Origin of the sequence: Microbacterium sp. NPDC086615 (genome assembly GCF_040686055.1) — a bacterium.
Classification (GTDB): domain Bacteria; phylum Actinomycetota; class Actinomycetes; order Actinomycetales; family Microbacteriaceae; genus Microbacterium.
This window is the reverse complement of record NZ_JBFBJJ010000001.1, coordinates 238004-295674: the sequence shown is the minus strand read 5'-3', so window position 1 is coordinate 295674 and position 57671 is coordinate 238004. Positions and strand designations below refer to the sequence as shown.

Genomic DNA, 57671 nt, shown 5'->3' with positions numbered 1-57671 from the left:
GTGCCGGTGGACGGGCAGGAGTGGCGGCATCCGCCCTTCGACGCCGTGATCGATGGCGACGGGGCTGAGCGGGCTATATATGCCCGCGGAGCCATAGACGACAAGGGCGCTCTGGTCGCGATCCTCGAGGCGGTCGAAGAAGCGCTGTCGGAGGGGGTCACGCCGCGAACCGACGTGTGGCTCGCCTTCGGCCACGACGAAGAGACGCACGGCTCGGGGGCTCGCGCGATCGCGGCGCTCCTCGCGGAGCGTGGCATCCGTCCGGCCCTCGTGCTCGACGAGGGTGGGGCCGCGGTGGAGGGTGCGCTGCCGGGCGTTGCGGCGCCCACCGCGATGATCGGCGTCGCCGAGCGCGGTGTGGCGACGTTCGACCTGGTCACGCGCGAGGCCGGCGGACACGCCTCGACCCCGCCGCGCCTGCCCGCCACCGCGCGGCTCGCCCGAGCGATCGACCGCTTGCGTCGACGTCCGTTCCCGCTCCGCCTCGCGGATCCCGTGCGCGCGATGCTCGGCACCGCCGCCGCCCACGCGACCGAACCCCTGCGCACGCTCTTCCGGCGGACGACGATGTCGGCGCCGCTCGTCACCGCCGCGTTCTCCCTGCTCGGCCCCGAGACGAATGCGCTCGTCCGCACGACCGCGGTCGTCACCCGCCTCGAGGGTGCGGCCGGCGAGAACGTCCTGGCCACGACGGCGCGCGCGAGCGTGAACGTCCGCCTCCTCCCCGGTGACACGCTCTCGGATGTGGCGATCCATCTCCGCCGCGTCGTCGCGGATCCGTTCGTCGACATCGAGCTCCGCCAGGGCGGCGAGGCCTCTCCGGTGTCGCCGTGGCAGGGCGAGGAGTGGCGTCGCGTGGCGAGCGCGGTCGTCGCGACACTCGGGGACGACGTGGTGCCCCTTCCGTACCTGCAGCTCGGGGCGAGCGACAGCCGCTTCTACACCGGCCTCACCGCGAACGTGTACCGCTTCGCGCCCTTCCACCTCACCCGCTCCGAGCGTGACGCTCTGCATGCGCCGGACGAGCGCATCCGCGTGGGTTCCTGGCTCCGCGGCATCCGCTTCTACCGGGCTCTGCTCGAATCCTGACCGTGCGATCGCGCGCGACACGCAACGGGCGAAGCGCCGGGTTATCCTCGTGTGACCGGTCACGCGAGGACCGTTGACGCAAAGAGGCGAACCATGAGCGAGACCGACATTCCGGATGCCACGGGCCGGGCCCCCAGCATCCGCGACGTGGCGCGTCTCGCGGGGGTGTCGTATCAGACGGTCTCCCGGGTCATCAACAACAGCCCCCAGCTGCGCCCCGAGACGGCGGCGCGGGTCCGCTCGGCGATCGCCGAGCTGAAGTTCGTCCCGAACCAGGCGGCTCGCGCCCTCGCGACGAGTCGTTCGCGTCTCATCGGCGTCCTCGGGCCGAGGACGACGACGCACGGCACGGCGACGATGGTCCAGGCCATCGAGTCCGCAGCCCGCGCCGCGGGATACCGGCTGACCCTGACGAACCTGGCCACGAGCGCCCCCGAGGACGTGCGCGCCTCGATCGACCACCTCATGCAGCAGTCGGTCGAGGGGCTGATCGCTGTGGCGCCGCAGACACGTGTCGTTCCGATCCTCGATGAGCTGCGGCTTCCCGTGCCGGTGCAGATCGTCGCCTCGTCGGGGACGGCGACCTCGCACAACGACCAGACGGCCGGAGCGCGGGCCGCGGTGCGTCACCTGATCGAGATCGGGCACACCCGCATCCTGCACATCGCCGGTCCCCGCGACTGGGTGGAGGCCGACCACCGCATGCGGGGGTACCTGGCCGAGATGGATGCCAACGATCTCACGCCGCGTCCCCCCGTCCTCGGCGACTGGACGGCGCAGTTCGGATTCGAGGCGGGTCTCGAGCTGCTGCGCACCGAGGATGCGACCGCGGTGTTCGCGGGCAACGACCATATGGCGCTCGGGTTCATGCATGCCGTGCGGGCCATAGGACGCTCGGTGCCCGAGGACATCTCGGTGGTGGGTTTCGACGACGTGCCCGAGTCGGCGCACCTCTGGCCACCGCTGACCACGGTGCGGCAGGACTTCGCGGGAATCGGCGCACGCGCGGTGCGCGAGGTGCTCGCCGCGTTGGGGGAGCCCGCCGATGCGGTCGCTCCGGTCGAGCCCGACCACCTGCGTCTGATCCTGCGGTCGTCCACGGCACCGCCCAGTCGCTGATCGTCACATTTCGGCAACGGCTGGACGGCGTGCGCACGGGGACTTGACACGTCGGTCCCGCACGGGGGTAGCATCACACACACAATGTGAACGGTCACATGACCGGTCACACGGCCGACGGGACTCGCTGCGGAGCGGATCCGTCGAGACGAAGATGTTTCGACCGTCTTTCGTTTCGCCCTGTCGACTCGTGCGCCCGGTGTGACCTCGTCCGCAGAGACCGCGGTGGGCTCCGCGTGGAGAGACCGCGACACAAACCCAATGGAGGGAACCAGAGTGAACAAGCACAGCATGCTCAAGACGATCGCCGGAGTGGGCGTTCTCGCGCTCGGCATCGGCCTGGCCGGTTGCGCCGGCGACCGCACGGGCAACAGCGCCGGCGGCGACCAGGAGGCGGGCGGCACCATCGGCGTCGCGATGCCGACCCAGCAGTCGGAGCGGTGGATCGCCGACGGCAACAACGTCAAGTCGCAGCTCGAGGAGCTCGGCTACCAGGTCGACCTGCAGTACGCCAACGACGACATCCCCACCCAGGTCTCGCAGATCGAGAACATGATCACCACGGGCGCCAAGGCCCTGATCATCGCCTCGATCGACGGCACCACGCTCACCGACGTGCTGCAGCAGGCCAAGGACGCGAACATCCCCGTCATCGCGTACGACCGCCTCATCAACGGCACCGAGAACGTCGACTACTACACGACATTCGACAACTACAAGGTCGGCGTCCAGCAGGCCACCTCGCTCCTCACGGGCCTCGGTGTCCTCGACGCCTCGGGCAAGGAGACCGGCGCCACCGGTCCGTTCAACATCGAGCTGTTCGCCGGAAGCCCCGACGACAACAACGCCACGTTCTTCTGGAACGGCGCGATGGACACCCTGAAGCCCTACATGGACAAGGGCGTGCTCGTGGTCCCCTCGGGTCAGACCGAGTTCGGCCAGGCGGCGATCCTCCGCTGGCTGCCCGAGACGGCGCAGAAGCGCATGGAGAACATCCTCACCGTCATCGGCGGCACCAAGCTCAACGGTGTGCTCTCGCCCTACGACGGTCTGTCGATCGGCATCATCTCGGCACTCACCTCGGGCGGCTACTCGGCCACCGACCTCCCCGTCATCACGGGTCAGGACGCCGAGGCCGGCTCGATCAAGTCGATCATCGCCGGCGAGCAGTACTCGACGATCTTCAAGGACACGCGCGAGCTCGCCAAGCAGGCCGTGACCATGGTCGACGACATCCGCAAGGGTGAGACCCCCGAGGTCAACGACGAGAAGACCTACGACAACGGCAAGAAGGTCGTCCCCTCGTACCTCCTCCAGTCGACGATCGTCACCAAGGACAACTACAAGGAAGTCCTGATCGACAGCGGTTACTACACCGAGGCCGACCTCAAGTAATCCCCGCGGGCGTGCCCTGAGCCGCCCGCACCGCCTCCGCCGCGATCGATCCGTTCGGTCGCAGCGGAGGCGCCCCCACGTCTCTCACCCCCACCGGCTCCGGCCGGCCCTGCAAGGAGGACCTCGTGAGCACCATCCTCGAGATGCGCTCGATCACCAAGGAGTTCCCCGGCGTCATCGCGCTCGCCGACGTGTCGTTGACCGTCGAGCGCGGAACGGTCCACGCCATCTGTGGCGAGAACGGCGCCGGCAAGTCCACTCTCATGAAGGTGCTCAGCGGTGTGTATCCCGCGGGCGACTACCGCGGCGAGATCGTCTTCGACGGCAAGACCGTCGAGTTCAAAGACATCCGCGACAGCGAATCCGCCGGCATCGTCATCATCCACCAGGAGCTCGCGCTGAGCCCCTACCTCTCGATCGCCGAGAACATCTTCCTCGGCAACGAGATCACTCACCGCGGTCTCATCGACTGGGACGCGACCAACCGCGAGGCATCCAAGCTCCTCGCCCGCGTCGGGCTCGGCGACAGCCCCGACGTGCCCGTCAATGAGATCGGCGTCGGCAAGCAGCAGCTCGTCGAGATCGCGAAGGCGCTGTCGAAAGACGTCAAGCTCCTCATCCTCGACGAGCCCACCGCGGCCCTGAACGACGACGACTCCGAGCACCTGCTGGACCTGATCCGTCACCTCAAGGGCCAGGGCATCACCTGCATCATCATCAGCCACAAGCTCAACGAGATCCGCGCGATCGCCGACGAGGTCACGATCATCCGCGACGGTCGCACGATCGAGACCCTCGATGTCGCCACCGGGGGCACGAGCGAAGACCGCATCATCCGCGGGATGGTCGGACGCGAGCTCGAGAACCGCTACCCCGACCGCGACGTCGAGATCGGCGATGAGGTCCTGCGCATCGAGGACTGGAACGTCAGTCACCCCACGGATGCCACTCGCACCGTCATCCACAACGCGAACCTCACCGTTCGCGCCGGCGAGGTCGTCGGGATCGCCGGCCTCATGGGTGCCGGTCGCACCGAGCTCGCGATGAGCGTCTTCGGCAAGAGCTTCGGCTCGCGCATCTCGGGGAACGTCTACGTGCGCGGTCAGAAGGTCGACACTTCGACGGTCCCCGCGGCGATCCGCAGCGGACTCGCGTACGTCACCGAAGACCGCAAGGGCGCCGGACTCAACCTGATCGACACGATCAAGCGGAACATCTCGATCGCCGGCATGCGAAAGCTCGTCAAGGGCGGGTTCGTCGACGGCGACGAGGAGTACCTCGTCGCGAATCGCTACCGCAAGTCGATGAACATCAAGGCGCCGAGCGTCGACGTGGTCGTCGGGAAGCTCTCCGGCGGCAACCAGCAGAAGGTCGTGCTGTCGCAGTGGCTCTTCTCCGACCCCGAGGTGCTCATCCTCGACGAGCCCACGCGCGGCATCGACGTCGGCGCGAAGTACGAGATCTACACGATCATCAACTCCCTCGCGGCGCAGGGGAAGGGCGTGCTGGTGATCTCTTCGGAGCTCCCCGAGCTGCTCGGCATCTGCGACCGCATCTACACCCTCAGCGAAGGCCACATCACCGGCCAGCTGCCCATCGAAGAGGCCACTCCCGAGGCACTCATGGTGCTCATGACGAAGGAAAAGGAAGCCGACCATGTCAGCGCTTGACAACACCGTGACCCCGCAGGGTCCCGCGACGCCGAAGGGTCCCGTCGGCGGCGGAGCCGGCGGCGGTGCCGGCAGCATTCTGCAGTTCTTCACGTCGCGACTGCGTGAGATCGGCATCTTCATCGCCCTGATCGTCATCGTCCTGCTCTTCCAGGCGCTGACCGGCGGGCGCCTGCTCACCGCGGGCAACGTGTCGAACATCATCGTCCAGAACAGCTACATCCTGATCCTCGCGATCGGCATGGTGATGATCATCATCGCCGGACACATCGACCTGTCGGTCGGTTCGGTCGCCGCCTTCGTCGGTGCGGTCTCGGGTGTGCTGATCGTGCAGTGGGGCCTGCCCTGGTGGCTCGGCATCCTGCTCTCGCTCCTCCTCGGTGCCGTGGTCGGCATGTGGCAGGGGTTCTGGGTCGCGTATATCGGCATCCCGGCCTTCATCGTGACGCTGGCGGGCATGCTGCTCTTCCGCGGTCTGACGCAGATGACGCTCGGCAACACTCAGATCACGCCGTTCCCCACCGAGTACCGTGCACTCGGCGGCGGCTACCTCTTCCCCGACCTGTTCCCGGCCGCGAGCTCGCCGGCCGAGTGGATCACCGTCGGCCTCGGTGTGCTGACCCTCGTCCTGTTCGTCGTGTCGCAGGTGCGTCAGCGCGCCAAGCGCGCCGCGCTCGAACTGCAGAACGAGCCGCAGGTCGCCTTCCTCGTCAAGCTCATCGGCGGCGGCGCGCTGATCGCGTACCTCACCTATCTGCTCGGTGTCGCTCCGGGCTCGCGCGGGACGCCTATCGTGCTCGTCGTGCTCGGCGTGCTGATCATCGGGTACTCCACGGTCATGAGCCGCAGCGTCTTCGGTCGCCACATCTACGCGATCGGCGGCAACCGCACCGCCGCGAAGCTGTCGGGCATCAACACCCGTCGTGTCGACTTCCTGCTCTTCGTGAACATGGGCGTGCTCGCAGCTCTCGCGGGCATCGTCTTCACGGGCCGTCTTAACTCCGCCGGCCCGGGTGCGGGAAACCTGTTCGAGCTGGATGCCATCGCCGCCTCGTTCATCGGTGGCGCCGCCGTCCAGGGCGGTGTCGGCCGCGTGGTCGGCGCTATCGCCGGTGGTCTGGTCATGGGTGTGCTCAACAACGGCATGTCGCTCATGGGCATCTCGACCGACGTCCAGCAGTTCATCAAGGGTCTCGTGCTCCTCCTGGCCGTAGCCTTCGACGTGTGGAACAAGAACCGCACGCGCGGTTGATCCACCCCCATCGAGACGCCCCGACGCTTCCGCGCCGGGGCGTCTCGTCGTTCCTGCGGCAGGATGGAACGGTGACCCCCCGCACGTCCCTCCGCCGCGCCGCCGCGGTGCTCGCCGTGCTCGCGCTGGGCCTCGCCGGCTGCACGGCGACGCCGCCGCGTGAGGCCGGCTCGAGCGACGGGGCGGGGGTGATCGGCGTCGCGCTGCCCTCGACCGCCGACGCCGGATGGGAGCACGCGGGGGAGGCCGTGGCATCCGAACTGCGCGATCGTGGCTACCGCGTCGATCTGGAGTACGCCGCCGACGACGCGCGAACGCAGGCCTCGCAGGTGCAGAACATGCTGACCAAGGGGATGGATGCCGTGATCGTCGCGCCCCTGTCCGCCGAGGAGCTCGCGGCGCCCGCCGAACTCGCCGACGAAGACGGCGTTCCGATCGCCCTCCTCGGTCGCGGTCTCGCCGTTTCCGGAGCGGGGTTCGCCGCGGTGGTCGAGCCGGAAGAGCTCGGCCGCGCCCAGGCCCAGGCTCTGCTCGACGCGCTCGACGCCGGGCAGGGGGCGGATGCCACGAACCCGACGCCCACACCCGACTCCGACGCCCCCGACTCCGACGCCCCCGACTCCGACGCATCGGAGACGAACGCATCCGAGGACCCCGCACCGGCCTCCCCGGCCGGACCCGTCGAGCTCACCGTGCTCGCCGGTGCCGCGGACGACGCCTGGGAGCAGCGACGCTTCGCCGCCGCGCGCGAGGCCCTGGCCTCCGCGGTCGACGAGGGGCGCGTCGTGATCACGTCGGGCGCCGCGTGGGACGACGCCGCTGTCGCCGACGATCCGCTCGACGTGTCGGACGCGGCGGAGAAGCGCGCCCGAGTGGTCGTCGCGGACACGGATGCGGAGGGCGAGACGCCCGGCCGCACCGCGTTCCTCGCGCTCGGTGACGACGTCACCCGCGGCATGGTGACCGCGCTCACCACCGACCCGCCCGCGGGCGAGACCCCTTCACCCACGCCTTCGCCGTCGCGCGCGGCCGAGCGTCCGGACCCGATCGTCGTCGGTTCGGGGGCCGACCTCGCCACCGCGCGTGCCCTCGACGCGGGCGTCGTCGCCGCGACCGTGTTCGTCGACACGCGCGATCTGGCCGCGCCGATCGCCGATGCGATCGAGGCGCTGCTCGACGAGCGCGAACCGGTGTCGGACGGCACCGAGATCCCCGGACTGACGGACGCCCCGGCTGTCGCGGTCGGCCCGCAGACCGTTCGTGCCGACGACATCACGCGTGTCCTGCTCGACACCGGCTGGCTGACCCCCGAAGAGCTTTCGGGATAACCCGAACGAGGGCGGGGGCTGCCCGGGCGGCGCGGACGCGGGGCCCACCCCTACCGTGGAACACATGACCACGGCATCCGTTCTTCCGCCTCCTCCGCCGAACCCGCGCGACCGCGACGACTCCGCCACCGCCACCGCCGAGACCATCCCGCTGCCGCCCGCCCAGCCGGTCGTCACCCCCTCGTCACGCGTGCGCATCGCCACCCCCGGGCGCATCGCCGGGGCCGCGGCCCAGATGGCCGCGCTCGGCCTGATCGGCCCGACCGTCTTCGGCGCGCTCTTCGGCATGCTGGGCGGCGGTATCGGACTGCTCTTCGCCCTCCTGATCGGCGTCGTCGTTCTCGTCGCCCTCGTCTACGCCCTCTTCGCGGTGGCCTGGTTCGAACGGGCCCGTGTCGACGGCCTCTACGGCTTCGGCCTCCCGGCGCTCAGCCCACGCCGGAGCCCGCGTCCCGGATTCGTCGGCTTCCTGCACACGGTCTGGCTGCAGGCGATCGACCCCGGCCAGTGGCGCGCGGTGGCCTCGTTCACCATCGGCACGATCCTGGGCCTGGTGACCCTGACCGCCGCAGGTCTCGCCGCGTGGGGCTTCGCCCTGACCATCGCCCCGATCGTCGGGTGGCCGGATACGCGTTTCCTCGGCATCTTCCCGCTCGAGGGGTTCGCTGCGCCCCTCGTCGGTGTCATCGCGCTCGTCGCATCGCTCGCCGCCATCGTCGGACTCGCCGTGCTGCACGGCGTGATCGTCCGCGCGATCTTCGTCCCCTCGCGGGAGGCGGAGCTCGAGGAGCGCGCACGCACCTCCGACACCCGCCGCGCCGGAGCGGTCCGCGCCGCCGAGGTCGAGCGCACGCGCATCGAGCGCGACCTCCACGACGGCGTCCAGCCGCGACTCGTGTCGATCGGCATGACCCTGGGGCTCGCCCAGACCAAGATCGACGACGACCCCGAGACGGCGAAAGCGCTCGTCGCCGAGGCGCACGCCTCGACCAAGTCGGCGATCACCGAACTCCGGCAGCTGGCCCGTGGCATCCATGCCTCGGTGCTCGATGACCGGGGACTGGATGCCGCGCTCTCGGCGCTCGCGTCGCGTTCGCACATCCCCGTGACCCTCGACGTGCGTCTGCCGCGTCGGTGCAGTCGTCCGGCGGAGGCCGCCGTGTACTTCGCGATCGCCGAGGCCCTGACGAATGCGGCGAAGCACTCCCGGGCGACCGGGTGCCGCGTACACGTCCGCCTCCGCGAGGACGGGACCCTCTGGGCCCGGGTCGAGGACGACGGGCTGGGCGGGGCGCGCGTCGTCCCGGGCGGTGGCCTCGACGGCATCGTCAACCGCGTCACCGCCGCCGGCGGCACGGCGCGCATCGACAGCCCGCAGGGCGGACCCACGACGGTGGAAGTGAGCGTCCCGTGCGCATCCTGATCTGCGAGGACTCCGTGCTGCTGCGCGAGGGGCTCGTCCGCCTTCTCGCCGACGACGGCCACGAGGTCGTCGCCGCCCTGCCCGACGCCGACGGGCTCCAGGCCGCGGTCGACGAGCACGCCCCCGACCTCTGCGTCCTCGATGTGCGGCTTCCGCCGACCTGGACCGATGAGGGCATCCGCGCGGCGATCGCGCTGAGGTCCCGGCATCCGGGACTCGCGGTCCTCGTCCTCTCGCAGTACGTCGAGGAGCAGTACGCCAGCGACTTGATCGCCGACGGGCAGGGGTCGCTCGGCTACCTGCTCAAGGACCGGGTCGCCGACGTCCGCGACTTCCTCGACGCGGTCGCCCGCATCAGCGGGGGAGCGACCGTCCTCGACCCCGAGGTCGTCGGACAGCTCCTCGCCCGTCGCCGTCGTGACGAGCGGCTGCAGAGCCTGACGGAGCGGGAACGCAGCGTGCTCGCGCTCATCGCGGAAGGCCGGTCGAATCAGGCCATCGCCGCGGCGCTCTTCGTGAGCGAGGCCAGCGTCGAGAAGTACATCACCGCCATCTTCACCAAGCTCGGCCTCGAGCAGGACGAGACCGGCAACCGCCGCGTCATCGCCGCCCTCGTGCACCTGGGCCACGACCACACCGGAGCAACGTCATGACCACGCAGATCCCTCTCGAGCCGACCCCCGTCGAGCCGACGCCTCCGCCGGCGCAGACCTCGCGGCGGGGAACCGTGCTCGCGGTGTCGATCGTCACGATCGTCGTCGGAGCGATCGCCCTCGTCGGCACGGTGGGCGGCACCGCGATCACCGCGGCGGCCACGCTCGCCGACACACGATCCGGCGTGCAGGCGGGGTCGGTGTCGGCGCGCGGCCTCACCGATCTCTCGGTGGACGTCGCCGGAGGCTCGCTCACCATCGAGTACGGCGACGGCGCGGACGCGACGCTCGAGGCCGGGGACGCCCGCCGCGGCGGTTGGACGTTCGAACGCACGGGCGACACCCTGCGCGTGTCGTCGCCGCGTGGCGCATTCGTCGACTGGGACCGCAGCCCCGGGGCGACGCTGACCCTCCCGCGCAGCCTGAAGGGTTCGCCGCTCGACGGGCGCATCGACGTCACGGGTGGGACGCTCGACCTCGATGCCGAGATGCGCGCGCTGACGGTGAACCTGGCCGGCGGTGCGGTCGACCTGTCCGGGAGCGCCGAGACCCTCGCGGTCACGGTCGCCGGCGGCGCCGCCACGGCCGACGTCGAGGATGTCGACACGGCGACCTTCGAGGTCGCCGGCGGTGAGCTGACGGCGGGGTTGAGCGGTGCGACCCCCAGCCGCACGACGGTCACGGTCACGGCGGGATCCGCCGACATCACGCTGCCCGACGACGAGTACCGGGTCGTGAACCAGGACGGTATCGGCTCGGTCGACAACAGCCTGCGCACCTCGTCGTCGGCGAAGGCCGTCGTCGACGTCGAGGCGGCCCTGGGCCAGGTGTCGCTGTCGTCCTGAGCGCTGCGCTCTCAGAGGGCCTCTTCTCGTCGCCGAGCGACGGGGAGGGGCCCTTCTCGCGCGGGACGGGGACGCGCGACGACCAGCGACAGCAGGACGAGTGCGATGCCGAGAGCCTGAAGCGGGGCGAGGGACTCTCCGCCGACGAGCACCCCGAGCACGACCCCGGTCACCGGGTTGAGCAGCCCGATGATCCCGACGGTGCCCGCCGGCAGGTGGCGAAGCCCGGTGAACCAGCACACGAACGCCAGCGCGGTGGCGACGACGGCGATCCCCGCGTAGGCCGCGCCGCCGATCGCATCCACGCGCGGGGGCGGCCCCTCGACGATCGCCGCGGCGACCACGAGCGCGATCCCTCCGGCGATGAGCTGCCATGACGTCGTCGCGAGCAGCGGGGTGTCGTCGCGCCACCGGGTGGTGAGGATCGCCCCGAGCGACGACGCGAGCAGAGCGATGACGGATGCCGCGACCCCGGCGGGCGACACGGCGCCGGCCCCGAGCCCGACGACCAGCAGCACCCCCGCGATGCCGAGCACGGCCCCCGCCGCCCACCGCGGGGTCGGGCGCTGCGAGAGGATCGGCCACGCGATGCCCGCGAGGGCGAGTGGGGCCAGCGCCATGATCGACGCCGCGATCGAGGAGGGCAACAGCTGCGCGGCGAGGTAGACCAGCACGAAGAAGGCGCCGAAGTTCAACAGTCCCAGGACGGGTGCGCGCCACCACCACGAGCCGCGCGGTCGCCGTCGGGCCAGCGCCCACAGCAAAAGTCCGGCGGGCAGGGCGCGCAGGGCGGCGCCCCAGAGTGGGGCGTCGGGCGGGAGCAGGTGCCGCGTGACCACGTAGGTGGCACCCCACGCGATCGGGGCAACCGCGGTGATCGCGACGAGGCGCCATTTACCTTCCATGGAAGACAGTATAGTTTCCGCGGAAGGTATCATGGATGCCATGACCGACCACGTCGATGAACTCGTCGCGCAGTGGGCCGCTGAGCGCCCCGACGTCGACGCCTCGCCGATGCAGATCATCGGGCGCATGAGCCGGCTCGTCGACCGCCTCGAGGCCGAGCTGCTCGTCGTGTTCCGGCGCTACGGCCTGGGCGAGGGGGAGTTCGACATCCTCGCCGCGCTCCGTCGAAGCGGTGAGGCCTTCGCGTGCGCCCCCGGCGAGCTTGCGCGGCACACGATGGTGACCACCGGCGCGGTGACCAAGCGTGTCGACCGGCTCGTGGCATCCGGGCTCGTGTCGAGGAGCGCGAGCGACGACGACGGCCGCGGTCGGGTGGTGTCGCTCACTCCGGCGGGTCGGCGGGTCATCGACGAGGCGCTGGTCGCCCACGTCGAGAACGAGGAGCGCCTGCTGTCGGCGCTCCGTCCGGCCGACCGTCGTGTGCTGGAGGCGCTGCTGCGCAACTGGGGGTCTGCCCTCGGCGTGTAAGCGCTGAGGCTGCGCTGACGCTTCCGGTGCCGCCGCCGTGCCCGTGCCTTGTTTGCCCCCGTTCGTCGTGCGGCGCATGCTGCGGCGACCACGTGCGGCAAGTGACGCCCCGACGCCGTCGCGCCCGTGCCTGGTTTGCCCCTACTTGTCGTGCGGCGCGTGCTTGGGCGACGAAGTGCGGCAAGTGACGCCCCCGACGCCGTCGCGCCGGTACCTGGTTTGCCCCTACTTGTCGTGCGGCGCGTGCTCGGGCGACGAAGTGCGGCAAGTGAGGCTTCCCGACGCCGGCGCCCCCGGCGCCTCAGTTGCCCATGTTTGTCGCGTGGCGCGTGCTCAGGCGACGAATTGCGGCAACTCACGCACGTGGCTTCCGCTACGACAAGCCGCCCGTACGGGCGATCGCCTCGCATGGCGCATCCCGCGCGCGACTCACGCGCCCTTCAGCGCCTTCGCGATGCGCTGGATCGACACGGGTTCCGCCGTGCCGAGGCGCTGGGCGAAGAGGCTCACTCGCAGCTCCTCCAGTAGCCACCGCGTCTGCACGAGGTTCGCGGGAGCGTCGGCGGGCAGGGGGATGACGCCACCCGCCTCGGTGAACGCGGTCGCGGAGCGCTCGTACTCAGTCTGCCGCTGGCGGTCGCGGCCCGGGTTGTCCGAGAGCGTCTTCACCCGTTCGAGCGCACCGGCGAGGTAGCGGGGATAGTGCTGCAGGCGTGGGATGCCGGTGCGCGAGAGGAAACCGGGGAACAGCAGCCCCTTCACCTGGCCCCGCACGTCGTTGAGTGCTCCGAGGATCGTCATCGACGCGGCATCCTTCATCGCCCTCTCGACCTCGCGCTGCGCGAGCAGGATCTTCGCCGCGAGCGACACCGTCTGGAACGTGCGCTCCACCGAAACGGAAGAGAACGCGTCGCGCACCCGCTCGAAGTCCCCTCGGGTGCGCACGGCGCCGTCGCTCCCGAGGATGTCGTCGGCCAAGGCCACGCGCGCATCCTCGATCAGCGCCTTGGCGTTCTGGTACGGGGATGCCGCGAGCGCGAGCTTCTCGTTCGCGGTGAGGTGGTCGAGAACGTAGGTGGCGGGGGAGGGGACGGCCAGCAGCATCAGGCGACGGATGCCGGCCCGCGTGAGCCGCGCGGCGTCGTCGGGCGTCGCCTCGACGCGCAGAGCGACGCTGTCGCCCTCGTCGACGAGCGCCGGGTAGCCGCGTACGACGCCGCCGGCGACGGGGGTGTCGACGACCTCGGTGAGCTCGTCGAGGTCCCAGGTGGTGAGCTTCGTGCGCGAAGCGAACGCGGGGGAGGCCTGGGCGACCTTCGCGGCCCTCTGCGGGGGCCGAGAGATCGTCGACTCGACGCTGGAGCGCGCCCGGTCGGCCAGTCGTCGCTGCAGCGCACCGAGGTCGCGGTCGCTGCCGACCGCCCGGCCCCGGGCATCGACCGCTCGGAACGAGGGGAGGAGGTGCGCGGGAACGCGCTCGAGCTCGAAGTCAGCCGCGCTCACCCGCTGGTTCGCGACGCGCTGCACCAGGGCGGCGAGGGCGTCGACGAGCGTCGTTCTCGGGAGGCCGTTCGCGTGCTCGGGGCCCTTCTCGGCGAGTTCGGCCGAGAACTTCTCCGCCCAGTCGGCGGCCGGCACCACGTTGCGGCGGATGGTCTTCGGCAGGGCGCGAAGCAACGCGGTGACGAGCTCGTCGCGCATGCCGGGCACCTGCCAGTCGAAGCCGTCGGGGCGCAGCTGCGCGAGGAGGGGCAGCGGAACGACGACCGTGACGCCGTCGTCGGGGGCGCCCGGCTCGAAGCGATACGCGAGATTCAGGGTCTGATCGCCCTGTCGCCAGCGCGCGGGGAAGGCCCGATCGTCGCCCTGCGCCCGGTCTCCGGTGAGGTCGGACTCGCGCAGGTCGAGCAGGTGCGGCGTGCGGTTCGAGGCATCCTTCCACCAGGTCTCGAACGAGCGGATGTCGGTGACGTCGGCGGGAATCCGGGCGTTGTAGAACGCGAACACCGCTTCATCGCCGATGAGGATGTCGCGGCGGCGCTCGCGCTCCTCGATCTTCTCGAGCAGGCGGCGCTGCTCGACGTTGCGGCGGAGGAACGCCGTGAGGCGCTTGTCGAGGACCGAGGGGTCCCACTCGCCCTCGACGAGTGCGTGGCGGACGAACATCTCGCGGGCGAGAGGGCGGTCGAAGCGCGCGAGCTGGACGCGACGCCGGCCGACGAGCTCGACACCGAACAGTGTGACCTTCTCGTACGCGGCGGCGGAGCCGGCATCCTTCGACCAGTGCGGCTCGCTCAGCGAGCGCTTCACCAGGTCGGGGGCGAGTTCCTCCGCCCACGCCGGGTCGACGGCCGCGACCGTTCGCGCGAACAGGCGCGAGGTCTCGACCAGCTCGGCGGCCATAACGGCGGAGGGGCGCTTCTTCTTCAGCCCCGAGCCGGGGAAGATCGCGAACCGCGCGCCGCGGGCGCCGATGTACTCGCCCTTGACCGGACGGGCGTCTCCCGGAGCCTTGCGGTCCTTGGTCTGCGCCATTGCGCGGGGATCCAGGATGCCGACGTGCGACAGCAACCCGGACAGGATCGCGCGGTGGATGGCATCGCCGGCGGCGTGGCCTTCGGGTGCGCTGTCTGTCGACCCTCGTCCCACTTGTGGCGGTGCATGTCCCGAATTGTGCTGCTTCGAGCGCCCCGCACCGGCCATAAGTGGGACATGGTTCTTCGCGCCGCGCCCGGTAGCGCCGCGCCCACCAGCGCCGCGCCCGCCGTCGCTGGAGCCGGGGCGCTCGCCCGAGGCGCCCAGCGAGCGCAGCTGACGATGCACGTCGACCCATTCGCGCACGCGCACGTAATTGAGGTGCTCGCTCCGGCAGAGGCGTCGGAACGCGCTCGAACCGAGCTCCGCCTGCTTCTCCTGCAGGTACTCCCACAGGTTCAGCAGCGAGAGGAAGTCACTGGTCGGATCGGTGAACCGGGCGTGGAACCGGTCGGCCTCCTCGCGGCGATCCTCGGGGCGCTCGCGCACGTCCTGGATGGACATGCCCGAGACGATCGCGAGAACCTCGGCCGAGACGTCGTTCCGGCGCGCCTCGATGAGCATTCGCGCGAAGCGCGGGTCGATCGGCAGCCGCGCGATCTCGCGGCCGATCTCGGTGAGGCGGGGACCGTCTTCGCGCCCGCCACCGCGCGACGGGTCGCGATCGGGTCGGTCGTCGCGCGAGCGCGCCCCCGGTGCCGGCAGCTTCACGGCACCGAGCTCGACGAGCAGGTCGAACGCCGCCTTCACACCGCGCGAGTCGGGCGGGGTCAGGAACGGGAACGCCTGGATGTCGCCGAACCCGAGCGAGAGCATCTGCAGGATCACGGATGCCAGCGACGTGCGCAGGATCTCGGGTTCGGTGTACTCCGGTCGGCGCGTGAAATCGTCCTCGGAGTAGAGGCGGATCGCGACACCGGGCGACGTGCGCCCCGCGCGACCGGATCGCTGCTGCGCCGAGGCCTGGGACACGGCCTCGATCGGCAGTCGCTGGATCTTCGACCTGTTGCTGTACCGAGAGATGCGGGCTGTGCCGGTGTCGACGACATACCGGATGCCGGGGACGGTGAGACTCGTCTCGGCGACGTTGGTGGCGAGGATGACACGGCGGCGAACGCCCGCGACGGTGGAGCGCTCGAACACCCGGTGCTGCTCGGCGGCGGACAGACGCCCGTAGAGGGGCAGCACCTCGGTCGGCGCGGCATCCTTCTGATACGCCCCGCGGATGGCATCCGCCGCATCCCGGATCTCCGCCTCGCCCGGGAAGAACACGAGCACGTCGCCCGCGGGCTCCCGGTCGAGCTCGCGGAGCGCCGCCACGACGGCCCCGACCTCGTCGGCGTCGTCGCCGTCGCGCGTCGCGCGGGCCGAACTCCTGACTTTCTGCGGCGCTGCGACCCCGCGGCCACGGGATGTCGCGGCGTCGGAGCCGTCGGCATCCGGATCCTCAGGAGTTTCGCCCGCACCGTCGGCGCCATCCAGCGGCCGGTACCGGATCTCGACCGGATAGGTCCGCCCCGACACCTCGATCACGGGCGCCGGCACCGGCTCGCCGCCCGGCTCGGCGGGCGCGGCGGAGAAGTGCCGCGCGAAGCTCTCGGGGTCGATCGTCGCCGAGGTGACGATGACCTTGAGGTCGGGGCGCTTCGGCAGGATGCGCCGGAGGTATCCGAGCAGGAAGTCGATGTTGAGCGAACGCTCGTGCGCCTCGTCGACGATGATCGTGTCGTAGCGGCGCAAGAGCCGGTCGCGGTGGATCTCGTTGAGCAGGATGCCGTCGGTCACGAGCGCTACGCGGGTGTCGGCCGACACCTTGTCGGTGAAGCGCACCTTATAGCCGACGGTGGAGCCGAGGGGTACCTGCATCTCTTCGGCGATGCGCTCGGCGATCGTGCGCGCGGCGATGCGGCGGGGTTGCGTGTGCGCGATCGAGGTGCGGCCGAGCTCGAGGCAGATCTTCGGCAGCTGCGTGGTCTTGCCCGACCCGGTCGCGCCGGCGACGATCACGACCTGGTGGTCGCGGATGGCGCGCGCGATCTCGTCCCGCGCGGCGCTGACGGGCAGCTCGGGCGGGTAGACGATCACGGGTTCGACAGACACAGCCTTCTAGTTTATCGCGCGGTGGCGCCTCGGCGTCCGGCTCCGACCGTTCGCGTCAGCGCGTGAGTTGTCGCGATTGGTCGCGTCGGGCGGGGTGTGGCGCACATGTGCGGCAAGTCAGTGCGACGTTCGAGTGCCCGCGGAGCGTTCGTTTGCCGCGAGTGGCCGCGTCGCGTGGGGTGTGGCGCACATATGCGGCACGTCAATGTCGGACCGTGTGGGTTTCGCGAGCGGAGAGGGCGGCTTCGACCCGCGTGGATTGCCGCAATGTGTCGCTTCGGAGGGCGGAGGAGCGACGTTCTCCGTCAAATCACGCGAACGGGCGTCAGGGCATCGCGGCCTTCGCGGCCAGGATCCGGGTCACCGCCGCGTCCACCTTCGCGGCGAACGCGCTGTCGTTCTGCGCCTTCGACAGCACGGCCTGGTGCATCTCGGGGTAGACCGACGAATCGGCCGAGACGAGCAGCAGGTCGATCCCCGCCTCGACGGCGAGCGTCGCGCGGTCGGCGGGCGACCACGCCTGCACCTGTTGCGCCGCCGAGAGGTCGTCGGTGGTCACCACGCCGTCGAAGCCGACCGTGTTGCGAAGGACCCCGACCACCGTGGGCGAGAACGCGGCGGGCGCCGAGGAGTCGATCTTCTCGTAGATCGCGGTCGACAGCATGACCACCGCCGGTCCCTCCGGCAGCACCGTCGAGTACACGCCGACGTCGGCGCCGTCGGCCGTGACGAAGTCGTCCGTCACCCCGGCGGTCGTGTCGGTGTTGTCGCCCACGTGCCCGAGCCCGGGGAAGTGCTTGAAGGTGGGCAGCACCCCGCCGTCGCGCATCCCGGCGGCGAACGCCCCGGCCTTGGCTGCCACCGTCGCCCCGTCGTAGCCGTACTCGCGCTCGAGCTCGCCGATCGGCGGGTTGCTCTGCGCGGTCTCGGGGCTTGTGACGATGTCGGCCACGGGCGCGAGGTTCATGTTCACGCCGGCCTGCGCGAGCTGTCTGCCCCACGTCGCGGCATTGCTGCGCAGCGTCGCGTCGTCCTGCTGACCCTGGTCGACGGCGGAAGGGATCTCATCGAACCCGGGGCCGCTCAGCACCTGCACCTCGCCGCCCTCCTGGTCGGTGGCCACCCACAGCAACGGCTGACCCGTCGCCTGCGCCGAGGTGAATGTCGACACGAGCTGAGCGGTCGCCTGCGCGCCGGCATCCGATCTCCCGTGCAGGAAGATCCCGCCGATGTGATCGTCCGCGACCGCCGAGAGGGTGGTCTGGTCGGCTCCGTCGACGGACGTGCCCACCATGAACATCTGCCCGACCCTGTCGTCGAGGCTCATCCCCGCGAGCGGGTCGGTCGTGGGCGTCGGCGTGGGTGTCGGTGAGGGAGAGGGGGATGCCGTCGGACTCGGCGTCGGAGCAGGCTCGGGGACGCACCCGGTGAGCGCGAGCGCGGTGAGCACGAGAAGGGCGCAGGTCCGTGTGGCGGTTTTCACCCTCCGATGTTCTCGCACCGGGCGTCGGAACCTCGGACCCTTGCGCCGGGACTCGCCGCGCCTCCGCGCGGGCGGGCCTCAGCCGTGCCCCACCGAGCGCCGCACCTCGGCCCCGGCGCGACGCCGTCGTCGCGGTCGCGCGGGCCTCCGCCGCACCCACCGAGCGCCGCATCTCAGCCCCGGCGCGACGCCGTCGCCGCGGTCGGGCGGACCTCAGCCGTTCCCGCGCGAACAGGTCGCCTGGTCGGCCTTGCTCCCGCTGACGTTCCCCGGCAGTTCGACGACCTCGGGGCCGGGGGTGGCATCCGTCGCTCCGGGCGTCGGGGTCTCGGGCGCCGTGGGCTCGGCCGTGGGGGCCGAGGGGTCGAGCGTCACGCCCTCGTTCGCGCCGAGCTCACCGGTCAGCGCGATCGGGGCGTTGCGGGCGAGGGCATCCCACAGGACGGCGGCACCGTCGAGGTCGGGAACGACCTTGTCGCTGTCGTCGGGGTCCGGCAGCACCGGGTACTGCACGAAGGTCGTGTCGCTGAGCGGAACGTCCTTGAGGGTGTACGCCAGCTGCGCGATGCGGACGGGGTCGGCGAGGCTCTCGCTCGGGGTGACGTTGTTGACCGCGGTGTTCGCGAGCCCCAGCAGGGTTGCGGGGTTGGAGAGCACCTCTTCGCTGCGCACCTTGTTGAGCAGCCGCGAGAGGTACTGCTGCTGGTTGCCGATGCGGGCGAGGTCGCTGCCGTCGCCGATGCCCTTGCGCGTGCGCAGGAACGCCAGGGCGTCGTATCCCTGCACGACGCGCGGGCCGGGCTCCCAGTTGATCCCGGCGTCGTAGTCGTTGATGCCGTCTCCGCCGATGCACACCTCGACACCGCCGACGGCGTCGGTGATGTTCACGACGTTGCCGAAGCTCACCTTCGCGGCGAAGGGGATCTGCTGACCCGTGAGGTTCGACACCGTGCTGGCGACGCACGCGAGGCCGCCGGCCTCGTACGCCGTGTTGATCGACGCCTTCCACGCCCCGGACGACACCGAGCCGTCCTCGTTGGTGCACTCCGGGATCTCGAGCCGCAGGTCGCGCGGGAACGAGACGACGGTGGCGCGGCGCGGAGCCTCGGACACGTGCACGAGGAGGTTGACGTCGTTGCGGATGCCCTCGGCCTCGGGATCGCTGCAGCGTTCGCCGAAATCGTCCTTGACCTGGTCGTCGCACTCGTCGGTTCCGACGATGAGCACGTCGAACGCGCCCGCGTACTCGCTCAGCGACGGGGCTTGCGAGGGGGCGTCGGGGAGCGGCACCGCGGCCTCCTGCAGGCGCTGCGACAGCATCCAGGCGTAGACGCCGCCGACGGCGACCGCGGCGACGACGGCCACGGTGAGGCCGATGGCGAGCAGTTTCAGTCCTCGGCGCCAGCCCGAATCGGGGCGGCGGCGGGCGTGAGCGGCGGAGGGTTCGGGGGGCACGGCGTCAGTAAACCACGCCGCTCGCAAAGAACCCCGGACGTGCGCGACGGGGCGGCCGATGGCATCCGGCCGCCCCGCGCGTGCGTGTGGTGTTACTGACCGCCCTCGGTGAGGGTCACGTCGATCGGCGTGTAGTCACCGTCGACGGTGACGCCCTCGTCCTTCAGCTCGGACAGCGCCTTGTCGATGTACTCGTTCGAGTACGCGGAGTCGGCCGGCTCGGTCGTGATGAGGTTGAGGCCGTCCTGGTTGACCGCCTTCAGCGCGCCCTGGACCGTCTTGTCCCACGCGGCGGAGTCGATCGTGCCGAAGTCACCGCCGGTCCAGATGAGCTTGTTGACCTCGTTCATCTGCCACAGCTGGTGCACGGGTCCCACGGGGAACGCGTTCACACCGGGAGCCGTCGCGGCCTTGTAGGTGATGTCCGCCGCCTCGGTGGGGTTGTCGCGCGCGAAGACCCAGCCCTTCGTGACGGCCTTGAGGAAGCGCGTGGCGGCGTCGGCGTACGCGGGGTCGTCGGAGAGACGCTTCGTGTCGGCCCAGATCGCGTCCTGCAGCATGGCGCCGGCGGTGTCCTGGTACGAGATGACGTTGATGTCGTCCATCGTGTAGAGCTTGCCGGTGGCGGGGTTCACCGTCTCGAGCAGCTGCGCGAGCTCGTTGTACGTCATCGCCTGGGCGGCATCCACGTCCTTGTCGAGGAGCGCGTTCATCGAGAAGTCCTGCGTGGTGATCTTCACCGTCGAGGCGTCGAGGCCCTTGTCGGCCATGGCGGCGAAGATCTCCCACTCGTTGCCGAAGCCCCACGAGCCGATGCGCTTGCCCTCGAAGTCGTCGACCTTCGCGATGCCGGAGTCCTTCCACGACACCTGGGTCGTCCCGGACTTCTGGAACACCTGCGCGATGTCGGTGAGCTCGACGCCCTGGTTCTCCATCGTGCCGAGGACCTTGGGCACCCAGGCGACCGCGAAGTCCACGTCTCCGGCGACCAGCGCGTCCTGCGGCACGATGTCACCGCCCGAGGGGACGACGTCGACCTTGTCGAAACCCTCCTCCTGGAAGTAGCCCTTGTCGAGGGCGACGTAGTACCCCGCGAACTGCGCCTGGGGCAGCCACTGCAGCTGCAGCTTCACCGAGGTGAGCGGGGTGAAGTCGGCGTCGGATGCCGCGGGTGCGGAGCTGCCGCCGGAGCAGGCGGAGAGCGCGAGGGCGGCGACGCTGACGCCGGCGATCGCGCCGAGCGTGCGTCGGATGCTGTGTCTCATGGAAGGTCCTTCCGGTTCGGGTGGAGCGTGTGGCGGGTGGTGCAGGCTCTTTCGTCGCGGGGTGGATGCCGATCAGCCGCGCGCGCGTCCCGCACCGAGGCGGCGCGCGACGAGGCGTTCGAGCAGTGACGTGACGAGGAAGAAGACGAGGCCGATCACGATGCCTCCGCCCACGAACGCCCAGGCGAGGGAGGCGCGTCCGGACTTGGCGTAGGTGGCGATCGCCGTGCCGATGCCGTCGGCGGGTCCGCCGAAGTACTCGGCGACGAGGGCGGAGATGACGGCGAGGGATGCCGCGACCCGCACGCCCGTGACGAGGTACGGCAGGGCCGTCGGCAGCGTGAGACGCAGGAACGTCTGCCCTCCGCTGGCGGCGGTGGCGCGGAAGAAGTCGCGCTGGACCGGGCGGGTCTGGCGGAGTCCGCGGAGTGTGTTGACGAACACGGGAACGAACGCGGCGATCGCGGCGACGGCCTGTCGGCCGAACTGGCTCGACGCGCCGAACATCGTGTTGAAGATGGGGGTGAGCGCGACGATCGGCACGACGGCGAGGGCCGCGACCAGGGGCGCAGTCATGCCGTCGACGGGGCGCCAGGTGGCGGCGAGAGCGGCGAGCAGGATCGCGAGCAGGCTTCCCGCGACGAGTCCGACGAGGGCGTTGGTTCCGGTCACCCCCGCAGCCTCGGCGATGAGGCCGAATCGCTCGACGAACTCGGCGGCCACGGCGAACGGATCGGGCAGCATCCGCGGGGCGCTGCCCGAGGCGACGAACGCGTACCAGGCGGCGAGTCCCGCGATGCCGACGACGATCGGGGCGAGCAGGCGTGCCCAGCCGGGGAGGCGGACGGCGTTCATCGCTCGTTCGCCCGCTGCACGGGCGAGCCGTGGAGTGCTTCGCGCACCGCGGTGACGCGGGCGAAGTACTCGGGGGACTCGCGGAGGAGGTCGTCGCGGGCGCGGCCCGGGCGCGTGTCGACGATGTCGGTGATGCGTCCGGGGCGCGGGCTCATCACCACCACCCGGTCGGAGAGGAACACGGCCTCGGGGATCGAGTGGGTGACGAACACGACCGTCGCTCCGGTCTCGGCGGCGATCCGGGCGAGCTCGCTCTGCAGATGCTCGCGGGTCATCTCGTCGAGCGCGCCGAACGGCTCGTCCATCAGCAGCAGCTTCGGCGAGGCCGCGAGGGCGCGGGCGATCGCGACGCGCTGTTGCATGCCGCCGGACAGCTGGTCGGGGTATCGCCCGACGAAGTCGGTCAGACCCACGAGCTCGGCGAGCTCGGCGACGCGGGCGTCGCGGCGGCTGCGGGTCCACCGGTGCAGTTCGAGAGGCAGCGCGATGTTCGCCGCGACGGTACGCCAGGGGAGAAGACCCGCCTGCTGGAACGCGATGCCGTAGTCCTGGTCGAGCCTCGCCTGCCGAGCGGTCTTCCCCGCGAGGGTGAGCTCGCCGCTGGTTGCGGTGTCGAGGTCGGCGATGAGCCGGAGGAGCGTCGACTTGCCGCAGCCGGAGGGGCCGATGAGCGAGACGAACTCGCCCGCCGCGATGTCGAGGTCGACGTCGGTGAGGGCGGTCACCTCCCCGCCCGCGCTCGGGAAGACCTTTCCGAGCCCGCGGGCTCGAACAGCGGTGTCGGTGGTCATGCGGTGTCCTCCCCGCGACGGAAACGATGAAGGGCCACGCCGACCAGGGCGACGCCGCCGGCGGCGACGAGTCCCATCACGACGGTGCCGAAGGTGGGTGCCCAGGGCGCGGCGGGGTCGGAGGAGGCCTGCCCCGCGAGCTGGATGAGCATGCGGCCGATCCCGCCGCGCAGACCGATCGACACCTCGGCGACGACGGCACCGACGACGGCGGATGCCGCGGCCAGGCGGAGCGCGGGGAGCAGGTGCGGCACGGCGGCGGGAAGGCGCAGGTGCACGAGGGTCTGCCACCACCCGGCGGAGCTCGAACGCATGAGGTCGAGGTGGAGGGCGTCCGGGGCTTCCAGCCCGCGGAGCATGCCGACCGCGACGGGGAAGAACGCGAGGTACGACGCGATCAGCGCGACCGAGAACCATTGCGGCCAGGGGAAACCGGAGCGATCGATCTGCGTGCCGAGCGCGTTGACCACCGGCGCGAACGCGATGAGCGGCACGATCTGGCTCACGACGATCCAGGGCAGCAGTCCCGCCTCGACCAGGCGCCACCGCTGCATCGCGATCCCCAGCAGCGAGCCGACGACGACGCCGATCAGCCACCCCAGCGCGGCGAGGCCGAGGGTGGTTCCCGCGGCCTGGACCACCGACAGCAGCAGCGGCGGCGTGTCCCCTCCGCTGGTCGGCGCGAACATCCGCGCGATCATGTCCCACACGTGCGGCATGGCACGGTCGTGCGTGCGGGGGAGCAGGATGACGCCCGACCCGGCCGATCCGTCCCCGCCCACGGTCACGCCGTCCGCCGGCCCGAGGAACTTGTAGAGCTCCCAGAGGGCGATGACCGCCGCCACCCCGGCCGCACCCCAGCCGATCCGGGCCGCCGCGGTGCGTCCGCGTGCGGACGCTGCTCTCCCGACGATCGCGGTTTCGCCGGGCGTGACGACCTGATCGGTCACGGGGCGCTCACCGCTTCGCCGTGACGTGCTCGGACAGGGCCGGGATCACGGTCTCGCCGTACACCCGCATCGTCTCCTCCTTGTTGTCGTGCTGGAGGTAGCCGGCGAACTGCGTCACGCCGAGGGCGCGAAGCTTCTCGAGCTTGGCGATGTGCTCCTCGGCCGTCCCGAGCACGCAGAAGCGCTCGACGATCTCGTCGGGCACGAAGTCGACGTGGTCGTTGTCGCTCTTGCCGTGCGAGTTGTAGTCGTACCCGGTGCGCCCGGCGATGTAGTCGGTGAGGGCCGCGGGCACATCGGAGCCGTCGCCGTACTTCGCGACGATGTCGGCGACGTGGTTGCCGACCATGCCGCCGAACCATCGGCACTGCTCGATCATGTGCGCGCGCGACTCGGGGGTGTCGTCGCCGATGTACATCGGGGCGGCGACGCAGAACGCGATCTCGTCGGGGTCGCGGCCGACGTTCTCGGCGGCCTGGCGGACCGTCTTGATCATCCACTCGGCGATGTCGAGGTCGGCCAGCTGCAGGATGAAGCCGTCGCCGACCTCTCCGGTGAGCTTCAGCGCGAGAGGTCCGTAGGCGGCGACCCACACGTCGAGCTTCGACCCGCGGCTCCACGGGAATTGCAGGGTCGCGCCGTTGTACTCCACGGCCCGGGAGTTGCCGAGCTCGCGGATGACGTGGATCGACTCCCGCAGCGCCTTCAGCGTCGTGGGGCGCCCGTTCGTCACTCGCACTGCGGAGTCGCCGCGGCCGATGCCGCAGATCGTGCGGTTGCCGTACATCTCGTTGAGGGTCGCGAACGTGGATGCCGTGACCGTCCAGTCGCGGGTCGCCGGGTTCGTCACGAAGGGTCCGACGGTGACCCGTCGCGTGGCGGCGAGGATCGCCGAGTGCACGACGTACGGCTCCTCCCACAGCAGGTGCGAGTCGAAGGTCCAGACATGGCTGAAGCCGTGCGCCTCGGCGAGCTGCGAGAGCTGGATCGTGCGGGCAGCGGGCGGGTTGGTCTGGAGGACGACGCCGAAATCCATGGGTTCTCCTCTCAGACCAGGTACTGGCTCAGGCCGCGCTTGACGAAGCGCCCGTCGCCCTTGGCGCCGATGTACGCGCCGTCGTCGACGACGACCTTGCCGCGCGAGATGACGGTGTCGACGTGCCCGTCGATCTCGTAGCCCTCCCACGCGGAGTGGTCCATGTTCATGTGGTGGGTCTTGCCCACGCCGATGGACGTGTGCCCGGCCGGGTCGTAGACGACGATGTCGGCATCCGCTCCCGGGGCGATCACGCCCTTCTTGCCGTACATGCCGAACATGCGCGCCGGCGTCGTGCTGGTCAACTCCACCCATCGCTCGAGGCTGATCTGACCGGTGACGACGCCCTGGTACATGAGGTCCATGCGGTGTTCGACCGAGCCGATGCCGTTGGGGATCGCGCGGAAGTCGCCCTGCCCGAGGGTCTTCTGGTCCTTCATGCAGAACGGGCAGTGGTCGGTGGAGACCATCTGGATGTCATTGGTGCGCAGCGCCTGCCACATGTGGTGCTGGTGCCCCTCGTGCTTCGAACGCAGGGGAGTGGAGCACACCCACTTGGCGCCCTCGAAGTCGCCCCAGTCCTCGCTCGAGGCGCCGAGCTGGTCTTCGAGAGAGAGGTACAGGTACTGCGGGCAGGTCTCACCGAACACGTTCTGTCCGTTGTCGCGCGCCCACGCGAGCTGCTCCACCGCCTGCTTCGCGCTCACGTGCACGACGTACAGCGGCGCGCCGGTGAGGTTCGAGAGCATGATCGCGCGGTGCGTGGCCTCCTCTTCCATCTGCCACGCGCGCGCGACGCCGTGGAAGTACGGCGAGGTCTTGCCCTTCTCGATCAGCTGCTCGGCGAGCACGTCGATGACGGGCCCGTTCTCCGCGTGCATCATCGTGAGCAGCCCCGTGTCGGCGGCGACCTGCATCGCCCGGAGGATCTGCGCGTCGTCCGCGTAGAAGACACCCGGGTACGCCATGAACATCTTGAAGCTCGAGATGCCCTCGTCGATCAAGCCGGGAAGAGCGGCCAGGGAGTCGGCATCCACCCCTCCGACGATCTGGTGGAAGCCGTAGTCGATCGCGCAGTTCCCCGCGGCGAGCTCGTGCCAGTGTGCGAGACCGTCCTGCACGCGCTCGCCGGCGCGCTGCACCGCGAAGTCGACGATCGTCGTCGTGCCGCCCCAGGCTGCGGCGCGGGTGCCGGTCTCGAACGTGTCCGAGGCGCTCGTGCCGCCGAACGGCAGCTGCATGTGGGTGTGCGCGTCGATGCCGCCCGGGATGACGTACTTCCCGGTCGCGTCGATGACGGTGTCGACGGATGCCGTGAGGTCATGGCCGAGCAGGGTGGAGCCGGGGGCGAGGACGGCGGCGATCGTCTCGCCGTCCAGCAGCACGTCGGCGGCGCTCCGGCCGGTCGCCGAGACGACCGTGCCGCCCGAGATGAGGGTGGTGCCCATGATCAGGCCTCCACGATCTCGCCGTAGGTGTCGGGCCGGCGGTCGCGGTAGAACTGCCAGTCGTCGCGCATCTGCTGCACGAGGTCCATGTCGAGGTCGCGGATGAGCACCTCCTCGTGCTCCGACGAGCCGACGGCGCCCACGTGGTTGCCGCGCGGGTCGATGACCTGGCTCGTGCCGTAGAAGGTGACGGCATCCTCGCCGTACTCGTTGTCCTCGCGGCCGACCCGGTTCGGCTGCAGCACGAAGTAGCCGTTGGCGACGGCGGCGCAGGGGCCCTCGACCTCCCACAGGCGGTTCGAGAGGCCCGGCTTGGTGGCGTTGGGGTTGAAGACCATGTGCGCGCCGTTCAGGCCCAGCTCGCGCCATCCCTCGGGGAAGTGCCGGTCGTAGCAGATGTACATGCCGACCTTGCCGACGGCGGTCTCGAAGACGGGGTAGCCGAGGTTGCCCGGGCGGAAGTAGAACTTCTCCCAGAACTTGTCGAGGTGCGGGATGTGGTTCTTGCGGTAGCTGCCGAGCACGGTCCCGTCGGCGTCGACGAGCACGGAGGTGTTGTAGTAGACGCCGGTCTGCGCCTCCTCGTAGATGGGCAGCACGCTGACGAGTCCCAGCTCCTTGGCGAGCGCCGCGAAACGCTGGACGATGGGGCCGTCCACCGGCTCGGCGTAGCGGTAGTACTTCTGATCCTGGGTGATGCCGAAGTAGGGGCCGTAGAACAGCTCCTGGAAGCACACGACCTCGGCGCCCTGCGCCGCGGCATCCCGCGCGAACTGCTCGTGCTTGTCCAGCATCGATGCCTTGTCGCCGGTCCAGGTGGTCTGCGTGATCGCGGCGCGTACCGTCGTCATGGTGCCCTCGTTCCTCCCGGGCCGTCGTGGCTCGATTCCGTCGCTGCCGACGGGAGAGGGCCCGGTTCTGTTACTGTCGCGCCTGAATATTTCTCCACGATTTCCACGAGTGACACCGCCGTAAATTGGGGGCCCATGATCCCGCCCGACTCCTTCGTGGAGCGCACGTCGGCCGGCCTGGCGGCAGAGATCGCGCGGCTCGTGAGCGACGGGACGCTCGCACCGGGGGAGCGACTGCCCACGGTCCGCGACGTCGCCGCCGCCCTCGGGGTGTCGACGGGAACCGTCGCGTCCGCATGGCGTGCGCTCGCCGACGCGGGAGTCGTGTTCTCGCGCGGCCGGGCCGGGACGTTCGTCCGCGCCGAACGGCGGGAGTGGCTGAGTCCGCGCGTGCAGGGGATGTCGGCCGCCCGCGTCCCCGGCGCCCCGCGGGGCCTCGGGGCCGGGCGCGACGTCGCGGCGCTGCGCCTCGACCTCTCGCTCGGCACTCCGGACCCCGCGATGCTCCCCTCCATCGAGCGCGCGCTCGCCCTCGCCCGGCCGCGCGCCGACACCGGGCGGTACCACGACCTCCCGGTGCTCCCCGACCTTTACGACGTTCTCCGCGAGCAGTGGCCCGTGCGTGGCGTCGAGGAGCTCACCGTCGTCGACGGCGCCCTGGACGGCATCTCGCGCACGCTCGATCAGGTGGTGCGCTTCGGCGACCGCGTCGCGGTCGAGTCGCCCGGGTTCCCCTACTTCTTCGATCTCATCGAGGCCGCCGGCGCGGTGCCGGTGACGCTCGAGTCCGACGCCGACGGTGTGATTCCGGCATCCCTCGCCCGTGCTCTCGCGCTCGGCCCCTCGGCCGTCCTGCTCCAGCCGCGCGCGCAGAATCCGACCGGAGTGTCGATGTCGTCCGAGCGCGCACGTCGACTCGCGAACGTGCTCCTGAGCGTCCCCGGCGGCACCCGCGTCACGGTGATCGAAGACGACCACTCCGCCCTCATCGCGAGCGCGCCGCCGGTGACCCTCGCGCTGTGGCTCCCGGCCCAGGTCGTCCACGTGCGCGGATTCTCGAAGTCCCACGGACCCGACCTGCGCATCGCGGCCCTCGGCGGACCGTCGGCGATCGTCGATCGGATCGTGCGACGGCGCATGCTCGGCCCCGGCTGGACGTCGCGGCTCCTGCAGTCGGTGCTGTTCGAGCTGCTCACCGACCCGCGCTCCACGGCGCCGGTGCGCACAGCGCGCCTGATCTATCGCGACCGTCTCGACCGTCTGGCCACAGCCCTCCGCCGCCTCGGCATCGACGTCGGCGACCCCGACGGCATCAACCTCTGGATGCCGGTCCGCGACGAACGTGCCGCGCTCGTGCACGCGGCTGCCGAGGGCATCGGCATCGCTGCCGGGTCTCCGTTCGTCGTCGACCCGGAGACCTCGCCGTGGGGCGCGGACCGTGTGCGGGTGACGGCCGGATCGGTCGTCGAGAACGTCCGGCTCGTCGCCGAGGCGCTCGCCCGCGCGGCCTCGGCCGCACCGCTGGCGTAGACGCGTCAACCCCGGAGTCGATGTCGGTGGGGACTTCTAGGGTTGAACGCATGACCGTTCCTTCTGTGCAACTCAACGACGGAAACTCCATCCCCCAGCTCGGCTACGGCGTGTTCCTCGTGCCCGCCGACGACGCCGAGCGCGCCGTGTCCGAGGCTCTCGAGGTCGGCTACCGCCACATCGACACCGCCGCGATCTACAAGAACGAAGAGGGTGTCGGCCGCGCGATCGCCGCGAGCGGCATCCCGCGCGACGAGCTCTTCGTCACGACCAAGCTCTGGAACGACCGGCACGACGGCGACGAGCCGCTCGCCGCGATCGACGAGAGCCTGCAGAAGCTGCAGCTCGACGCCGTCGACCTGTACCTGATCCACTGGCCGACGCCGAAGAACGACAACTACGTCCACGCGTGGCAGAAGATGATCGAGATCCGCGACGCCGGCAAGGCCCGCTCGATCGGCGTCTCGAACTTCCTCGTGCCGCACCTCGAGCGCATCGTCGCCGAGACGGGCGTGACCCCCGTGGTCGACCAGATCGAGCTGCACCCCGCCCTCAGCCAGCGCGAGATCGCGGCGTGGGGTCAGGAGCACGACATGCACATCGAGTCGTGGGGGCCGCTCGGCCAGGGCAAGTACGACCTGTTCGAGATCCCCGCGGTGAAGGATGCCGCCGAAGCCCACGGCAAGAGCCCCGCCCAGGCCGTACTGCGCTGGCACATCCAGCACGGCTTCATCGTGTTCCCGAAGTCGGTGCGCCGCGAGCGCCTCGAGGAGAACTTCGACCTTTTCGACTTCGAGCTCACCGCCGACGAGATGGCCGCGATCGACGCCATCGACCCGGGCGACGGCTCGGGCCGCGTGGGCACGCACCCCGACGACCTGAACTGACCGCGGGCGCCCCGCGCGTATGAACCGCCTCGCGAACGCCTCGAGCCCCTACCTGCGGGCCCACGCCGACAATCCCGTCGCGTGGTTCCCGTGGGGGCCCGAGGCGTTCGCGCTCGCGGCCGAGAGAGACGTCCCCGTGATGGTCTCGATCGGCTACAGCACCTGTCACTGGTGCCACGTCATGGCGCGGGAGTCGTTCGAGGATGCCGAGACCGCCGCCCTCCTCAACGACGGCTTCGTGTCGATCAAGGTCGACCGCGAGGAGCACCCCGATGTGGATGCCGCCTACCTCGACGCCGCCTCCGCCTTCACCCCGCACCTCGGGTGGCCGTTGACGGTGTTCGTGAGCCCCGAGGGTCGCGTCTTCTACGCGGGCACGTACTTCCCGCCCGTGCCCCGGCCCCCGCAGCCTTCGTTCCGTCAGGTCCTCGCCGCGGTCCGCGAGGCGTGGACCGAACGGCGGAGCGACGTGGATGCCACCGGCTCCTCGCTCCGCGACGCTCTGGCCGCGGCGGCCACCGCTCCGGCAGACGCGCCGCCCACCCTCGAACAGCTCGCCGCCGCCGCACGCACCGTGGCCGCCCGTGAGGACCGCGAGTACGCCGGCTTCGCGGCGGGTCCTGCGTTCGAGACCCCGAAGTTTCCCAACACCCCCGTGCTGAGGTTCCTGCAGCACCCCGCGCTCGCGTCCGAGGTGCCGGATGCCGCAGCCGTGGCATCCCGTGCCCTCGCCGCCATGGCGGCATCCGATCTGCACGACACTGTCGAGGGCGGTTTCTTCCGCTACGCGACCCGCCGGGACTGGAGCGTGCCGCATTACGAGCGCATGCTCACCGACAACGCCGGTCTCGTCGAGGTCGCGCTCGCCGCGTCCGACGAGGCGACGGCGACGGATGCCGCGCGATTCCTGGTCGACGTTCTGCAGCTGCCGTCCGGCGGGATCGCCGCGGCACAGGACTCCGAGTCCATCATCGACGGCAAACGCTCGGAAGGCGGGTACTACCGGGTCGCCGACCGCTCGGCGCTGCAGCCGCCCGCCCTCGACGCCAAAGTGGTCACCGGCTGGAACGGCCACGCGATCGCGGCGCTCGCCGCCGCCGGAACGCGCACCGACCCGCGCTTCCTCGAGGCCGCCCGCTGGGCGGCCGACGCCGTGCTCGAGAGCAACGTCGCCGACGACGGGACGCTCCGCCGCGCCTCGCTCGACGAGATCCGCTCCGCCGCCCCCGCGACGCTCGAGGACTACGGCGGGCTCGCCCGCGGTCTGCTCGCCCTCGCGCGGGCGACGGGCGAAGTGGCCTACGCCTCCCGGGCGCGTGCCCTGATCGACGCGTGCCTCGGCGACGACGGCATCCATCCTCCCGGTGGGGGAGACCCGGTGCTTCTCGCGCAGGGGATGCAACCGCACGGCGTCCCGAGCGACGGCGCCTCGCCCTCGGGGCCGTCAGTCTTCGCGGCAGCCGCCCTCGATCTCTGGCGTCTCGGTGCGGGGGAGCGGTACCGGACCGCCGCCGAGACGCTCGTCCGCGCGGCGGCGGACGGCGCGTTGGCGACGCCGCTCGCGCACGGCGCGATCCTCGAGGTGGCCGTGGGACTGGCATCCGCCCCGCGTCAGGTGGTCGTCGTCGGAGAGGCGGATGCCGAGATCGCCGACGCCGCGCGACGGGTCGCCGCCGACGTGGTCGCGGTGGTCGCACCGGAACAGGCCGCGGCGTTCGCCGAGGCGGGCTTCGCGCTCTTCGAGGGGAAGACCGCGCTCGGCGGCGAGGCGACGGCCTACGACTGCCGCGCGTTCACGTGCGCGCTGCCGACGACGGATGCGGCGCGGCTGGTCTGACGCGCGCGGCCGGCGATTCCTCGCGCGGTTCGTGACCCGGTGTCTGCTCGACGCCGCCGGCTTCGCGGGACCACCGGCCCGGCTCTGCGCCTCGTAGATCCGGAGAGGGGCGCCGGATCCGGATGCAGAACGCGAGATGGTCCGGTTCTGCGGCCGTTCTCCGGATCTGGCGTCATGCGCCGCGCCACCCGGTACGCGCGCGCAGCGCCGCCACGGACTGTCGAGCCACGAGGGCGAACACCGGATGCCGCCCGCCCCGCCCGCGGGTGAAAATGCCCTCCGCGCGCCGCGGAACGACGCGGAGCACCGCGGAACCTGGGAAAACCTGATGCCTAATCTCTGCGGAGCCTGAGTCGGCAGGCGACGTTCTCCGCCACGTCGGGCGGTCTCCGCGGGGTGGGCATGCGCTTCTCTTCTCGTTTCTGGCTGGTCTCCGTGCTGGCCACGGTCTCCCTGGTGATCGGCGTGGCCGTCCCGCTGGATGCGGCGATGGCGGTCGCGCCGGCGACCGTCCGGCCCGCGGAGGCCTCGCGAGAGGACACGCCCGCTCTCCCCTCGACCGATGAGACCGCCCCCGTTCCTCAGCTGCCCGAGGGGTCTTTCGCGATCCCCTTCGACAAGACGCTGCCCCGCGACAGCACCGAGGTCATCCCGGATGTGACGTCGCCGCCCGTCTCGGACGCCGTGGCCGAGTGGGAGAAGCGCTCCGTCGACACGTCTGGTCTGCGCCGCATCGACGAGTCCGAAGATGCCACGCGGTACACGAACGCCTCCGGGTCGACGGTCACGCGCGTGTCGTCCGAGCCCGAGCGTGCGCGGGACGACAACGGCGAGTGGGTCGATGTCAACACGTCCGTCTCACGGGATGGTGACGACTGGACCGTGCGGGACCACCCCCTCGCTCCGGTCTTCCGCGGTGGGCGCGATGACGCGCCGTCCGTGGAGGTCTCGCGCGACGGGCACGACGTGTCGTTCGCGCTCCTGGGCGCGGAGGCGGGCGAGCTCGCCGCTCCGTTCTGGTGGTGGGACGACTGGGAGGAGCTCACCTACCAGGACGTCTTCGGAAGTGCCGACCTCGAGTACCGCGTGGAATCGGGGGCGGTCAAAGAGTCTCTCGTTCTGGATGCCGTGCCGACGAAGCGCTCCTCGTGGACCTGGCGGATCGACGCGGGCTCGTTGATTCCCTCCTTGGGCGACGCGGACTCGGTGATCTTCACCGATACGAGCGGCACCGATGTGCTGATGATCCCGACGCCCATCGCCACCGACTCGAGCGGGGTCGAGGGCGAGCGCGAAAACGTCAGTACGGCCCTCAAGGTCTCGCTCTGGCAGGCGAGCGACGGATCGTGGCGGTACACGCTCCGCGCAGATCGGACGTGGTTGAGCGACCCGGCGCGTGTGTATCCCGTCCGCATCGACCCCACGGTGATGACGCCGAACGGTGCGTCGGCTTACAAATCGGACGGAACGGTGTGGCGAGGCAGCCAGATGGTCGGAAACACCCGCGAGGGCGGGCGAAACCGCTTCTGGCGATCGGTGGTCGCATTCGACTACGGGGCGATTCCGGGGAAGTTCATCGCGGCGGCGAACATCGGTGTCGGATACGACAACCAGGGCACCACGTCGATGCAGACGGGGTGGGTGCAGCACGCCAGCAGCTTCTCGTACAACGGGATGGGGTCGCACCTCGGCAACTACAACCTTTCCACGGGCTGGGCCGATGTCGAGGGTGACGGTGTCGCCGCGCGCCTGGCGAGCAACCTTCGAATCGGTGACCGCCCGGCGTTCATGATCGGCGGCTGGGAGGGGTCGTCGTACTCCTTCAAGCGTGTGCAGTCCGACCTTTGGGTCGAGTCGTGGGATTACCCGTCGGTGTGGGGTACGCGAGTCGGAGATGGGTGGACGGGGATCGGCCTGGCACCGATCCTCGGGGTCTCATCGACGAACCCCGGCGGGCGGCCGCAGCAGTATGCGTTCGAGCTCGCCACCGACCCCGGGATGACGAACATCATCGCCGCGCGCAACTGGGAGAGCGGTCAGCAATACCAAGTGCCTGCGGGTCTCCTGCGGACCGGCACACCGTACTACTGGAGGGTCTCGCTGGTCGACGACCTCAATGGGCTCTGGGGGCAATCGACCTATCGCCAATCACCGACCTACACCTTCACGACGAACGCCGTTCCGTTGCCGGACGCCGCGACCGCGACGCCCGGCAGTGCGGTGACCGAGACGCCGACCACGGTGACCACGCTCACGCCGACCCTGAGCGTCGGTGCTGTCTCCGACACGGACGCCACGGGCGGGGCGATGACCTACCAGTTCAAGATCGCCACAGGCCAAGACGCGCGGTCCGGTGCGGTCGTGACGTCGGGGTGGATCACCGCAGCCGATGGTGTGGCCTCGTGGACGGTGCCGCAGGGTACGCTCCAAGACGGCGGTGTCTACTCGTGGACAGTGACGACCAATGACGGCCAAGACATCAACACCGAGAACGGGTGGGTCCGTCGCCTTCGCACCGACTTGAGGCTCGGTTCCTCGGGTCCGTCTCCCTATGACACAGCCGGCGCGGTGACGACGAACCTCGCCAACGGCAACGTGAATGTGTCCTTCGCGTCTCCGACGGTCCAGACACTCGGCGGCGCTATGGGCATGTCGTTCACGTACAACTCGCAAGAGGTGGCCGATGCCAATCGCGGGTTGACCGGCGAGTACTTCGACGCGCGGTCCGGCGGCGTTGCTCCCTCTGCCCCCAGCGGATACGTCTTCACCGACAAGACCGCGGCTCTCGTCCGTACAGACCCCGCGGTCTCCTTCCGTTGGGGTCTCGGGGCGCCGACCGACGCGCTTCCCGTCAACCATTTCCTGGCGCGGTGGACCGGCTTCCTGACATTGCCCTCGGCGCTGGTCGGCCGGGAGATCCGGTTCGGCGCATCGCACGACGACGGCATCCGCGTCTTCTACGACGGTCGCCAGCAGTTCGAGCGGTGGCAGGGCGGTGCGTGGGTCACTGCGGCGGGCTCCACCGTCACCGCGAGCGGCGGCGCCAAGCCTCTGCGCGTGGAGTACTACGAAGAGACGGGCGACGCCCATGTCGACCTCTGGATCGAGTACACCCCCGAGGGGGCGTCCACGCCCACCCGTATGACCATTCCGCCAGACTGGTTCACCAAGCGGGTCACGACTCTGCCGCAGGGCTGGGGTGCCTCCGTTCCCTTGGCGGGGGCGTCGTCGAACTGGGTCTCCGCGCAGATCACCGACGCCTCGGTCGTCCTCACCGACACGACGGGCAAGGCCCACACCTACACGAAGGCCTCCGCGGGCGGCTACACCGCCCCGAGTGGGGAGTACGGCGTTCTCTCGCTCGACGGCAACGGCTGGGTCGTCTTCACCGATGAGGACGGCACCGTCTATCACTTCACGAAGGAGGGCCGCGTGACCTCGGCCACGCCTCCCGAAGATGTTCGGAAGGCCGCGGCCCCGCAGAGCATCCTGAACGCCAACGGCGTCGCCATCGAGGTGGTCGACCCGGTGTCGAAGAGCGGCGACCAGTACACCCGCAAGGTCTCTTTCACCTACCAGACCGGTGACCGCTCCGCCTGCCCCGAACGGCCGGGCACGGGGTTCGCGAAGGCCCCTGTCGACATGCTGTGCCGTATCTCGTACCCGGACGGCTCGGAGTCTCGGCTCTTCTACAACGGCAACGGTCAGCTTGCGGCAATTCTCGACCCGGGCGACGAGCTGACGCTTTTCGGTTACGACAGCGCCGGCGGATTGCTGAGCCAGATCCGGGATGCCGCGGCCAACGACAGCATTCCCGTCCCGGTCGCGGCGGGTGCCGCCGACCCGGGTACGACCTCGATCACCTACGACGGTTCGCGGGCCACGGGGGTGACCCTGCCCGCGCCCGACGGCGTGACGACGTCGGAGCGGCCGTCGCGCACCTATTCCTACGGTGATGGCCGCACCACGGTCTCGATCGCGGGTCTCCCGGGTGTCTCGCAGACCGTGACTTTCGACGCGGCGTGGCGCCAAACGGCATCCACGAGCGCGATGGGCGTCACCACGAGCCAAGAATGGGACCCGGCGAAGGACCTCGTGCGTCGGACGACGGATGCCACGGGGCTCGTGTCGACCCGCGTGTACGACCGCACCGACCGCCCGGTGGCGGTGTATGGCGCGGCACCGACGGCCTGTTTCGCCTCCGACGGGCGGCCCGTCGGACAGCCACTTGATGCGGGCGGCTGCGGAATCGTCCCGGCATCGAGCAGCACCGTGTACGACGGTGGGCTGAACGGTCTGCAGGCCGCGTACTACTCGAACACCGAGAAGCTCTCGGGCAAGCCTGAGGCCTACAGTCTCGGCATCGCGGGCCTCACCGGAGGGGCCGTCGACAGGGACTGGGGAACGAATGCACCGATCGCGGGGGTGTCGAGCGATCACTGGTCGCTGCGGTTGACCGGCCTCATCACCTTCCCTGAGGCGGGCACCTACCGCCTCCGCACGACGAGCGACGACGGCGCGCGGGTGTGGCTCGACGACGTGCTCATCATCGACCGCTGGGGCGCACCCGCCGGCACCGATGGCACGAGTGCCGCTTTCACGGTCGCTGCGGGAGACGTACGCCGTATCCGGATCGAGTACTTCGACATCGCCTCGTCGGCGTTCCTGCAGCTGAAATGGGCAACCCCGTCGAACGGCGCTTACGTGATCGTTCCCGGCGCGCAGCTCCGACCCGACTATGGACTCGTGACGTCGAGAACGGTCGACGATGCCACGACCGTCGCAGGGGCGGCGGCACCGTCGATGACGACCGCGAATGCGTATGCCGACCCCGTCGTCGGGCAGGTGACCGAGAGCACCGTCGACCCCGGTGGCCTGGCGCTGAAGAGCACCGCGTCGTTCGAGCAGCTCAACGGTGCCGGGTGGTTGCGGCAGAAGTCGAAGGCCCTGCCTGCCGCTGCCGCATCCGGCTCGATCACGGATGCCAAGAGCACGACGCGCGCCTACTACGGCGACGCGGAGCAACTGACCGAGGACACCTGCGGCGTGCCCGCTGGAACGCGCCAGTTCGGGATGCTGAAGTCATCGACTGGGCCGACGCCGGCGAGTGGTCCCGCGGTCATGACCTCGTACGTGTACGACGTCATGGGTCGTACGGCCGGCACGCGTGTTACGGGTGACGAGGCGTGGTCGTGCACGACGGTCGATGCGCGCGGGCGCACCGTGAAGGAAGTCTCGGTCGGTGGCGCGGGTGTCGCGACCGATACGGTCACGACCTCGTACACGCCGACTCCGACCGGTCTGACGGTGACGGTCACGGGAACACCCATCGCCAAGTCGAGCACCTCGGCGACGACGACCCGGACCGACCTTCTCGGTCGCGTGGTGTCGTACACCGACGTGTGGGGCGTCGTGACGATCCCGGTCTACGAGTCGCTGACCGGACGCGTGCTCCGGGTGACGACCGCGGGACCGGGTGTTCCGTCGTCGACGACGGCGTTCGCGTACGACCGTGACGGCAAGACGACCACGGTGACGTTCAACGGTCAGGTGTATGCGGCGTCGTCGTTCGACGCGAAGCAGCGGATCGCGCAGGTGTCGTATCTGAGTGGTTCATCGCTGGGTGTGGCCTGGGATGACAAGCGCGGCACGATCGGGTCGCAGACCTGGTCGTTCCCGGCATCCGCGCCGATCACCGACGAGGTGACGCGGTCGGTGGCGGGTCGGGTCGTGCGGGAGCGGATCTCGCAGGGGGGTCGGGTCTTCGAGTCGACGTATGGGTATGACGCGGCGGGGCGTTTGGTGTCGGCGCGGATTCCGGGTCATGAGTTGTCGTATGAGTTCGCGTCGTCGGGTGGGTGTGGTCCGAACACCGCGGCTGGTGCCTCGGGGAATCGGACGCGGTCCGTCGATCGGTATACCGCGCCCGGGTCGTCTGCGGCTCTCGTGTCGACGACGGACTATTGCTACGACTGGGCGGATCGTCTGCTCTCGAGCAGTGTGTCCGGTGCGGTGCCAGGGGCGTCGTCGGTGTCGGATGGGGTCAGCTCTGGTGAGCTCGCGTACGACGCGCGGGGGAACACGACGCGGCTGGCTGATCTGTTGATCTCGTATGACGCCGACAACCGGCATGTCGCGACGAGTACGGCGGCGGGGTCGAAGGTCTCGCTGGTGCGGGATGGTTTGGGTCGTGTGGTGTCGCGGACGGTGGATCCGGCGGGTGATGTTCCGGCGGTGACGTCGCGGTATGTGTACGCCGGGGCGGGTGACAGCCCGTGGGCGGTGGTGTCGGGGGATGCCGCAGCGACGGTGTTCTTGTCACTGCCGGGTGGGGTGACGGTCGATGTTCCCGCGTCGGGTGGGGCGTCGTGGTCGTATCCGTCGTTGCAGGGTCACACGCTGACGACCGGTGATGGTGCGTCGGCGTCGGGTGTGCAGGTGTACGACCCGTTCGGGCAGCCCCTCGCTCCTGTGACGTTGGCGGTCGGGACGGCCGCGGCGAACGATGCGGGTGCGGTGAACGGCACGACGGGGTGGCACCAGGGTGCGCAGAAGCTGACGGAGTCGGTGGACTCGGCGCTGCTGGTCGAGATGGGTGCCCGGTTGTACGTGCCGGCGTTGGGTCGGTTCTTGCAGGTCGACCCGGTCGAGGGTGGCGTCGACAACGACTACGTCTGGCCGACCGACCCGATCGGCAAGAACGACTTGACCGGGCGGGCATGGTGGGAGGAGTGGGGGCGTGCAATCACTGATTCTGCGGTCGGAAAGGCAGCGCTCTTCGCCTGCGGGTTCATCCCGGGATGGGTAGGCGCTGCATGCGGAGTAGTCGAGACCGTTGCGTATCTGGCACAGGGACGGATTGGCGAGGCCGCAGTCGCGGCAGTGGGAGCGGTCGCTAGCACTGTAGGTGTGAGCGGTGTTCTAAAGGCGGCGGCATCAACAATTAAGGCGACTGCGAGAGCGCGTGTCGTCAATCAACTCGGTTCCTTTACCGGGCGTGGGTTATATCGCCGGACCGTTCGATCGGCGAACTTCCAGACTGAATTGCCTTTGACTGCGGCAGCGAATGTGGCCGTTAATGCCGCAGGAGACGCTCTGCGCCCAGAATCCTCCAAGTGGACGAGCAAGCGAATACGAGATGCCTTCATGAGAAGATGGGTTCGGTGAATCGTGAGCAGAATAGCAATTCCGGGATCTGCTCGCGGGGCTCGTGTCGCCGGTATGTCTTACGGGCTCACCTTCTCGACAGCCACCATCCTGGGTACAGCTGGCGGACGTTTGCCAGAAGGAATGGTGGGGGTGGGCACTTTCGCGCTGGTCTTAACGATCTACGCGATATGCGCTTACTGGATGCTGCGACCATGGTTTATGGGCGTTTTTATAGTCCAGGATGTTGTAGTGGTGCGTAGCTGGGTTCGCGATTATCGCGTCCCCTTGGCGGATATCGAGAGAGTCTCGACCGAGCCGTATCTTGGTTTGGCTGCTGTGGGCGAGGTGGGATGGTTGCCGTTTGTGGGACCCATCTCGATTTTGCGTTTCGAAGAAGTGGGCGAGAGGGGTAAATCCTTTCCGAGCACGGTTGGGAGGTTGCGAACCGTGCTCCGAGTGGCGCGGATGATTCGTGATGCCCATTCCACGTCTGAATCTCGATCTGGCTCGGTTGGGGAGTGACCACAAGTGGTGTGGGCCCGGGGTCGTCGCAGATCGTGGATGAATTCAATGCTGACGAGATCACGTATGGTGTGCGGGGCAACACGACGCGTTTGTCGAATCTGTTGTTCTCGTGTGAGGCGGAGAACCGTCACATCGGGACGCGGACGTATGCCGGGTCGGTGATGTCGCTGGTGCGGGATGGTTCGGGTCGTGTGGTGTCGCGGACGGTGGATCCGGCCGGTGATGCGCCGGCGGTGACGTCACGGTACGTGTACGCCGGGGCGGGGGACAGCCCCTGGGCGGTGGTGTCGGGGGATGCCGGCGCGACGGTGTTCTTGTCGCTGCCTGGTGGGGTGACGGTCGATGTTCCCGCTTCGGGTGAGGCGTCGTGGTCGTATCCGTCGTTGCAGGGGCACACGCTCACGACCGGGGATGGGGCGTCGGCGTCGGGTGTGCAGGTGTACGACCCGTTCGGTCAGCCCCTCGATCCTGTGACGTTGGCGCTCGGTACGGCCGCGGCGAACGATGCGGGTGCGGTGAATGGGACGACGGGGTGGCATCAGGGTGCGCAGAAGCTGACGGAGTCGGTGGACTCGGCGCTGCTGGTCGAGATGGGCGCCCGGTTGTATGTGCCCGCGTTGGGTCGGTTCTTGCAGGTCGACCCGGTCGAGGGCGGCGTCGACAACGACTACGTCTGGCCGACCGACCCCATCGGCAAGAACGGTCTGAGCGGAAATGCGGAGGAATGGCGCGGATGGCTCGCCGGTGTCATCACTGTCGCTGGCATCGTCGCTAGGGTTGCGGCAGCCGTCGCGTGTGGGGTGACCGTTGTCTGCGGGATCGTTGCTGGAGCGGCTATTGGTGCTGTCGCGGCGGCAGGAGGCTATGCGGCGCAAAACGGGGGTACCTCCCGGTTTTCCTGGAGCGGACTAGGCTCTGCTGCACTTGAGGGCGGTGCAATCGGGGCGCTTAGCGGTCTCCCCGCCTCCGCGGGACTTAAGGCACTCGCTCGTTCCTCTGGAGCGACTCGCCCCTTCACGATAGGAAGTCGGTCCTATCGGCTGCATTTCGATCAAAAGCCGCATTCGATGAAAACCTAATTCCGCGTGGCGAGACACGCGCTCGCATTGGCAGATCAGTACTTCGCGAACGGTGTTGAAGGATCGTAGTCTCATTTGCTAATCCCCACATTATTCAACTACCACAAACGATACCTGAGGTGATGGTGCAAGACGCTGACGTTTGGCGCAAGTTCTCGTTTGATTACATTGACGACCCGGAGCTTGAAATTTTGACGGCGAGAATTGTGAATCAGAAGTTTATCATCGACGGCAAGATTGATTGGGCGCAGGCTTACAGTCTTGATTTGTTCCAGGTTGGTGGGCGCGCTCCGGAAAGGCGCCGGAAGCGACGACCCCGCGAGGCGCCGACCGAACTCTCGGTGCCAATCCGTCTTGTTGTCCCTTTTGCTCAGAGTTTTGACGTACAGGATCGAGCAAAGATAGGGATTATCGTTCCTGAACGATTCGAGTATGAAACGGACAGGGTCGAAATCGTCGGTTTAATGGAATGCGACATAACCGTTTGGGTCACGTCATCGCCGGATCCCTACTTCGAATTGGGGCCGCTCGAATCGGGCATCACAGGCAGTTGATCAGGTGCGTGCTGCGGGTGCCGTCGTCGACGACGGCGTTCGCGTACGACCGTGATGGCAAGACGACGACGGTGACGTTCAACGGTCAGGTGTATGCGGCGTCGTCGTTCGATGCGAAGCAGGGGCTTGCTCGGGTGGCGTACCTGGGCGGCTCGTCGCTGGGGGTCGCGTGGGAGGACAAGCGCGGCATGGCGGGGTCGCAACGCCGGCTTCTCCTCGAGGCGAGCGCCATACCAAAGGTTTGCGTGGTGACTAATTTCTTTTCGTGAGGGCGTATGAGCGAGAGAATATCGACGGGCAAAGATTACGAGGCGTTCTTGCGCCGAATCCGTGCAAAGGAGGGTCATAACGAAGGAACCTATGTCACGCTCTCTGCAGTTGTCCTGCCGCGAGTCCTGACCGCTCAACTCTGTAGCGCCAAGGACATGGCGACCGCAATGTATATTCTCGGCGCATACGTGTGGTCGGAGCCTACCGGCGAGCTGGAGGGTCTGCACATTCTCAGGGCAAGTGCTGACCTTGGTTCGGTTGACGCCGTGCGAGCGCTCGGAGACGCGCTAAATTGGATGGGTTTGTACGAAGAGTCGATCCCGGTCCTCGAGACTGCATTGCAAAACGAGCCCCACAATGCTCGTCTTCACGGGCTTCTTGGGCTTTCGATGTATGAGTTGCACTTGGATGAAGACGCACAGTTTCATTTAAGACCTGGTCTCCAGGCGGATCCGTCACTTGCGGTCCCCTTGGCCCAGATCCGACGTCGGGCCGGAGACGAGTCAGAGTACCGAGATCTCATCACGGAAGCGGCGCGCCTTAACGTCTACGGTGCGCACGTTCTTGCGGGCAACTTGTTGGCCGAGCAAGGAGACAACGATCAAGCTATGGAGTTGTATCGACTGGGGATCCTTTCGGGGGACGCCCATTCTGCTTTCAATCTTGCATGCTTGCTGTACGAAGCCGGTCGAATGGAAGATGCGCGACAGGAATTTGCCCTAGCGCGTGAAATGGGAGATCTTCGCATGTCCCCCTTCGATCAGATGGATGGCTAACCGCCGCGGAACAGGGCTATGGGTGCGAAGAGGTCAGGGTCTATGTTCGCTACCAAAAAAATAGTTGTGGCCAAGTATCAGCGCAATGAGAATGCTGTGAACAGGCACGGCAGGATCCACCGTCGGTCGACATGAGGCAACATGTCGCAACGACCACGGCAGCGGGGTCGAAAGTTTCGCTCGTGTGGGATGAATGCCGGTGCGACGGTGTTCTTGTCTCTGCCTGGTGGGGTGACGGTCGATGTTTCCGTCTCGGGTGCGGCGTCGTGGTCGTATCCGTCGTTGTAGGGTCACACGCTCACGACCGGGGATGGTGCGTCGGCGTCGGGTGTGCACGGGTATGACCCGTTCGGGCAGCCCCTCGATCCGGTGACCCTGGCGCTCGGTACGTCCGCGGCGAACGATGCGGGTTCGGTGCACGGGTCGACGGGGTGGCATCAGGGTGCGTAGAAGCTGACCGAGTCGGTGGACTCCTCGCTGCTGATCGAGATGGGCACCGATCCGGGCGTGCCGTCGTCCACCAAGACGTTCGCATATGACCGCGGCGGGTCTGACCAGCGCCTGCTCCGCGCGTCGCAGATTCGGAGAAGCGCACCAGATCCGGACGAAAGCGCTGAACCGATCCGATTCTGCTGACCATTTCCGGATCCATTGACCCCCGGCACCCCCCTCACTCCAGCAGATGCCGCAGATACCTCCCCGGCGCCTCCAGAAACCCGCGGTGCAACCGCACAAGATCCAGGTCTTCCCAGGCGCTCTCGCGGATGCCCCACTCGCCCAGCTCGAGGATCGTCGCGCCCGGCAGTGCGGCGAGGACGGGGGAGTGGGTCGCGCAGATCACCTGCGTGCCGCGGGAGCGCATGCGGTCGAGGGATGCCAGCCAGCGGAGCGTCGATGAGAACGACAGGGCCGCCTCGGGCTCGTCGAGGCACGCGAGGCCGGCGACGTAGCGCTCGTGGTCGAGCACCTCGTCGAGGAGGCTGTTGAACGACTCGCCGTGACTCATCTCGTGGAGGCGCAGGGCGTCGCCCCCGACGAGGTCCTGTCGCCACGAGTAGTAGCTGTGCATCGTCTCGGCGCGCAGGAAGAATCCCCAGCGGGGTGCGCGGGGACTCCGCTCGACGCGCAGCCACTCGCCGAGCGGGCTCTCGGTGCGCCGCGTCTCGCCGCCGCCGTTCGTCGACCCGCCCTCGGCGGGGAGCCCCGCGGCCTCGGCGATGCCCTCGATCAGGGTCGATTTGCCCGAGCCGTTCTCGCCCACGAGGAACGTCACGCCCGGTCCGAACTCCCAGCCCTCACCCTCGGCGACCTCGAGGAACTGCGCGACCGCGGGAACCGTCGCCGGCCACGCGGCCCGATCGACCGGGGCGTCGCGGAAGACCTTGACCCGCTGCACGGGCCGCGGGTCGTGCAGCCACTCGTCGCCGCGGGTCACGTCGTCAGACCCAGGTCCGCAGCCAGTTGTGCAGGCGCCAGAACTCGTACGGGACGGGCAGCCCCGCCCACACGGGGTACCAGAACGCCGAGAGGGCGACGCACAGCACCAGGAACCCGACGACGAACGCCTGCCCGCCGGCCCTCGACCCGCCGCGCATGCCGCGGGAGACGTCGCGCAGCGCGAACGCCAGCGCGAGCACGAGGAACGGCAGCATCGCCACCGTGTAGAACTGGAAGATCGTGCGCTCGGGGTACAGCAGCCACGGTACGTAGGTGGCGGCGAGGCCCGTGAGCACGAGCGCGTATCGCCAGTCCCGCACGAGCACGAAACGCACGAGTAGATACACGGATGCCGCGACCCCGGCCCACCAGATGAGCGGGTTCGCGAGGCTCGAGATCGCTTCCGTGCACCCGCTCGGCAGACCGCACCCGTTGACGCCGTAGTCGTCCTGGTGCCAGTACATCGACGTGGGGCGGATGAGGAAAGGCCACTGCCACGCGGGGCTCGCGTAGGCATGCGGGGTCACGAGGCCCACGTGGAACTTGTACATCGCCTCGTGATAGGCCCACAGGCTCTGCAGGGGCGCGGGCACCCACGACCAGAGGCCGGCGGACGCCACCGGCGTCGAGCGCATCCAGCCGCCGTCGGTGAACAGCCATCCCGACCAGCTCGACAGGTAGACGAGGGCGGCCACGGGCACGAGCAGCACGAACGAGGCGAGGCCCTGGCGCACGGCATCCATCGGCCATTGACCGATTCCGGCGCGTCGTCGGGCGAGGGCGTCGGTCACCACGGCGTAGATACCGACGGCGGCCAGCACGTAGAGACCCGACCACTTCACGGCCGTGGCGGCTCCTGCGGCCGCGCCGGCGGCGATCAGCCACGGGCGGTTCCACAGGATCGGGCCCCACATCGGGGCCTCGCCCTCGCGAGCGACCCACAGCGCGGCCCACCGATCGGCCGTACGCCGATGATCGAGGGCGACAAACCAGAACGTCAGGACGACGAAGAACGTGAGGAAGATGTCGAGCAGCGCGATCCGGCTCAGCACGATCCCGAGTCCGTCGATCGCGAAGAGACCGGATGCCACGGTCGCCAGCGGAATGGACCGGGTGAGCGTGCGCGCGACGAGGTAGATCAGCAGCACCGTCGCGGTGCCGAAGACGGCCGCAGCGATGCGCCAGCCCGTCGCGGAATCCGCTCCGAAGAGCGCCATGCCGGCGCCGATGAGGACGCGTCCGAGCGGGGGGTGCACGACGTAGCTGCCGATGCCCGTGAAGATGTCGGTGTCGCCGGCGGCGAAGCGTTCGTCGGCCTTGTCGGGCCAGGTCGAGGGGTAGCCGAGGACCCACTGGCTCCACGCATCTTTGACGTAGTAGGTCTCGTCGAACACGAGCTGGTGCGGGTTGCCGATGTCGATGAGACGCAGCACCGCTGCGACCAGCGTGACGAGGGCGGGCGCCAGCCAGCTCCAGAGGCGCAGACCGCGCGGGTCGGCGAGCAGCGCGTCGCGCCAGCGGTCGAGGCGCGTGCGCTCGACCGCTGGGAGCAGAGGAGAGAGGTCGGTGCTCACGCGCCCCAGCCTAAGGTGGAACGGTGATCATCCTTGCGGCCACCCCGATCGGCAACCTGGGTGACGCCTCGCGCCGCCTGATCGAGGCGCTCGAGAACGCCACGGTCGTGGCCGCCGAAGACACCCGCACGACGCAGCGCCTGCTCTCGGGTCTCGGGGTCGAGAACCGTCCGCGGCTGATCGCCCTGCACGACCACAACGAGAAGAAGCGTGCGGCCGAACTCGTCGAACTCGCGCGCGAAGACGACCTCCTCGTGCTCAGCGACGCCGGCATGCCGACCGTGAGCGATCCGGGCTTCGGCCTGGTCGCGGCCGCCGCCGCCGCAGGCGTCACGGTCACCGCGTTGCCGGGTCCGAGCGCCGTGGTCACCGCCCTCGCGGTCGCGGGGCTGCCCACCGACCGCTTCGCCTTCGAAGGCTTCCCCCGCCGCAAGCCCGAAGAGCGTCGCCGCGCGTTCGCGCAGCTGGCGTCGGAGGAGCGCACCCTGGTGTTCTTCGAATCGCCTTCGCGGTTGGCATCCACTCTCGACGACCTCGCCGCGACCTTCGGCGCCGATCGCTCCGCGGCGGTCTGCCGCGAGCTGACCAAGCTCTACGAAGAGGTCAAGCGGGGCACTCTCGCCGAGCTCGCCGCGTGGGCGGCTGACGGGGTGCGCGGCGAGATCGCGATCGTCGTCGGCGGCGCCACGGCGCGCGAGGTGGCGTTCCCGGATGCCGTGACCCAGGTGCTCGAACTCGTGCGCGGCGGCACGCGGCTCAAAGAAGCGGCGGCCGAGGTCGCGTCGCTCACCGGTCACTCGTCGCGCGAGCTCTACCAGGCGGGGCTCGCGGTCAAGCGTTGAGCGGCCCCGCGCTCGTCACACGGTCTGCCGTGTTGGTGCCTCCCCGTAGAATCCTGGGGTGACTTCCGGCCGATCCTTCTACATCACGACGCCGATCTACTACCCGAGCGACGTCCCCCACATCGGCCACGGCTATACGACCGTGGCCGTGGACACGCTCGCGCGCTGGCACCGCCAGGCCGGTGACGACACCTGGATGCTAACCGGCACCGACGAGCACGGCCAGAAGATGATGCGTGCCGCGGCCGCGAACAACCACACCCCGCAGGAGTGGGTCGACAAGCTCGTGGGCGAGTCGTGGTTCCCTCTGCTGAAGACGCTCGACGTCGCCAACGACGACTTCATCCGCACGAGCCAGCCCCGTCACGAGGAGCGCGTCGCCAAATTCGTGCAGGCGCTCTACGACCGGGGCTACATCTACGCCGGCGAGTTCGAGGCGCTCTACTGCGTCGGGTGCGAGGAGTTCAAGACCGAGGCCGAGATCGTCGACGGCGAGGGTCCCTTCGAGGGACTCAAGGTCTGCGCGATCCACTCCAAGCCCCTCGAGCTGCTGCAGGAGAAGAACTACTTCTTCAAGCTCAGCGAGTTCCAGGACCGCCTGCTCGAGCTGTACAAGACCGAGCCCGACTTCGTGCGCCCGGAGTCGGCGCGCAACGAGGTCGTCTCCTTCGTCAAGAACGGTCTGAAAGACTTGTCGATCTCGCGGTCGACGTTCGACTGGGGCATCCAGGTGCCCTGGGATGACGCGCACGTCATCTACGTGTGGGTCGACGCGCTGCTCAACTACGCCACGGCCGTCGGCTACGGCAACGACCCCGAGCAGTTCGCGCGCCGCTGGCCCGCCTATCACGTGGTCGGCAAAGACATCCTGCGCTTCCACGCCGTCATCTGGCCCGCGATGCTCATGGCCGCGGGCCTCGAGGTGCCGCGCGGCGTGTTCGCGCACGGCTGGCTGCTCGTGGGCGGCGAGAAGATGTCGAAGTCGAAGCTCACCGGCATCGCCCCGACCGAGATCACCGACGTCTTCGGCTCCGACGCGTACCGCTTCTACTTCCTGTCTGCGATCGCGTTCGGGCAGGACGGCTCCTTCTCGTGGGAAGACCTCTCGGCGCGCTACCAGGCCGAGCTGGCCAATGGCTTCGGCAACCTGGCATCCCGCACGATCGCGATGATCGAGCGGTACTTCGAGGGCATCGTGCCGCCCTCGGGCGAGCCGACCGAGATCGACCTGGCGATCCAGCAGACGGTGGCGGATGCCGCGACGAACGCCGATGCGGCCATCGAGAAGTTCCGCATCGACGAGGCGATCGCGGCGATCTGGACGATCGTCGACGCGCTCAACGGCTACATCACCGACAACGAGCCGTGGGCCCTCGCGAAAGACCCCGAGAAGCGCGAACGCCTCGGCACCGTGCTCTACACCGCCGCCGAGGGACTGCGCGCGCTCGCCGTGCTGCTGTCGCCGGTCATGCCCGTCTCGACCGAGAAGCTGTGGGTCGCGCTGGGCGCCGCCGAGAGCATCGGGCGACTGCACGACCAGCCGCTGCGCGACGCCGGAGAGTGGGGCGTGCTGCGTCCCGGCTCGTCGGTCAACGGGCTTTCGCCGCTGTTCCCGCGCGTCGAGCAGGCGTGAGCACGTCGGCCCCGGATCCCGCGGCGGTCCCTGAGCGCGCGGCGGTCCCTGAGCTTGTCGAAGGGTCCGCCCCCGGCGCCACCCCGGTCGAGCGGCCCCGCGGCACCATCGAAGGCGGCGACCCGAGCCAGTACGTGCGGGAGCGCTCGACCGATGGCCGGCGCGACGTGAGCTACCCGCCGGCGCCCGAGCCCCTCGGCATCCCGGTCTATGACAACCACACGCACCTCGAGATCGAGGACGGCCCTTCGACGGGCTCAGGGACCATGCACGGTTTGTCGCTGGATGAACAGCTCGAGCGCGCCCTCGCCGTGGGTGTGCACGGCGTCGTCCAGGCCGGCGGCGACGTCGACTCGTCGCGCTGGTCGGCGTGGGCGGCCGCGACACATCCGCGTGTGCTCGCCGCCGTGGCGATCCACCCGAACGAGGCTCCCGTCTACGAACGCGCCGGCGAGTTGGATGCCGCGATCGCGGTCATCGACGAACTCGCGGCCGCTCCGCGCGTGCGGGCGATCGGCGAGACGGGGCTCGATTTCTTCCGCACCGAGGCCGATGGCATCCCGGCTCAGCTCCGCTCGTTCGAGGCGCACATCGCGCTCGCGAAGAAGCACGGGATCGCCATGCAGATCCACGATCGCGATGCCCACGACGCCGTGCTCGAGACCCTCGAGCGCGTCGGCGCACCCGACAAGACCGTGTTCCACTGCTTCTCCGGCGATGCCGAGATGGCGCGGATCGCCGCCGACCGCGGCTACTACCTCTCGTTCGCCGGCAACGTCACGTTCAAGAACGCGCAGGACCTGCGCGACGCCCTCGCGGTGACCCCCCTCGAGCGCATCCTCGTCGAGACCGACGCCCCGTTCCTGACGCCCGCGCCCTACCGTGGGCGCCCGAACGCCCCGTATCTGATCCCTGTCACTCTGCGCTTCCTCGCGTCCGAGCGGGGGATGGATGCCGACGAGTTCGGCGCGCAGATCGCGGCGAACACGATCGAGGTCTACGGCGAGTTCTGACGCCGCCACGACGAAGGCCGGCACCCCGCGGGATGCCGGCCTTCGAGTTTTGGATCGAGCTCAGCGCTTCTCGTCGTCGAGACGGGCTTCTTCGGCGCGCTCCAGACGGTCCTTCTCCTTCTGGGCAGCCTCGCGCTCCTCGCGGATCTCTTCGTGCGACTTCGAGTTGTTGGTCATGTTTCGGTCCTCTCAGGCGGTTTTCTTCGGTTTGCGGACGAAAAGTGTCTCGGTCTGCTCGAGCTCCATGCCCTTGGTCTCGGGGATCTTCCACAGGACGAAGACGAACGACAGGGCGGCGAAGAACGCGTACCCGCCGTAGGTGATCGCGAGCGACCAGTCGGCCAGCTGCGGGAAGGTCCACGAGACGAGGAAGTTCGCGAGCCACTGCGCACCGGCGGCGACACCGAGTGCCTTTCCGCGGATGCGGCTGGGGAAGATCTCACCGAGCAGCACCCACACCAGCGGACCCCACGAGGCGCCGAAGCCGACGACGAAGAGGTTCGCCGCCACGAGGGCGACCGGTGCCCAGATGCCCGGGAGCGAGACGTCCTGGCCCGAGCCCGTGGCGAACGAGAACGCCAGGGCCATCGCGCCGAGCGACAGGGCCATCAGTGCGGACCCGACGAGCAGGAGCGGCTTGCGGCCGACCCGGTCGACGAGCCAGATCGCGATGAGAGTCACGAGCACGTTGGTCACCGAGGTGATGACGCCGATCAGCAACGAGTCGCTCTCGTCGAAGCCGACCGCGCGCCAGAGGCTCGTGGAGTAGTAGAAGATCACGTTGATGCCGACGAACTGCTGGAACACCGACAGGATGATGCCGATCCACACGATCGGCTGAAGACCGAGGGCCTTGCCGGCGAGCGACGCCCCCTTGTTCTTGCGGTCGGTCTCGATCGCGCTGGTCAGCTCGTTGATGGTCTTGTCGAGGTCGGCCGGCGGCACCAGGCGCGCGAAGATCGCGCGGGCTTCGTCGGCGCGCCCGCGCGCGAGCAGGAAGCGCGGAGACTCGGGCATCGTGAAGGCGAGAAGGCCGTAGACGGCGGCGGGGACGACGCCGACGAGGAACATCCACCGCCAGGCCTCCAGGCCCCACCAGAGCTGGTTGTCGGCCGTGCCGCCCGCGGCACCCACGAGGAGCGCGTTGCTGAGCAGGGCGGCGAAGATGCCGAGCGTGATCGCGAGCTGCTGCAGCGATGCGAGGCTGCCGCGGATCTGCCTCGGCGCGACCTCGGCGATGTAGGCCGGGGCGACGACCGAGGCGATGCCGATACCGAGACCGCCGATGACGCGCCAGATGGTCAGGTCCAGGACGCTGAACGTCAGTGCCGACCCGATCGACGACGCCAGGAAGAGCACGGCGCCGACCATCATGACCTTGAGGCGACCGAAGCGGTCCGACAGGGCACCGGCGGCGATCGCGCCGATCGCGCACCCGATGAGGGCGATCGCGACGACGAAGCCGGTGAGGGTCGGCACCTTCGTGTACTCGGTCTCGATCGACTGGACCGCGCCGTTGATGACGGAGGAGTCGAAGCCGAAGAGGAACCCGCCCACCGCGGCGGCGACCGAAAGCACGATGGCTCTTCGACCGAAGGGGCTCCGCATGGTGAAAGAGTTGGCGGGTATCGACTGCGTCTGACTCACCCGCTCAACGTACTCCTGTCACCCGGCGGGTGGCGGGAGGCTGACTACAGTGGAACAATGCCCGTTTCCCTCCTCGGTGCCGCCGAGATCCGCCGACTCGCCACCGAGCTCGACGTCACCCCGACCAAGAAGCTCGGGCAGAACTTCGTCGTCGACGCGAACACGGTGCGCAAGATCGTCCAGGTGGCCGGGGTCTCGGCATCCGACCGTGTCGTCGAGATCGGGCCGGGCCTCGGTTCGCTCACGCTCGCGATCCTCGAGACGGGTGCCTCGGTGGTCGCGGTCGAGATCGACCACCGGCTCGCGGAGCGACTGCCCGTCACCGCCCGGGCCCACGACGTCCCCGCGGACCGTCTCACCGTGATCGACGCCGATGCTCTCCGCGTCGACTCGCTCCCGGGCGAGCCGGGCGTGCTCGTCGCGAACCTCCCGTACAACGTCTCGGTGCCCGTGCTGCTGCACTTCCTCGAGACGTTCCCCTACCTGCGCAGCGGGGTCGTCATGGTCCAGGCCGAGGTGGGGGAGCGCCTCGCCGCCCCTCCCGGCTCGAAGGTCTACGGCGCCCCGAGCGTCAAGGCCGCCTGGTACGGCTCGTGGCGGCTGGCGGGCACGGTGTCGCGTCAGGTCTTCTGGCCCGTCCCGAACGTCGACAGCGTGCTGGTCGCTTTCGAACGGGATGCCGAACCCCGCGGCACCGAGGAGCACCGGCGCCGAACGTTCCAGATCGTGGATGCCGCCTTCCAGCAGCGGCGCAAGATGCTCCGCCAGGCGCTGTCCGGCGTTCTCGGTGGAACCGCAGCCGAGGCCTCGCTCCAGCTTGAGCGGGCAGGCGTCGACCCCACTCTCCGCGGCGAGCAGCTGACGGTCGACGACTACGCGCGTATCGCGGCTCTCTGAGGCGGCCGGCTCGACGCTGAGCCGTCACCCGGTGCCCTCGTGCCGTTCATGGTTCATCTGCATGATCGGTGGGGCCCGTGAAGCCTCGTGGGGCTCCAGCGCGTCGAGCGGAGCGATCGCTCCTGCATCCTGACCACCTCGACCGCCGCGGCCCGCCGCTCGCGCGCCAGCGCACGCCGGGCGACGAGCGGCCGCAGGTGAAATTCTCACCGTGTTCATCGCGCGTTCCCGAAACATGCCTGTAACATTCCAGGGCAAGCCGGGAGCATCACGCCGGTCGCGAGGTCGTACCCGACGACCCGAGAGGAACGAGATGCGTTACGCCGAGTACCCCCGAGCCGAGAGGGTGCTGCTGCACCTGAGCGACACCCACCTGCGCGCCGGCGGGGCGCCGCTTTACGACGACGTCGACTCCGAGGCGTATCTCGCCCGCGCGGTCGCGGCGATCGAGGCCTCCGGGGTCCGCCCCGATGCCCTGGTGTTCACGGGAGACCTCGCGGATTTCGGCGAGGCCGATGCCTACGACCGCGTGCGCGCGCTCGTCGAACCGCTCGCGGAGCGTCTCGACACGCGCGTGGTCTGGGTCATGGGGAACCACGACGACCGTGCGACGTTCCGCTCGCATCTGCTCCCCGGCGACGCGGCCGATGCCACGGCACCCGTCGACCGCGTCGACGAGTTCGACGGTCTGCGCATCGTCACGCTCGACACGTCCGTCCCCGGTGCCCACCACGGCGCGGTCACCGCCGACCAGCTCGCCTGGCTCGCGGACGTGCTGTCGACGCCCGCCCCGCTCGGCACGATCCTCGCCGTGCACCACCCGCCGGTTCCGAGCGTGCTCGATCTCGCCGCGTCGGTGGAGTTGCGCGACCAGCGGAGCCTCGCCGCCGTGCTGCGCGGATCCGACGTCCGCACGATCCTCGCCGGACACCTGCACTACTCGACGTTCGCCACGTTCGCCGGTATCCCGGTGTCGGTGGCCTCAGCCACCTGCTACACGCAGGACCTGATGGTTCCCGTAGGTGGAACCCGCCCCCAGGACGCGGCGCAGGGCTTCAACATCGTGCACGTCTACGACGAGACCATCGTGCATTCCGTGGTGCCGCTCGCGACCAGCGACGCCCTCCAGTACGTGGATGCCGCCGAGTCGCAGCGGCGCCTCCGTGACGCCGGCATCGAGGTCCCGGCGAACCGCGGACTCAGTGGGCGGGTGTCGCCGCCGACGACGCCGTTGCCGGTTCTGCGCTGACGCTCGTCTTCTCCCACGGGGCCGCGATCGGGAAGTAGCGCTCGAGGCACGCGCGGAGCGCGGGCACCCGCACCTCCTCGGGGATCTCGGGCACACTGCCGTCGTTGAGGCAGAACATGTCGGTGTCGCGGCGCGAGACGAGACGCTCCATCGTGCGCAGCGAATCGAGCTGCGTCGTCTGGACGTAGCGCGTGCGCGGCTCGGTCGTGACGACCGCGCGGCCCGTGGCCAGCGCGTAGTAGTGGTAGAGGCTGTTCGTGACCGAGATGTCGGTGGCCGAACGGAAACGGCTCGCGGCCGTCCGCGCGTAGTCGTCGGCGAACTCCTGCTCGAGCTCGAACGCCACGGAGCGGCGCAGCGGCGTCGCGCAGTGCTCCAGGTCGAGCGTGATCACCCGGCCGAAGCGCTCCTTCAGCAGCGCCCGGTTCACGCGCAGACCGTTGTCGTGGCCCGAGCGGTCCACGTGCGGGGCGCCGCTGCCGATCCGGATGCCGCTCTCGACGAAACGGCTCACGCCGCCGCCGCTGAAGAACAGTTCGGGGGTGACGGGGCGACCGAAGAACATGTCGTCGTTGCTGTAGAGGAAGTGCTCGGCGAGCCCGGGGATGCGGTGAAGCTGCGCCTCGACGGCGTGCGAGTTGTGCGTCGGGAGCACCGAGGGGTCGGCGAAGAACTCCTCGCTGCGCACGATCGTGACCTTGGGGTGGTCCGCGAGCCACTCCGGGGTCGGGGAGTCGGTCGCGATGAAGATGCGGCGCACCCAGGGCGCGTACATGTGGACGCTCCGCAGCGCGTACCGCAGTTCGTCGACCTGTCGGTAGCGGGCGGCGTTGTCGTCGCCGTCGCCCACGACGTAGCCCTGCATGCGCGCGGCGCGCTGCCGCTGGAACTCGCTCGACGACCCGTCGACCCACGAGAACACCATGTCGATGTCGCCGACGAACTCTTTCGGGTGCGGGTCGAACATGCCCGCGACCGTCTGCCACCGGCGGCCGTAGCGCTCGATCTCGACGAGGTCGAGGTCGGCGCGGGCGAAGCGGCGACGGGTGAGGGCGCTCGGGCGCGGAGCCTCGATGGTCTTCTCGCCGAACCGCCAGAACTCCAGCCGCGGAGCGAGGGCCGCGCCGTACCGGTACGAGCCCTCGGTCGAGGTGCGCGGACGGAAGACGGCGTACGCCTCCACCGAGCCGGGGGAGGGGGCGACGCTGTGAGCGGGGACGGGGTCCTCGCCACGCGCCTTGAGATAGATCGGACCCAGCTCGGGGTCGCGCAGAGCGGCGAGAGCGGCATCCGCGTCGACCGTGTCGACGACGAGCTTCGGGCGACGGTTGGCGTCGCGAACGAGCATCACGGAGACGCCGGCGGCCTCGACGGCCTCGGCGACGGCCAGCAGGTCGTCGCGCTCGGCATCCGAGGGGGTGGATGCGTCGTCGATGACGTGCAGGATGCCGTCCAGCATCCGGATGTCGGATCGCGAGAGGAGTGCCCGCCAAGGATCGGTGTCGATCGGAAGGGGAACGATCGAGCGCATATGCGGCCTCCTCGGGGTCGATGGTGGATCCGTACACCGTAGATACTCGGCGTTACGGGAGCGTTTCGGCATCGGGGCCGAAGCAGGGGGATGGGCGCGCTACTGTCGAAGAGTGACTGATCCCGCTCGATTCGGCCCGGACGTACCTGACCTTCACCGGCCTTACAGCGCGCGGGATGCGCGATATTCCAGTGTCGCATACCGGCAGGTCGGTCGGAGCGGCCTCTTCCTCCCCCCGATCTCCCTCGGATTGTGGTGGAACTTCGGCGACAACGTGCCCTTCGACCGCCAGCGCGAGGTGCTTCGTCACGCGTTCGACCGCGGCATCACGCACTTCGACCTCGCGAACAACTACGGCCCGCCGTACGGCTCGGCCGAGACGAACTTCGGCCGCATGATGCGCGAGGACTTCGGCCGGTATCGCGACGAGCTGATCATCTCGTCGAAGGCCGGCTACGACATGTGGCCTGGGCCCTACGGCAACTGGGGATCGCGCAAGTACCTCCTGGCGAGCGCCGACCAGTCGCTGAAGCGCATGAGCGTCGACTACGTCGACATCTTCTACTCGCACCGCGTCGACCCGGTGACCCCCATCGAAGAGACGATCGGCGCCCTCGATACGCTCGTCCGGCAGGGCAAGGCGCTCTACGTCGGCATTTCGTCGTACAGCGCCGAGCGCACCGCCGAGGCCGCCGCCGTGGCCCGCTCGCTCGGCACGCCGCTGGTGATCCACCAGCCGTCGTACTCGATCCTCAACCGCTGGGTCGAGGACGGGCTCACCTCCACGCTCCGGCAGGAGGGCATGGGCGCGATCGCCTTCACGCCCCTGGCGCAGGGGCTCCTCACCGACAAGTACCTCGGCGACGGTCAGGCCGACCGCTCCCAGAAGCGTTCTTCCCTGCCCGACCGGATGCTGACGGATGCCGCCCTCTCGGCGCTGCGGAGCCTGAACGTCATCGCGAAGGAGCGCGGGCAGACCCTGGCGCAGATGGCGCTGCAATGGGTGCTGCGCGATAAGACCGTGGCATCCGCCCTCATCGGCGCCTCGCGGACGCAGCAGCTCGACGAGAACCTCGCCGCGCTCGAGGGCCCGGCGTTCGACACCGAAGAGCTGGAGCGCATCGACGCGCTGTCCGAGGCCGCCGACGTCGACCTCTGGCGGGCGTCGTCGTCATCATGAGCTCCGCTGAATCGGTCCGCGTCCGTGCCCCGGGCAAGATCAACGTCTTCCTCGAGGTCGGCGACGTCAAGGACGACGGCTACCACGATGTGGCCACGGCGTACCAGGCCGTTTCGCTCTACGAGGAGATGACCGCCACCGCGGCCGACGATTTCACGCTCGAGGTGTCCGCGCGGGGTCCCGTCGACATCGACGGGGTGCCCACCGACGACCGCAATCTGGCGGTGCGGGCGGCCCGTCTGCTGGCCGAGACCGCGGGGATCGATCGCGGGGTGCACCTCTCGATCGTCAAGGCCGTGCCCGTGGCCGGCGGCATGGGAGGCGGCTCCGCGGACGCAGCGGCGGCTCTCGTCGCGTGCGACGCCCTCTGGGGGCTCGGGATGCCGACCTCGGAGCTGGTGCGCCTCGCGGCCCAGCTCGGAGCCGACGTGCCGTTCGCCCTGCTCGGCGGGACGGCGGTCGGAACCGGGCGCGGCGACGAACTCAGTCCCGCCCTGGCCCGTGGCCGTTTCGACTGGGTCCTGGTGCCGAACGAGATCGGCATGTCGACCCCCGTGGTCTACGGCGAGCTCGACGCGCATCGCGAGCGCCACGCCGTCGACATCGGACCGGCGCCCCGGGTGCCCGCGGTGGCACCCGAGATTCTCCACGCGCTGCGCCAGGGCGACGCCGAAATGCTCGCCGCCTCGCTGCGCAACGACCTGCAGGCGCCCGCCCTCCATCTCCGCCCCGACCTCGCGCGGATTCTCGAGCGCGGCGAGAGCTCGGGGGCCCTCGCCGGCCTGGTCTCCGGGTCGGGGCCGACGCTCGCGTTCCTCGCGGCCGACGAGGAGTCGGCGATCGATCTGCAGGTCACGTTGAGCGCCGCCGGGCTCGTCGCGTTGCACGTCCACGGGCCTGTCGGCGGCGCCCGCGTCCTCTGACCGACCCGCACCCTAGACCAGCCCGTCACACGGGGCAATGTTCGTTTTGCGCAGCATCCGCCCGGTTAGCCTCTCGGGAGGTGGTCGATCCACCGCTGGGCGCCGTGCCCGCGGGACACCACGAGAGGGGTTCGCCATGAAGGCAGTGCTCGACGGCGTCGTGATCGCCGAAGCCGACCGCGACGACGTGGTGTCGATCGAGGGCAACTGGTACTTCCCGCCGCGCGCTGTGCGCGAGGGCGCCCTGAACGAGAGCCCCACTCCGTACACCTGCCCGTGGAAGGGCGAGGTGCAGTACTGGAACGTCTCGCTCGACGGGGCGGAGCTCGCCGACGGCGCCTGGTCGTACCCCGACCTGCGCCCCGGCGCCGTGGAGCGCGTCGGCACCGACTTCGCCGGCTACGTGGCTTTCGACCGCAAGGTCGTGGTCTCCGACTGAGGTCGGGCACAGCATGATCGAGTTCTCGACCGTCTCGAAGGTCTTCCCCGACGGCACCCGCGCCGTCGACGACTTCAGCCTCGTCATCCCTTCGCGCAAGACGACCGTGCTGGTCGGATCCTCCGGCTGCGGCAAGACGACGCTGCTGCGGATGATCAACCGGATGGTCGAGCCTTCCGCCGGCACGATTTCGATCGACGGCGACGACATCGGGGGAAAGCCTGCGGTGCAGCTGCGCCGCAGCATCGGCTACGTCATGCAGAACTCCGGTCTCCTGCCGCACTTCACCGTCGCCGACAACATCGCCACCGTCCCCGTGCTCCAGGGACAGAGCCGCAAGACCGCGCGCAAGCGGGCGCTCGAGCTCATGGAGACCGTGGGCCTCGACACCGCGATGGCCGACCGCTACCCCAGCCAGCTCTCCGGCGGTCAGCAGCAGCGCGTGGGCGTGGCCCGCGGGCTGGCCGCCGACCCCAACATCCTCCTCATGGACGAGCCGTTCGGCGCGGTCGACCCGATCGTCCGCGACGAGTTGCAGCAGGAGCTCCTGCGCCTGCAGAGCGAGATCGGCAAGACCATCGTCTTCGTCACGCACGACATCGACGAGGCGTTCCTCCTCGGCGATCAGGTCGTGATCCTCGAGAAGGGCGCCCACATCGCGCAGGTCGGCTCTCCGAGCGAGATCGTCGAGAACCCGGCATCCGACTTCGTGGCGAGCTTCATCGGTGCCGTCAAAGGCAAGCGCGCCCTGCACCTCAAGCAGACGTCACGCGGGACGGTCGTTGTGGATGCCGAGGGGCGCACGCAGGGCGCTCTCGTGGAGGACTCCCACCCGTGAACTGGGTCGTCAACAATCTCGAGCTGATCGGGGAACTGACCCTGGTGCACCTGCGTCAGAGCCTCATCGCCCTGGTCGTCGGCTTCGTCGTGAGCATTCCGATCGGGTGGGTCGCGTGGCGCTATCGCCTCGTCCGCAGCAGCGTGATCACGATCACCGGCCTGCTCTACACGATCCCCTCACTCGCCCTTCTGATCCTCGTCCCCGTCATCACCGGCTGGTACAGCATCATCAGCGAGAACAACCTCGTCGTCGCGCTCGCGATCTACGCGGTGGCGATCCTCGTTCGCGCCGTCGCCGACGGCCTGGATTCGGTGGATGCCGGGGTGCGCCAGGCGGCCACGGCGATCGGCTACGGGTCGTTCCGTCGGTTCTGGGCGGTGGAGTTCCCGCTCGCCGGTCCCGTGGTGCTCGCGGGGCTACGTGTGACCTCGGCCAGCACGATCGCGCTCGCGACGGTCGGCATCCTCGTCGGCATCCAGAACCTCGGTTACCTGTTCACGAACGGCCTCCAGCGCCGCATCATCCCCGAGGTGTTCGCCGGGGTGATCGCGGTCGTGGTGATCGCTCTCGTCGTCGATCTGCTCCTCGTTCTCGCCGGGCGTCTGCTCATGCCGTGGACGCGGGGTGCACGGACCGTGTCGCGCATCTCCAACCGCACGCTGGTGAAGGCATGAACCTCATCGGCGAGGCGTTCGCGTGGATCTTCTCGGGCGATCAGAGTCCCTACGACCCGCTCGGCACGGCGCTGGGCGTGCAGCTCGTGTACACGCTCATCGCGGTCGTCGTCGCGGGGGCGATCGCCATCCCGCTCGGCTGGTTCATCGGTCACACCGGCAAGGGACGCGAGACCGCGGTCGCGATCTCGGGGGCGGCGCGCGCGA

General features: G+C 69.4%; 44 protein-coding genes (2 of these 44 running past the window's edge). 29 read left to right on the top strand and 15 right to left on the bottom strand.

What is annotated here, in order from left to right; translation table 11 throughout:
• From AB0O24_RS01365 to AB0O24_RS01325, 9 genes are all read left to right on the top strand, one after another.
• Positions 1 to 1089 carry the 3' portion of a M20/M25/M40 family metallo-hydrolase gene (locus AB0O24_RS01365; protein WP_275799759.1) on the top strand. Its footprint begins 234 nt before the window's first position, so only the last 1089 of its 1323 coding nucleotides appear in the window; its start codon lies off the left edge, out of view; it ends in the stop codon at positions 1087 to 1089.
• A 93-nt stretch (positions 1090 to 1182) separates the two neighbouring features.
• The gene (locus tag AB0O24_RS01360; RefSeq protein ID WP_363371977.1) at positions 1183 to 2208 is read left to right on the top strand and encodes a LacI family DNA-binding transcriptional regulator; all 1026 of its coding nucleotides are present in this window, start codon (positions 1183 to 1185) and stop codon (positions 2206 to 2208) included.
• Between the two features lie 291 nt (positions 2209 to 2499).
• Positions 2500 to 3603, top strand: coding sequence for a multiple monosaccharide ABC transporter substrate-binding protein (chvE, locus tag AB0O24_RS01355; RefSeq protein ID WP_275799786.1), 1104 nt, complete (start codon positions 2500 to 2502; stop codon positions 3601 to 3603).
• Between the two features lie 143 nt (positions 3604 to 3746).
• Positions 3747 to 5273, top strand: coding sequence for a multiple monosaccharide ABC transporter ATP-binding protein (mmsA, locus tag AB0O24_RS01350; RefSeq protein ID WP_275799787.1), 1527 nt, complete (start codon positions 3747 to 3749; stop codon positions 5271 to 5273).
• Positions 5260 to 6525 carry a multiple monosaccharide ABC transporter permease gene (mmsB, locus tag AB0O24_RS01345; protein WP_013585998.1) on the top strand — a complete coding sequence of 422 codons (1266 nt, stop codon included), beginning with the start codon at positions 5260 to 5262 and terminating at the stop codon, positions 6523 to 6525. Before mmsA ends, mmsB begins: the two co-directional genes overlap by 14 nt.
• Positions 6526 to 6596: 71 nt before the next feature.
• Positions 6597 to 7853, top strand: coding sequence for a substrate-binding domain-containing protein (locus AB0O24_RS01340; protein WP_363371974.1), 1257 nt, complete (start codon positions 6597 to 6599; stop codon positions 7851 to 7853).
• Between the two features lie 64 nt (positions 7854 to 7917).
• Positions 7918 to 9276: a sensor histidine kinase gene (locus AB0O24_RS01335; RefSeq protein ID WP_275799763.1), complete on the top strand. Its 1359-nt coding sequence runs from the start codon at positions 7918 to 7920 to the stop codon at positions 9274 to 9276.
• Positions 9264 to 9929, top strand: coding sequence for a response regulator transcription factor (locus AB0O24_RS01330; RefSeq protein ID WP_058596915.1), 666 nt, complete (start codon positions 9264 to 9266; stop codon positions 9927 to 9929). The genes AB0O24_RS01335 and AB0O24_RS01330 overlap by 13 nt, the downstream gene beginning before the upstream one ends.
• Complete coding sequence (locus tag AB0O24_RS01325; RefSeq protein WP_363371972.1) at positions 9926 to 10774, top strand: hypothetical protein; 849 nt, start codon at positions 9926 to 9928, stop codon at positions 10772 to 10774. Before AB0O24_RS01330 ends, AB0O24_RS01325 begins: the two co-directional genes overlap by 4 nt.
• An 11-nt stretch (positions 10775 to 10785) precedes the next feature.
• On the opposite strand, the gene AB0O24_RS01320 is transcribed toward AB0O24_RS01325, so the two are convergent.
• On the bottom strand, positions 10786 to 11679 hold the full coding sequence (locus AB0O24_RS01320) for an EamA family transporter (RefSeq protein WP_363371970.1): 894 nt from the start codon (positions 11677 to 11679) through the stop codon (positions 10786 to 10788).
• Between the two features lie 40 nt (positions 11680 to 11719).
• On the opposite strand from AB0O24_RS01320, the gene AB0O24_RS01315 reads away from it, so the two are divergent.
• Entirely contained in the window at positions 11720 to 12208 is a 489-nt protein-coding gene (locus AB0O24_RS01315; RefSeq protein WP_363371967.1) for a MarR family transcriptional regulator, read from the top strand.
• A 429-nt stretch (positions 12209 to 12637) separates the two neighbouring features.
• On the opposite strand, the gene hrpA is transcribed toward AB0O24_RS01315, so the two are convergent.
• The 10 genes from hrpA to AB0O24_RS01265 form a co-directional block, all read right to left on the bottom strand.
• Positions 12638 to 16843 (bottom strand): ATP-dependent RNA helicase HrpA, encoded by a 4206-nt coding sequence (gene hrpA / locus AB0O24_RS01310; protein WP_363371964.1) that lies wholly within the window; start codon positions 16841 to 16843, stop codon positions 12638 to 12640.
• 325 nt (positions 16844 to 17168) lie between these two features.
• A complete protein-coding gene (locus AB0O24_RS01305) occupies positions 17169 to 18326 on the bottom strand; it encodes a glycoside hydrolase family 3 N-terminal domain-containing protein (protein ID WP_363371962.1) in 1158 nt (385 codons plus the stop codon).
• Positions 18327 to 18539: 213 nt separating this feature from the next.
• Positions 18540 to 19781, bottom strand: a complete 1242-nt coding sequence (locus AB0O24_RS01300) for an LCP family protein (RefSeq protein WP_275799772.1) — start codon at positions 19779 to 19781, stop codon at positions 18540 to 18542.
• 92 nt (positions 19782 to 19873) lie between these two features.
• Positions 19874 to 21046, bottom strand: coding sequence for an ABC transporter substrate-binding protein (locus AB0O24_RS01295; protein ID WP_275799773.1), 1173 nt, complete (start codon positions 21044 to 21046; stop codon positions 19874 to 19876).
• Positions 21047 to 21118: 72 nt separating this feature from the next.
• Positions 21119 to 21901, bottom strand: coding sequence for an ABC transporter permease subunit (locus AB0O24_RS01290; RefSeq protein ID WP_275799774.1), 783 nt, complete (start codon positions 21899 to 21901; stop codon positions 21119 to 21121).
• Positions 21898 to 22692 (bottom strand): ABC transporter ATP-binding protein, encoded by a 795-nt coding sequence (locus AB0O24_RS01285; protein ID WP_363371958.1) that lies wholly within the window; start codon positions 22690 to 22692, stop codon positions 21898 to 21900. The genes AB0O24_RS01290 and AB0O24_RS01285 overlap by 4 nt, the downstream gene beginning before the upstream one ends.
• Entirely contained in the window at positions 22689 to 23642 is a 954-nt protein-coding gene (locus AB0O24_RS01280) for an ABC transporter permease subunit (RefSeq protein ID WP_307385719.1), read from the bottom strand. Before AB0O24_RS01280 ends, AB0O24_RS01285 begins: the two co-directional genes overlap by 4 nt.
• Before the next feature lie 7 nt (positions 23643 to 23649).
• Entirely contained in the window at positions 23650 to 24678 is a 1029-nt protein-coding gene (locus AB0O24_RS01275) for a TIGR03842 family LLM class F420-dependent oxidoreductase (protein ID WP_275799777.1), read from the bottom strand.
• 11 nt (positions 24679 to 24689) lie between these two features.
• Positions 24690 to 26126 carry a dihydropyrimidinase gene (gene hydA, locus AB0O24_RS01270; protein ID WP_363371954.1) on the bottom strand — a complete coding sequence of 479 codons (1437 nt, stop codon included), beginning with the start codon at positions 26124 to 26126 and terminating at the stop codon, positions 24690 to 24692.
• 2 nt (positions 26127 to 26128) lie between these two features.
• On the bottom strand, positions 26129 to 26977 hold the full coding sequence (locus AB0O24_RS01265; RefSeq protein ID WP_275799779.1) for a nitrilase-related carbon-nitrogen hydrolase: 849 nt from the start codon (positions 26975 to 26977) through the stop codon (positions 26129 to 26131).
• A gap of 135 nt (positions 26978 to 27112) precedes the next feature.
• Between AB0O24_RS01265 and AB0O24_RS01260 the strand changes: the two genes are divergently transcribed.
• The 8 genes from AB0O24_RS01260 (at position 27113) to AB0O24_RS01225 (ending at position 41584) form a co-directional block, all read left to right on the top strand.
• Positions 27113 to 28507 carry an aminotransferase class I/II-fold pyridoxal phosphate-dependent enzyme gene (locus AB0O24_RS01260; RefSeq protein ID WP_363371951.1) on the top strand — a complete coding sequence of 465 codons (1395 nt, stop codon included), beginning with the start codon at positions 27113 to 27115 and terminating at the stop codon, positions 28505 to 28507.
• 50 nt (positions 28508 to 28557) lie between these two features.
• On the top strand, positions 28558 to 29394 hold the full coding sequence (locus AB0O24_RS01255) for an aldo/keto reductase (RefSeq protein WP_307385722.1): 837 nt from the start codon (positions 28558 to 28560) through the stop codon (positions 29392 to 29394).
• A 19-nt stretch (positions 29395 to 29413) separates the two neighbouring features.
• On the top strand, positions 29414 to 31231 hold the full coding sequence (locus tag AB0O24_RS01250; protein ID WP_363371948.1) for a DUF255 domain-containing protein: 1818 nt from the start codon (positions 29414 to 29416) through the stop codon (positions 31229 to 31231).
• Positions 31232 to 31633: 402 nt separating this feature from the next.
• Positions 31634 to 38398, top strand: a complete 6765-nt coding sequence (locus AB0O24_RS01245) for a PA14 domain-containing protein (RefSeq protein WP_363371947.1) — start codon at positions 31634 to 31636, stop codon at positions 38396 to 38398.
• Between the two features lie 539 nt (positions 38399 to 38937).
• On the top strand, positions 38938 to 39984 hold the full coding sequence (locus AB0O24_RS01240) for a hypothetical protein (protein ID WP_363371944.1): 1047 nt from the start codon (positions 38938 to 38940) through the stop codon (positions 39982 to 39984).
• Between the two features lie 119 nt (positions 39985 to 40103).
• Positions 40104 to 40538, top strand: a complete 435-nt coding sequence (locus AB0O24_RS01235; protein ID WP_363371942.1) for a hypothetical protein — start codon at positions 40104 to 40106, stop codon at positions 40536 to 40538.
• 8 nt (positions 40539 to 40546) lie between these two features.
• Entirely contained in the window at positions 40547 to 40807 is a 261-nt protein-coding gene (locus AB0O24_RS01230; RefSeq protein WP_363371940.1) for a hypothetical protein, read from the top strand.
• 6 nt (positions 40808 to 40813) lie between these two features.
• Positions 40814 to 41584: a hypothetical protein gene (locus tag AB0O24_RS01225; RefSeq protein WP_363371937.1), complete on the top strand. Its 771-nt coding sequence runs from the start codon at positions 40814 to 40816 to the stop codon at positions 41582 to 41584.
• A 670-nt stretch (positions 41585 to 42254) separates the two neighbouring features.
• Here the strand turns inward: AB0O24_RS01225 and AB0O24_RS01220 are convergent.
• Together AB0O24_RS01220 and AB0O24_RS01215 are read right to left on the bottom strand one after the other, a co-directional pair.
• Positions 42255 to 43019, bottom strand: coding sequence for an AAA family ATPase (locus AB0O24_RS01220; protein ID WP_307385726.1), 765 nt, complete (start codon positions 43017 to 43019; stop codon positions 42255 to 42257).
• 4 nt (positions 43020 to 43023) lie between these two features.
• Positions 43024 to 44595: a phospholipid carrier-dependent glycosyltransferase gene (locus tag AB0O24_RS01215; RefSeq protein WP_363371934.1), complete on the bottom strand. Its 1572-nt coding sequence runs from the start codon at positions 44593 to 44595 to the stop codon at positions 43024 to 43026.
• 23 nt (positions 44596 to 44618) lie between these two features.
• Here AB0O24_RS01215 and rsmI point away from each other — a divergent pair, with 23 nt between their 5' ends.
• The 3 genes from rsmI to AB0O24_RS01200 all read left to right on the top strand — a co-directional run bounded on the left by rsmI (position 44619) and on the right by AB0O24_RS01200 (position 48083).
• A complete protein-coding gene (rsmI, locus tag AB0O24_RS01210; RefSeq protein WP_363371932.1) occupies positions 44619 to 45437 on the top strand; it encodes a 16S rRNA (cytidine(1402)-2'-O)-methyltransferase in 819 nt (272 codons plus the stop codon).
• Between the two features lie 58 nt (positions 45438 to 45495).
• A complete protein-coding gene (metG, locus tag AB0O24_RS01205; RefSeq protein WP_363371931.1) occupies positions 45496 to 47070 on the top strand; it encodes a methionine--tRNA ligase in 1575 nt (524 codons plus the stop codon).
• A 107-nt stretch (positions 47071 to 47177) separates the two neighbouring features.
• The gene (locus tag AB0O24_RS01200) at positions 47178 to 48083 is read left to right on the top strand and encodes a TatD family hydrolase (RefSeq protein ID WP_363372224.1); all 906 of its coding nucleotides are present in this window, start codon (positions 47178 to 47180) and stop codon (positions 48081 to 48083) included.
• Between the two features lie 189 nt (positions 48084 to 48272).
• Here AB0O24_RS01200 and AB0O24_RS01195 read toward each other — a convergent pair whose 3' ends face one another.
• On the bottom strand, positions 48273 to 49691 hold the full coding sequence (locus AB0O24_RS01195; protein WP_363372221.1) for a sugar porter family MFS transporter: 1419 nt from the start codon (positions 49689 to 49691) through the stop codon (positions 48273 to 48275).
• Between the two features lie 96 nt (positions 49692 to 49787).
• On the opposite strand from AB0O24_RS01195, the gene rsmA reads away from it, so the two are divergent.
• Positions 49788 to 50627, top strand: coding sequence for a 16S rRNA (adenine(1518)-N(6)/adenine(1519)-N(6))-dimethyltransferase RsmA (rsmA, locus tag AB0O24_RS01190; protein WP_275801765.1), 840 nt, complete (start codon positions 49788 to 49790; stop codon positions 50625 to 50627).
• Between the two features lie 313 nt (positions 50628 to 50940).
• Entirely contained in the window at positions 50941 to 51876 is a 936-nt protein-coding gene (locus tag AB0O24_RS01185) for a phosphodiesterase (protein WP_363371929.1), read from the top strand.
• Here the strand turns inward: AB0O24_RS01185 and AB0O24_RS01180 are convergent.
• Positions 51827 to 53407, bottom strand: a complete 1581-nt coding sequence (locus AB0O24_RS01180; RefSeq protein WP_275801767.1) for a stealth family protein — start codon at positions 53405 to 53407, stop codon at positions 51827 to 51829. The genes AB0O24_RS01185 and AB0O24_RS01180 overlap by 50 nt on opposite strands.
• A gap of 112 nt (positions 53408 to 53519) precedes the next feature.
• Between AB0O24_RS01180 and mgrA the strand changes: the two genes are divergently transcribed.
• The 6 genes from mgrA to AB0O24_RS01150 form a co-directional block, all read left to right on the top strand.
• Entirely contained in the window at positions 53520 to 54587 is a 1068-nt protein-coding gene (gene mgrA / locus AB0O24_RS01175) for an L-glyceraldehyde 3-phosphate reductase (RefSeq protein ID WP_363371926.1), read from the top strand.
• A complete protein-coding gene (locus AB0O24_RS01170) occupies positions 54584 to 55510 on the top strand; it encodes a 4-(cytidine 5'-diphospho)-2-C-methyl-D-erythritol kinase (protein ID WP_275801769.1) in 927 nt (308 codons plus the stop codon). The genes mgrA and AB0O24_RS01170 overlap by 4 nt, the downstream gene beginning before the upstream one ends.
• A gap of 136 nt (positions 55511 to 55646) precedes the next feature.
• The gene (locus AB0O24_RS01165) at positions 55647 to 55949 is read left to right on the top strand and encodes a DUF427 domain-containing protein (protein ID WP_013586035.1); all 303 of its coding nucleotides are present in this window, start codon (positions 55647 to 55649) and stop codon (positions 55947 to 55949) included.
• A gap of 13 nt (positions 55950 to 55962) precedes the next feature.
• The gene (locus AB0O24_RS01160) at positions 55963 to 56787 is read left to right on the top strand and encodes an ATP-binding cassette domain-containing protein (protein WP_275801770.1); all 825 of its coding nucleotides are present in this window, start codon (positions 55963 to 55965) and stop codon (positions 56785 to 56787) included.
• Positions 56784 to 57464, top strand: a complete 681-nt coding sequence (locus AB0O24_RS01155) for an ABC transporter permease subunit (protein WP_275801771.1) — start codon at positions 56784 to 56786, stop codon at positions 57462 to 57464. The genes AB0O24_RS01160 and AB0O24_RS01155 overlap by 4 nt, the downstream gene beginning before the upstream one ends.
• Positions 57461 to 57671, top strand: partial view of an ABC transporter permease gene (locus AB0O24_RS01150; protein ID WP_275801772.1) — the 5' portion only. It continues 548 nt past the right edge of the window; only the first 211 of its 759 coding nucleotides appear in the window; its start codon is at positions 57461 to 57463; its stop codon lies beyond the right edge, outside the window. Before AB0O24_RS01155 ends, AB0O24_RS01150 begins: the two co-directional genes overlap by 4 nt.

Bases quoted from the DNA above. Each gene is read 5' to 3' on its own strand.
- chvE (WP_275799786.1), top strand. From the start codon at position 2,500: ATGCTCAAGACGATCGCCGGAGTGGGCGTTCTCGCGCTCGGCATCGGC.
- rsmA (WP_275801765.1), top strand. From the start codon at position 49,788: ATGCCCGTTTCCCTCCTCGGTGCCGCCGAGATCCGCCGACTCGCCACC.
- AB0O24_RS01320 (WP_363371970.1), bottom strand. From the start codon at position 11,679: ATGGAAGGTAAATGGCGCCTCGTCGCGATCACCGCGGTTGCCCCGATC.
- AB0O24_RS01245 (WP_363371947.1), top strand. From the start codon at position 31,634: ATGCGCTTCTCTTCTCGTTTCTGGCTGGTCTCCGTGCTGGCCACGGTC.
- AB0O24_RS01225 (WP_363371937.1), top strand. From the start codon at position 40,814: ATGAGCGAGAGAATATCGACGGGCAAAGATTACGAGGCGTTCTTGCGC.
- AB0O24_RS01160 (WP_275801770.1), top strand. From the start codon at position 55,963: ATGATCGAGTTCTCGACCGTCTCGAAGGTCTTCCCCGACGGCACCCGC.
- AB0O24_RS01325 (WP_363371972.1), top strand. From the start codon at position 9,926: ATGACCACGCAGATCCCTCTCGAGCCGACCCCCGTCGAGCCGACGCCT.
- mmsA (WP_275799787.1), top strand. From the start codon at position 3,747: ATGCGCTCGATCACCAAGGAGTTCCCCGGCGTCATCGCGCTCGCCGAC.
- AB0O24_RS01170 (WP_275801769.1), top strand. From the start codon at position 54,584: ATGAGCTCCGCTGAATCGGTCCGCGTCCGTGCCCCGGGCAAGATCAAC.
- AB0O24_RS01285 (WP_363371958.1), bottom strand. From the start codon at position 22,692: ATGACCACCGACACCGCTGTTCGAGCCCGCGGGCTCGGAAAGGTCTTC.
- AB0O24_RS01185 (WP_363371929.1), top strand. From the start codon at position 50,941: ATGCGTTACGCCGAGTACCCCCGAGCCGAGAGGGTGCTGCTGCACCTG.
- AB0O24_RS01165 (WP_013586035.1), top strand. From the start codon at position 55,647: ATGAAGGCAGTGCTCGACGGCGTCGTGATCGCCGAAGCCGACCGCGAC.
- AB0O24_RS01360 (WP_363371977.1), top strand. From the start codon at position 1,183: ATGAGCGAGACCGACATTCCGGATGCCACGGGCCGGGCCCCCAGCATC.
- AB0O24_RS01290 (WP_275799774.1), bottom strand. From the start codon at position 21,901: ATGAACGCCGTCCGCCTCCCCGGCTGGGCACGCCTGCTCGCCCCGATC.
- hydA (WP_363371954.1), bottom strand. From the start codon at position 26,126: ATGGGCACCACCCTCATCTCGGGCGGCACGGTCGTCTCGGCGACCGGC.
- AB0O24_RS01195 (WP_363372221.1), bottom strand. From the start codon at position 49,691: ATGCGGAGCCCCTTCGGTCGAAGAGCCATCGTGCTTTCGGTCGCCGCC.
- AB0O24_RS01315 (WP_363371967.1), top strand. From the start codon at position 11,720: ATGACCGACCACGTCGATGAACTCGTCGCGCAGTGGGCCGCTGAGCGC.
- AB0O24_RS01295 (WP_275799773.1), bottom strand. From the start codon at position 21,046: ATGAGACACAGCATCCGACGCACGCTCGGCGCGATCGCCGGCGTCAGC.
- AB0O24_RS01335 (WP_275799763.1), top strand. From the start codon at position 7,918: ATGACCACGGCATCCGTTCTTCCGCCTCCTCCGCCGAACCCGCGCGAC.
- mmsB (WP_013585998.1), top strand. From the start codon at position 5,260: ATGTCAGCGCTTGACAACACCGTGACCCCGCAGGGTCCCGCGACGCCG.
- AB0O24_RS01180 (WP_275801767.1), bottom strand. From the start codon at position 53,407: ATGCGCTCGATCGTTCCCCTTCCGATCGACACCGATCCTTGGCGGGCA.
- AB0O24_RS01255 (WP_307385722.1), top strand. From the start codon at position 28,558: ATGACCGTTCCTTCTGTGCAACTCAACGACGGAAACTCCATCCCCCAG.
- AB0O24_RS01250 (WP_363371948.1), top strand. From the start codon at position 29,414: ATGAACCGCCTCGCGAACGCCTCGAGCCCCTACCTGCGGGCCCACGCC.
- AB0O24_RS01265 (WP_275799779.1), bottom strand. From the start codon at position 26,977: ATGACGACGGTACGCGCCGCGATCACGCAGACCACCTGGACCGGCGAC.
- AB0O24_RS01260 (WP_363371951.1), top strand. From the start codon at position 27,113: ATGATCCCGCCCGACTCCTTCGTGGAGCGCACGTCGGCCGGCCTGGCG.
- AB0O24_RS01275 (WP_275799777.1), bottom strand. From the start codon at position 24,678: ATGGATTTCGGCGTCGTCCTCCAGACCAACCCGCCCGCTGCCCGCACG.